Annotated in this window: 55 protein-coding genes and 2 pseudogenes (1 of these 57 cut by a window edge); 29 read left to right on the top strand and 28 right to left on the bottom strand. The window is 72.8% G+C overall.

Going from position 1 to position 55771, the window contains the following annotated elements; translation table 11 throughout:
* Positions 1-2697: the 3' portion of a cobaltochelatase subunit CobN gene (gene cobN / locus AB0G50_RS24445; RefSeq protein WP_360112528.1), read on the top strand. 864 nt of this gene lie to the left of the window's left edge; the window shows 2697 of its 3561 coding nt (coding positions 865-3561); the start codon falls outside the window, past its left edge; its stop codon occupies positions 2695-2697.
* 40 nt (positions 2698-2737) lie between these two features.
* Here cobN and AB0G50_RS24440 read toward each other — a convergent pair whose 3' ends face one another.
* The 3 genes from AB0G50_RS24440 to AB0G50_RS24430 all read right to left on the bottom strand — a co-directional run bounded on the left by AB0G50_RS24440 (position 2738) and on the right by AB0G50_RS24430 (position 6785).
* On the bottom strand, positions 2738-3541 hold the full coding sequence (locus tag AB0G50_RS24440; protein WP_360112526.1) for a hypothetical protein: 804 nt from the start codon (positions 3539-3541) through the stop codon (positions 2738-2740).
* A gap of 88 nt (positions 3542-3629) precedes the next feature.
* A complete protein-coding gene (locus AB0G50_RS24435) occupies positions 3630-4037 on the bottom strand; it encodes a lipopolysaccharide assembly protein LapA domain-containing protein (protein WP_360112524.1) in 408 nt (135 codons plus the stop codon).
* A gap of 36 nt (positions 4038-4073) precedes the next feature.
* Positions 4074-6785 carry an XRE family transcriptional regulator gene (locus tag AB0G50_RS24430; protein WP_360112522.1) on the bottom strand — a complete coding sequence of 904 codons (2712 nt, stop codon included), beginning with the start codon at positions 6783-6785 and terminating at the stop codon, positions 4074-4076.
* A gap of 224 nt (positions 6786-7009) precedes the next feature.
* Here AB0G50_RS24430 and AB0G50_RS24425 point away from each other — a divergent pair, with 224 nt between their 5' ends.
* Positions 7010-7498 (top strand): AAA family ATPase, encoded by a 489-nt coding sequence (locus AB0G50_RS24425; protein ID WP_360112520.1) that lies wholly within the window; start codon positions 7010-7012, stop codon positions 7496-7498.
* Here the strand turns inward: AB0G50_RS24425 and AB0G50_RS24420 are convergent.
* Positions 7484-8656, bottom strand: a complete 1173-nt coding sequence (locus AB0G50_RS24420; protein ID WP_360112518.1) for an ROK family transcriptional regulator — start codon at positions 8654-8656, stop codon at positions 7484-7486. The two genes, AB0G50_RS24425 and AB0G50_RS24420, sit on opposite strands and share 15 nt — an antisense overlap.
* A 61-nt stretch (positions 8657-8717) precedes the next feature.
* On the opposite strand from AB0G50_RS24420, the gene xylA reads away from it, so the two are divergent.
* The 6 genes from xylA to AB0G50_RS24390 all read left to right on the top strand — a co-directional run bounded on the left by xylA (position 8718) and on the right by AB0G50_RS24390 (position 14829).
* Entirely contained in the window at positions 8718-9854 is a 1137-nt protein-coding gene (gene xylA / locus AB0G50_RS24415; protein ID WP_360112516.1) for a xylose isomerase, read from the top strand.
* Positions 9854-11218 carry an FGGY family carbohydrate kinase gene (locus AB0G50_RS24410; RefSeq protein WP_360112514.1) on the top strand — a complete coding sequence of 455 codons (1365 nt, stop codon included), beginning with the start codon at positions 9854-9856 and terminating at the stop codon, positions 11216-11218. Before xylA ends, AB0G50_RS24410 begins: the two co-directional genes overlap by 1 nt.
* Positions 11219-12232: 1014 nt before the next feature.
* On the top strand, positions 12233-13240 hold the full coding sequence (locus tag AB0G50_RS24405; RefSeq protein ID WP_360112512.1) for an NAD-dependent epimerase/dehydratase family protein: 1008 nt from the start codon (positions 12233-12235) through the stop codon (positions 13238-13240).
* Positions 13241-13268: 28 nt separating this feature from the next.
* Positions 13269-13844: a nucleotidyltransferase gene (locus tag AB0G50_RS24400; protein ID WP_360112510.1), complete on the top strand. Its 576-nt coding sequence runs from the start codon at positions 13269-13271 to the stop codon at positions 13842-13844.
* Positions 13841-14104: a BON domain-containing protein gene (locus AB0G50_RS24395; RefSeq protein WP_360112508.1), complete on the top strand. Its 264-nt coding sequence runs from the start codon at positions 13841-13843 to the stop codon at positions 14102-14104. The genes AB0G50_RS24400 and AB0G50_RS24395 overlap by 4 nt, the downstream gene beginning before the upstream one ends.
* Positions 14101-14829 carry a metallophosphoesterase gene (locus tag AB0G50_RS24390; RefSeq protein WP_360112506.1) on the top strand — a complete coding sequence of 243 codons (729 nt, stop codon included), beginning with the start codon at positions 14101-14103 and terminating at the stop codon, positions 14827-14829. Before AB0G50_RS24395 ends, AB0G50_RS24390 begins: the two co-directional genes overlap by 4 nt.
* Positions 14830-15120: 291 nt before the next feature.
* Here AB0G50_RS24390 and AB0G50_RS24385 read toward each other — a convergent pair.
* A pseudogene (locus AB0G50_RS24385) lies at positions 15121-15579 on the bottom strand (SRPBCC family protein); the annotation flags it as partial.
* Between the two features lie 137 nt (positions 15580-15716).
* On the opposite strand from AB0G50_RS24385, the gene AB0G50_RS24380 reads away from it, so the two are divergent.
* A complete protein-coding gene (locus AB0G50_RS24380) occupies positions 15717-16241 on the top strand; it encodes a DUF6328 family protein (RefSeq protein WP_360112504.1) in 525 nt (174 codons plus the stop codon).
* Between the two features lie 27 nt (positions 16242-16268).
* Here AB0G50_RS24380 and AB0G50_RS24375 read toward each other — a convergent pair whose 3' ends face one another.
* Together AB0G50_RS24375 and AB0G50_RS24370 are read right to left on the bottom strand one after the other, a co-directional pair.
* The gene (locus AB0G50_RS24375) at positions 16269-16871 is read right to left on the bottom strand and encodes a response regulator transcription factor (RefSeq protein WP_360112502.1); all 603 of its coding nucleotides are present in this window, start codon (positions 16869-16871) and stop codon (positions 16269-16271) included.
* A gap of 61 nt (positions 16872-16932) precedes the next feature.
* On the bottom strand, positions 16933-18066 hold the full coding sequence (locus tag AB0G50_RS24370; RefSeq protein ID WP_360112500.1) for a histidine kinase: 1134 nt from the start codon (positions 18064-18066) through the stop codon (positions 16933-16935).
* A gap of 109 nt (positions 18067-18175) precedes the next feature.
* Here AB0G50_RS24370 and AB0G50_RS24365 point away from each other — a divergent pair, with 109 nt between their 5' ends.
* Both AB0G50_RS24365 and AB0G50_RS24360 read left to right on the top strand, forming a co-directional pair.
* Positions 18176-19063, top strand: a complete 888-nt coding sequence (locus tag AB0G50_RS24365; protein WP_360112498.1) for an ABC transporter ATP-binding protein — start codon at positions 18176-18178, stop codon at positions 19061-19063.
* Positions 19060-19761 carry an ABC transporter permease gene (locus tag AB0G50_RS24360; RefSeq protein WP_360112496.1) on the top strand — a complete coding sequence of 234 codons (702 nt, stop codon included), beginning with the start codon at positions 19060-19062 and terminating at the stop codon, positions 19759-19761. Before AB0G50_RS24365 ends, AB0G50_RS24360 begins: the two co-directional genes overlap by 4 nt.
* Here AB0G50_RS24360 and AB0G50_RS24355 read toward each other — a convergent pair.
* Entirely contained in the window at positions 19758-20249 is a 492-nt protein-coding gene (locus AB0G50_RS24355) for a winged helix-turn-helix domain-containing protein (RefSeq protein ID WP_360112494.1), read from the bottom strand. The genes AB0G50_RS24360 and AB0G50_RS24355 overlap by 4 nt on opposite strands.
* A 74-nt stretch (positions 20250-20323) precedes the next feature.
* Here AB0G50_RS24355 and AB0G50_RS24350 point away from each other — a divergent pair, with 74 nt between their 5' ends.
* Positions 20324-21163, top strand: a complete 840-nt coding sequence (locus AB0G50_RS24350) for an aldo/keto reductase (RefSeq protein ID WP_360112599.1) — start codon at positions 20324-20326, stop codon at positions 21161-21163.
* Positions 21164-21184: 21 nt separating this feature from the next.
* Here the strand turns inward: AB0G50_RS24350 and AB0G50_RS24345 are convergent, their stop codons facing one another.
* Positions 21185-21628 (bottom strand): DUF2087 domain-containing protein, encoded by a 444-nt coding sequence (locus tag AB0G50_RS24345; protein ID WP_360112492.1) that lies wholly within the window; start codon positions 21626-21628, stop codon positions 21185-21187.
* Between the two features lie 116 nt (positions 21629-21744).
* Here AB0G50_RS24345 and AB0G50_RS24340 point away from each other — a divergent pair, with 116 nt between their 5' ends.
* Positions 21745-22497, top strand: a complete 753-nt coding sequence (locus AB0G50_RS24340) for a hypothetical protein (protein ID WP_360112490.1) — start codon at positions 21745-21747, stop codon at positions 22495-22497.
* A 174-nt stretch (positions 22498-22671) separates the two neighbouring features.
* Here the strand turns inward: AB0G50_RS24340 and AB0G50_RS24335 are convergent, their stop codons facing one another.
* Positions 22672-23844: an extracellular solute-binding protein gene (locus AB0G50_RS24335; RefSeq protein ID WP_360112488.1), complete on the bottom strand. Its 1173-nt coding sequence runs from the start codon at positions 23842-23844 to the stop codon at positions 22672-22674.
* Positions 23845-23915: 71 nt separating this feature from the next.
* Complete coding sequence (locus AB0G50_RS24330; protein WP_360112486.1) at positions 23916-24071, bottom strand: hypothetical protein; 156 nt, start codon at positions 24069-24071, stop codon at positions 23916-23918.
* Between the two features lie 175 nt (positions 24072-24246).
* Here AB0G50_RS24330 and AB0G50_RS24325 point away from each other — a divergent pair, with 175 nt between their 5' ends.
* Positions 24247-26226, top strand: coding sequence for an amino acid transporter (locus tag AB0G50_RS24325; protein WP_360112484.1), 1980 nt, complete (start codon positions 24247-24249; stop codon positions 26224-26226).
* Between the two features lie 247 nt (positions 26227-26473).
* Here AB0G50_RS24325 and AB0G50_RS24320 read toward each other — a convergent pair whose 3' ends face one another.
* Both AB0G50_RS24320 and AB0G50_RS24315 read right to left on the bottom strand, forming a co-directional pair.
* A complete protein-coding gene (locus AB0G50_RS24320; RefSeq protein ID WP_360112482.1) occupies positions 26474-28822 on the bottom strand; it encodes a glycosyl hydrolase family 65 protein in 2349 nt (782 codons plus the stop codon).
* Complete coding sequence (locus tag AB0G50_RS24315; protein WP_360112480.1) at positions 28819-29535, bottom strand: beta-phosphoglucomutase family hydrolase; 717 nt, start codon at positions 29533-29535, stop codon at positions 28819-28821. The genes AB0G50_RS24320 and AB0G50_RS24315 overlap by 4 nt, the downstream gene beginning before the upstream one ends.
* Positions 29536-29608: 73 nt before the next feature.
* On the opposite strand from AB0G50_RS24315, the gene AB0G50_RS24310 reads away from it, so the two are divergent.
* Positions 29609-30910, top strand: a complete 1302-nt coding sequence (locus AB0G50_RS24310; RefSeq protein ID WP_360112478.1) for an NAD(P)/FAD-dependent oxidoreductase — start codon at positions 29609-29611, stop codon at positions 30908-30910.
* On the opposite strand, the gene AB0G50_RS24305 is transcribed toward AB0G50_RS24310, so the two are convergent.
* Positions 30897-31217, bottom strand: coding sequence for a DUF3140 domain-containing protein (locus AB0G50_RS24305; protein WP_360112476.1), 321 nt, complete (start codon positions 31215-31217; stop codon positions 30897-30899). The genes AB0G50_RS24310 and AB0G50_RS24305 overlap by 14 nt on opposite strands.
* A 129-nt stretch (positions 31218-31346) precedes the next feature.
* On the opposite strand from AB0G50_RS24305, the gene AB0G50_RS24300 reads away from it, so the two are divergent.
* Together AB0G50_RS24300 and AB0G50_RS24295 are read left to right on the top strand one after the other, a co-directional pair.
* Complete coding sequence (locus AB0G50_RS24300; RefSeq protein WP_360112474.1) at positions 31347-31736, top strand: hypothetical protein; 390 nt, start codon at positions 31347-31349, stop codon at positions 31734-31736.
* Positions 31733-31870, top strand: a complete 138-nt coding sequence (locus tag AB0G50_RS24295; protein WP_360112472.1) for a hypothetical protein — start codon at positions 31733-31735, stop codon at positions 31868-31870. The genes AB0G50_RS24300 and AB0G50_RS24295 overlap by 4 nt, the downstream gene beginning before the upstream one ends.
* On the opposite strand, the gene AB0G50_RS24290 is transcribed toward AB0G50_RS24295, so the two are convergent.
* Positions 31867-32472 carry an SRPBCC family protein gene (locus AB0G50_RS24290; RefSeq protein ID WP_360112470.1) on the bottom strand — a complete coding sequence of 202 codons (606 nt, stop codon included), beginning with the start codon at positions 32470-32472 and terminating at the stop codon, positions 31867-31869. The genes AB0G50_RS24295 and AB0G50_RS24290 overlap by 4 nt on opposite strands.
* On the bottom strand, positions 32469-32804 hold the full coding sequence (locus AB0G50_RS24285; RefSeq protein WP_360112468.1) for a metalloregulator ArsR/SmtB family transcription factor: 336 nt from the start codon (positions 32802-32804) through the stop codon (positions 32469-32471). The genes AB0G50_RS24290 and AB0G50_RS24285 overlap by 4 nt, the downstream gene beginning before the upstream one ends.
* A 178-nt stretch (positions 32805-32982) precedes the next feature.
* Here AB0G50_RS24285 and AB0G50_RS24280 point away from each other — a divergent pair, with 178 nt between their 5' ends.
* Positions 32983-33573: a hypothetical protein gene (locus tag AB0G50_RS24280; RefSeq protein ID WP_360112466.1), complete on the top strand. Its 591-nt coding sequence runs from the start codon at positions 32983-32985 to the stop codon at positions 33571-33573.
* A gap of 757 nt (positions 33574-34330) precedes the next feature.
* On the opposite strand, the gene AB0G50_RS24275 is transcribed toward AB0G50_RS24280, so the two are convergent.
* From AB0G50_RS24275 to AB0G50_RS24245, 7 genes are all read right to left on the bottom strand, one after another.
* On the bottom strand, positions 34331-34588 hold the full coding sequence (locus AB0G50_RS24275; RefSeq protein WP_360112464.1) for a hypothetical protein: 258 nt from the start codon (positions 34586-34588) through the stop codon (positions 34331-34333).
* Position 34589: 1 nt separating this feature from the next.
* Positions 34590-34877, bottom strand: a complete 288-nt coding sequence (locus AB0G50_RS24270; RefSeq protein ID WP_360112462.1) for a WhiB family transcriptional regulator — start codon at positions 34875-34877, stop codon at positions 34590-34592.
* A gap of 51 nt (positions 34878-34928) precedes the next feature.
* The gene (locus AB0G50_RS24265; protein ID WP_360112460.1) at positions 34929-35789 is read right to left on the bottom strand and encodes a MerR family transcriptional regulator; all 861 of its coding nucleotides are present in this window, start codon (positions 35787-35789) and stop codon (positions 34929-34931) included.
* Between the two features lie 132 nt (positions 35790-35921).
* Positions 35922-36854, bottom strand: a complete 933-nt coding sequence (locus tag AB0G50_RS24260) for an NlpC/P60 family protein (protein WP_360112458.1) — start codon at positions 36852-36854, stop codon at positions 35922-35924.
* A gap of 174 nt (positions 36855-37028) precedes the next feature.
* Entirely contained in the window at positions 37029-37643 is a 615-nt protein-coding gene (locus AB0G50_RS24255; RefSeq protein WP_360112456.1) for a DUF305 domain-containing protein, read from the bottom strand.
* A gap of 59 nt (positions 37644-37702) precedes the next feature.
* Entirely contained in the window at positions 37703-38308 is a 606-nt protein-coding gene (locus tag AB0G50_RS24250) for a hypothetical protein (RefSeq protein ID WP_360112454.1), read from the bottom strand.
* 24 nt (positions 38309-38332) lie between these two features.
* Positions 38333-39355, bottom strand: a complete 1023-nt coding sequence (locus tag AB0G50_RS24245) for a LacI family DNA-binding transcriptional regulator (RefSeq protein ID WP_360112452.1) — start codon at positions 39353-39355, stop codon at positions 38333-38335.
* Between the two features lie 171 nt (positions 39356-39526).
* Between AB0G50_RS24245 and AB0G50_RS24240 the strand changes: the two genes are divergently transcribed.
* From AB0G50_RS24240 to AB0G50_RS24225, 4 genes are all read left to right on the top strand, one after another.
* Positions 39527-39928 (top strand): YciI family protein, encoded by a 402-nt coding sequence (locus AB0G50_RS24240; protein WP_360112450.1) that lies wholly within the window; start codon positions 39527-39529, stop codon positions 39926-39928.
* 236 nt (positions 39929-40164) lie between these two features.
* Positions 40165-41373, top strand: coding sequence for a sigma-70 family RNA polymerase sigma factor (locus AB0G50_RS24235; RefSeq protein ID WP_360112597.1), 1209 nt, complete (start codon positions 40165-40167; stop codon positions 41371-41373).
* Between the two features lie 11 nt (positions 41374-41384).
* Positions 41385-42179, top strand: a complete 795-nt coding sequence (locus AB0G50_RS24230) for a hypothetical protein (protein ID WP_360112448.1) — start codon at positions 41385-41387, stop codon at positions 42177-42179.
* Positions 42173-43783: a hypothetical protein gene (locus AB0G50_RS24225; RefSeq protein WP_360112446.1), complete on the top strand. Its 1611-nt coding sequence runs from the start codon at positions 42173-42175 to the stop codon at positions 43781-43783. The genes AB0G50_RS24230 and AB0G50_RS24225 overlap by 7 nt, the downstream gene beginning before the upstream one ends.
* A gap of 62 nt (positions 43784-43845) precedes the next feature.
* On the opposite strand, the gene AB0G50_RS24220 is transcribed toward AB0G50_RS24225, so the two are convergent.
* Both AB0G50_RS24220 and AB0G50_RS24215 read right to left on the bottom strand, forming a co-directional pair.
* Positions 43846-44028 carry a DUF397 domain-containing protein gene (locus AB0G50_RS24220; RefSeq protein WP_360112444.1) on the bottom strand — a complete coding sequence of 61 codons (183 nt, stop codon included), beginning with the start codon at positions 44026-44028 and terminating at the stop codon, positions 43846-43848.
* A gap of 26 nt (positions 44029-44054) precedes the next feature.
* Positions 44055-44909, bottom strand: a complete 855-nt coding sequence (locus tag AB0G50_RS24215) for a helix-turn-helix transcriptional regulator (RefSeq protein WP_360112442.1) — start codon at positions 44907-44909, stop codon at positions 44055-44057.
* A gap of 144 nt (positions 44910-45053) precedes the next feature.
* On the opposite strand from AB0G50_RS24215, the gene AB0G50_RS24210 reads away from it, so the two are divergent.
* From AB0G50_RS24210 to AB0G50_RS24200, 3 genes and pseudogenes are all read left to right on the top strand, one after another.
* A complete protein-coding gene (locus tag AB0G50_RS24210; protein WP_360112440.1) occupies positions 45054-45329 on the top strand; it encodes a zinc finger protein in 276 nt (91 codons plus the stop codon).
* A gap of 38 nt (positions 45330-45367) precedes the next feature.
* Positions 45368-45475: pseudogene (locus tag AB0G50_RS24205) on the top strand (helix-turn-helix domain-containing protein); the annotation flags it as partial.
* Positions 45461-46222 carry a Scr1 family TA system antitoxin-like transcriptional regulator gene (locus tag AB0G50_RS24200; protein WP_360112595.1) on the top strand — a complete coding sequence of 254 codons (762 nt, stop codon included), beginning with the start codon at positions 45461-45463 and terminating at the stop codon, positions 46220-46222. The pseudogene AB0G50_RS24205 and the gene AB0G50_RS24200, both read left to right, overlap by 15 nt.
* A 1206-nt stretch (positions 46223-47428) precedes the next feature.
* Here the strand turns inward: AB0G50_RS24200 and AB0G50_RS24195 are convergent.
* On the bottom strand, positions 47429-48073 hold the full coding sequence (locus AB0G50_RS24195) for a TetR/AcrR family transcriptional regulator (RefSeq protein ID WP_360112438.1): 645 nt from the start codon (positions 48071-48073) through the stop codon (positions 47429-47431).
* A gap of 65 nt (positions 48074-48138) precedes the next feature.
* Here AB0G50_RS24195 and AB0G50_RS24190 point away from each other — a divergent pair, with 65 nt between their 5' ends.
* The gene (locus AB0G50_RS24190) at positions 48139-48834 is read left to right on the top strand and encodes a hypothetical protein (RefSeq protein WP_360112436.1); all 696 of its coding nucleotides are present in this window, start codon (positions 48139-48141) and stop codon (positions 48832-48834) included.
* An 8-nt stretch (positions 48835-48842) separates the two neighbouring features.
* Here the strand turns inward: AB0G50_RS24190 and AB0G50_RS24185 are convergent, their stop codons facing one another.
* Complete coding sequence (locus AB0G50_RS24185; RefSeq protein WP_360112434.1) at positions 48843-49442, bottom strand: TetR/AcrR family transcriptional regulator; 600 nt, start codon at positions 49440-49442, stop codon at positions 48843-48845.
* A 62-nt stretch (positions 49443-49504) separates the two neighbouring features.
* Here AB0G50_RS24185 and AB0G50_RS24180 point away from each other — a divergent pair, with 62 nt between their 5' ends.
* The 3 genes from AB0G50_RS24180 to AB0G50_RS24170 are packed head-to-tail and all read left to right on the top strand — an operon-like array spanning position 49505 to position 51976.
* Complete coding sequence (locus tag AB0G50_RS24180) at positions 49505-50278, top strand: GAF and ANTAR domain-containing protein (RefSeq protein ID WP_360112432.1); 774 nt, start codon at positions 49505-49507, stop codon at positions 50276-50278.
* A 5-nt stretch (positions 50279-50283) separates the two neighbouring features.
* Positions 50284-50994 (top strand): GAF and ANTAR domain-containing protein, encoded by a 711-nt coding sequence (locus AB0G50_RS24175; RefSeq protein ID WP_360112430.1) that lies wholly within the window; start codon positions 50284-50286, stop codon positions 50992-50994.
* Complete coding sequence (locus AB0G50_RS24170; RefSeq protein WP_360112428.1) at positions 50987-51976, top strand: helix-turn-helix domain-containing protein; 990 nt, start codon at positions 50987-50989, stop codon at positions 51974-51976. The genes AB0G50_RS24175 and AB0G50_RS24170 overlap by 8 nt, the downstream gene beginning before the upstream one ends.
* Here the strand turns inward: AB0G50_RS24170 and AB0G50_RS24165 are convergent.
* Positions 51939-55685, bottom strand: a complete 3747-nt coding sequence (locus AB0G50_RS24165) for a S8 family peptidase (protein ID WP_360112426.1) — start codon at positions 55683-55685, stop codon at positions 51939-51941. The two genes, AB0G50_RS24170 and AB0G50_RS24165, sit on opposite strands and share 38 nt — an antisense overlap.
* Positions 55686-55771: the final 86 nt, after the last annotated feature.

The raw sequence follows: 55771 nt of genomic DNA, 5'->3' as shown, positions 1-55771 counted from the left end.
AAGGAGATCGACGAGGACGGGCTGACCGTGTACGTCGCGGACCCCGAGCGGGCGCTGCGGGTGGCGGGCATCGCGGTGCGGCACGCGCGGTTGCGGCACATCCCGCCCGCCGACCGCCGGGTGTGCGTGATGCTGTCGGCCTACCCCACCAAGCACTCCCGGATCGGCAACGCGGTCGGGCTGGACACCCCGGCCAGCGTGGTGCGGCTGCTGAAAGCGTTGCGGGACAACGGGTACGACATCGGTGACGAGCTGCCCGGGGTGGAGAACCAGGACGGCGACGCGCTGATCCACGCGCTGATCGCGGCCGGCGGCCAGGACGTCGACTGGTTGACCGAGGAGCAGTTCCGGGGCAACCCCGTCCGGCTGCCCGCCGCGCGGTACCGCGAGTGGTACGCCACGCTGCCCGCCGACGCGCGCGAGGGCATGGAGGAGCACTGGGGCGAGGCGCCCGGCTCGTTGTTCGTGGACCGGTCGAGCGACCCGGACGGCGAGATCGTGCTGGCCGCGCTGCGGTCGGGCAACGTGGTGGTGATGGTGCAGCCGCCGCGCGGGTTCGGCGAGAACCCGATCGCGATCTACCACGACCCGGACCTGCCGCCGAGCCACCACTACCTGGCCGCGTACCGGTGGCTCGACGCCGAGTTCGGCGCGGACGCCGTGGTGCACGTGGGCAAGCACGGCAACCTGGAGTGGTTGCCCGGCAAGACGGTCGGCATGTCGGCCGGCTGCGGCCCGGACGCGGCGCTCGGCGACCTGCCGCTGATCTACCCGTTCCTGGTCAACGACCCGGGCGAGGGCACGCAGGCCAAGCGGCGGGCGCACGCCACGCTGGTCGACCACCTGGTCCCGCCGATGACCCGGGCCGACAGCTACGGCGACATCGCCCGGCTGGAGCAGTTGCTGGACGAGCACGGCAACATCGCCGCGATGGACCCGGCCAAGCTGCCCGCGATCCGCGCGCAGATCTGGACGTTGATCCAGGCCGCCAAGCTGGACCACGACCTCGGGTTGGCCGACCGGCCGCACGACGCCGAGTTCGACGAGCTGATCCTGCACGTCGACGGGTGGCTGTGCGAGGTCAAGGACGTGCAGATCCGGGACGGCCTGCACATCCTCGGCGAGGCGCCGACCGGTGAGCCGCGGGTCAACCTGGTGCTCGCGATCCTCCAGGCCAAGCAGATGTGGGCGGGTCAGGCGTCGGCGCTGCCCGGCCTGCGGGAGGCGTTGGGGCTCGCGGACTCCTCGCGGACCTCGACCGACGCGGTCGAGGCGCAGGCCCGGGTTCTGGTGCAGGGCATGGAGGACGCCGGCTGGGACCGCGCTGCGGCGCGCACCCTGACGGAGGTGGAGGACGTCGCCCGGATCCTGGAGTTCGCGGCGGACGAGGTCGTGCCGCGGTTGGCGCGGACCACCGACGAGATGGCGCACGTGCTGCACGCGTTGAACGGCGGGTACATCCCGGCCGGGCCCAGCGGCTCGCCGTTGCGCGGGCTGGTGAACGTGCTGCCGACCGGGCGGAACTTCTACTCGGTCGACCCCAAGGCCATCCCGTCGCGGTTGGCGTGGGAAACCGGGCAGGCCATGGCCGACTCGCTGCTGGAGCGCTACCGCGGCGAGACCGGCGAGTGGCCGCCGTCCGTCGGGTTGTCGGTGTGGGGCACGTCGGCGATGCGCACCTCCGGCGACGACATCGCGGAAGTGCTGGCGCTGCTGGGCGTCCGGCCGGTGTGGGACGACCAGTCGCGCCGGGTCACCGGGTTGGAGGTCGTGCCGACCGACGAGCTGGGTCGACCCCGGATCGACGTGACGGTGCGGATCAGCGGCTTCTTCCGGGACGCGTTCCCGCACGTGGTGGCGCTGCTGGACGACGCGGTGCGGATGGTCGCGGCGCTGGACGAGCCTGCGGAGGCGAACTTCGTCCGGGCGCACGCGGTGGCCGACCAGGCGGCGCACGGTGACGAGCGGCGCGCGACGATGCGGATCTTCGGGTCCAAGCCGGGCGCGTACGGCGCGGGTCTGCTGCCGTTGATCGACAGCCGGAACTGGCGCGGTGACGAGGACCTCGCCGAGGTCTACGCGGTGTGGGGCGGGTACGCCTACGGCCGGGAGCTGGACGGCGTCGCGGCGCGACCGGACATGGAGTCGGCCTACCGGCGGATCGCGGTGGCGGCGAAGAACATCGACACGCGCGAGCACGACATCGCGGACTCGGACGACTACTTCCAGTACCACGGCGGCATGGTCGCGACCGTGCGGGCGTTGACCGGCAGCTCGCCCAAGGCCTACGTCGGCGACAGCACCCGACCCGACGCGGTGCGGACCCGGACGCTGCACGAGGAGACCAACCGGATCTTCCGGGCCCGGGTGGTCAACCCCCGGTGGCTGGCCGCGATGCGCCGGCACGGCTACAAGGGTGCCTTCGAGCTGGCCGCGACGGTGGACTACCTCTTCGGCTACGACGCCACCACCGGCGTCGTAGCGGACTGGATGTACGAGCAGCTGACCGCCTCGTACGTGCTGGACCCGGAGAACCGGAAGTTCCTGGAGGAGTCCAACCCCTGGGCGCTGCACGGCATCGCGGAGCGACTGCTGGAAGCGGCGGACCGCGGCCTGTGGGAGCACCCCGAGGAGGCCACGCTGGCCGCGTTGAAGGACGTCTACCTCGCGGCCGAGGGGACGCTGGAGGACAACTGACCGCGCCGCCCCCTCCCGGTGCGGGAGGGGGCCGTCGGGGCTACCGCTGGTAGCGCGGCATCGGGGTCCAGTCGCCGGTGCCGCCCACCCGCGGGTCGTAGTTGGGGTCGTTGGTGCCCCGGATCTCGCCCTGCCGGTTGACCCAGTAGTAGCTGTGCTGGGTGCTCAGCTCGACGGGCCGGTTGCCGTCGTACGGGTTGACCCGGGTGTCGACGTTGCCCAGGGCCTCGCGGAACGCGAAGTTGTTGCGGTCGTCCGAGCGCCACCGGTCCTCGACCACCTCGTCCCAGCGTCGCCGACCGTAGTCGTTGACCTCGCGGAACTTCTCGCCCAGCGCGATCGAGTTGTCCAGGTTCTGCCTGGCCAGCGCGCCCGCCATGAAGGTCTGGGACCCGGCGGGCGCGACCTGGGAGGCGACGGTGGGCAGCCACTCCCGGTAGGCGGGCCAGGACTGGGCCTGCGCCGCGGCCAGGGTGATGGAGGCGTTGCACTGGCCGTAGCCGATGGTCACGTGGGAGACGGCCATCCCGTGGCAGACGGTCGGGCCGATCGAGTAGGTCAGCTCGAACACGCCGGACGTGGTGACGCCCGGCGGTGGCTGCACCGGGTACCCGGAGTGGATCGCGGTGAGCTGCATGCTCTGCATCTGGAGGGCGTAGGCGAGGAACTGGTCCGGGCGCAACGGCTGGAACAGGCCGACCAGTCCCACGGTCATGATCGCCGCCTGCTGGTCCGGGGAGTTCAGGCAGAGCATGTTGGAGTTCTCCTGGATCGTCCACCCCTGCGGGAGGAGGAACCGGAAGAAGTTCCCGGTGTGGGGTTGGACCTCGGGCTGCGTGGTCATGCCGGGGTGATCGTCGCGGGGCCCGCTCCCGTTTCACCCCGGCGCGTCGCCTGTGTCCTCGACGGACGGACGTGCCTCCGAAGTGGATCTACAGCTGCCGCTTCGCCTGGCGGCGCAACTGCATGATCCGGGCCGCGCCGACCAATGCCACCAGGATCGCGCCGGCGATCGCGCCGAACAGCAGGGCGACACCGAGCGGCAGCGTCGCGGCGCCGCCCAGGAAGTGGACCGTGGCGTCGGTCAGGTTCTGGAGGATGAACACCAGCAGGAAGACCAGGACGACGATCGACGCCAGGACCGCCACCCAGGTGCCGCTGATCCGGGTCGGCTTGAACCGGACCTTCGCCGGCGTGGACGACGCGTCCGGGGTGGTCGGTGCGCCCGGAGCGCGCGGCTCCGGCGCGACGGCCGGGGGTGAGGTCGGCGGGTCGGTCTGCCTCGGGGGTTGCTGGACCGGGATCGCGTCGGTGCGATCCTGGTCACGCGGGGTGGTCACGTGTTCATTCTCGGACCCCGGGAGGCCGGCCGCCACTCAGGGACAGGGTGGCCGGAAGGCCAGACCTCCCACGTACCGCTGCCATTCCTCCCGGGAGATCGGGGTTTCCACCGCCTGGCACATCGCGGACACCACCACGTCGAAGTCGAACTCCCAGGAGCGGGAGGTCCCGTCGGCGTTCGAGGTGGTCACCTTGTCGGCCGTCTCGGCGAACGAGACGCCGTAGATGCCGGTGGTCCGGCCGGTGATCTTCGCCCGCGGCACCGGGCCGCGGTTGACCATGTCCCACATCCGGACCGAGTCGTCCCTGCCCACGCTGACCAGCGACGTCCCGCCGCGGCGGAACGCCAGCGCGCGCACCGAGTCGGTGTGCGCCTCCACGGACTGGATGTCGCGCGGCGCGTAGGGGTTCGTCAGGTCCTTCACCCGCAGCACGCCGTTCGCGTAGCCGACCGCGATGGTGCGCAGGTCCGAGGACAGGGCCAGCGCGGTGACGTCCGGACCGGCCGCGAACTCGCCCACCCGGCGCGGTTCCGCGGCGCTGGTCAGGTCCCACAGCCGGACCAGGCCCGAGGTGTCGAACGTGGCCAGCACCTGACCGGTCACCGCCCACGCCAGTCCGGTGACCATCTGCTGCTGACCCAGCAGGCGGGACAGCTCGACCGGTTTCGACGGGGTCGAGGTGTCCCAGACGGCGGTCTCGTTGGCGGCGGACACGGTGACCGCGAGGTGACCGTCCGGTGAGAAGCCCAGTGTGGTCAACGGGGTCGGGAAGGTGTGCGCCACCGACGGTTTGATCGCGTCGGTGATGTCCCAGATCCGGCCGGTGTACCCCTCGACGGTGGTGGCGAACGCGCGTTCGCCGCCCGCGACCACCGACGACGTCACCGAGTCGCGCGGGTCGGTCCGGCTGCCCAGGCGCACGTAGACCCGGTCGTCGGCCTCGGTGGGCACCCGGCCGTCGGGTCTGGGTCGGCCGTCCGGCGACGACGCGGCGCCGGAGGTGAAGGCCGAGCGGCTGACCATGTCGTGCGACTCGGCGGCGTACGCGCTGAGCACTCCGTCGCGCAGGTCGTCGGTCGGGCTCAGCCGGTAGGCCACGATGGCCAGTTGGTTGGCCAGGTGGGGATCGCTGTCCCGCTTGCTCTGCGCGCCGCTGGCCACGTACCAGGCGACCGAGCGGTTGCGCTCCTCGGCGACGGTCTTCTGGGCCCGGATGGCCAGCACCACGGCGCCGCTCGCGAAGACCAGCAGTACCAACAGGAGTGCGACCAACTGGCGCAGTCGGCGGGTCCGGCGGTGGGCGGTCTTCCGCTCGCGGTCGCGGGCGGCGAGGCTGTCGGCGAGGAAGTCGCGCTCCCGCGCGCTGGTGCGGACCCCGTCGCGGTGGGCCCACTCGACGGCCGTGTCCAGCCGCGTGCCGCGGTACAGCGCGTCCGGGTCGCGGGCGAGCGAGTCCCAGGTGGCGGCGGCCTCGGTGAGCTGGCGCATGGTGCGCAGGGCGTCCCGGTCGTCGGCGAGCCACCCGCGCAACCGGGGCCACGAGCGGATCAGGGCCTCGTGGGCGATCTCCACGCTGTCCCGGTCCAGGGACAGCAGCCGGGCGTGCGCCAGTCGGTCGAGGACCACGTCCACGTCGACGTCCGGGTCGAGTTCGGTCCGCGGCACCCGGCGCTTGGTGTCCTCCGTGCCGTCGCCGAGCGAGGTGAGCCGCAGGAAGACCTGCCTGGCCAGCGCGCGTTGCTGCTTCTCCAGGCTGGTGTAGGTGCGCTCGGCGGTTTGCGCGATGGCGTGCTGGACGCCGCCCGCCGCCTCGTAACCCGGCAGGGTCAACGTGGTCCCGCGCCGCCGGCGCCAGGTCTCGAGCAGGGCGTGCGACATCAGCGGCAGCACGCCCGCCTGGCCGGTCGCGTCCGCGATCAGCCGGGAGACCAGGGCGGTCTCGACCGTGCAGGACGCCTTGACGGCCGGCTGCATGATCGCCTGGCGGAGTTCCTCGGGGCCCATCGGACCCAGCAGGAGTTGGCCGTCGGTCAACGCCTCCACGAGCCGGGGGTGCGCGGCGCAGTGGCCGTAGAAGTCCGCGCGCACGCCGACCACGACGCGGCACGTGGCGTCGAGCAGGGTGTCGATGTACTCGGCGCGCTGCTCGGCGTCCGGGCAGAGGGTGAAGACCTCCTCGAACTGGTCCACGATCAGCAGGTCGCAGGTCAGGTCCAGCAGGTCGGACCGCACGCCGGACTCGCTCGGCGTCGTGACGACCGTCCGGCCCGCGAACCGCGGCACCAGGCCGGCGCGCAGCAGCGAGGACTTGCCCGCGCCGGACGCGCCGAAGACGCCGACGAACCGGCGGGCCGCGATGCGCGCGTCCAGGTCCTCCAGCACCCGGTCGCGGCCGAAGAACCACTCGGCGTCCTCGGGCTGGAACGCGGCCAACCCGGCGTAGGGCGGGTGCGCGTCCTCGGTGGTGGGCTCCGGCGGCGCGACCTCGGCGGCGACCCGGTGCCAGCGGTCCTCCCACTCGATCACGTCGCCCTCGCAGGCGCGCACGTAGGCCAGGGTGACCGCGAGCGTCGGCAGCTTCCGGCCGCCGGCGGCGTCGGACAGCGTCGTCGCCGAGTAGTGGGCGCGGGCGCCCAGCTGCCGGTAGCTGTGGCCGCCCGCCTTGTCGCGCAACGACCTCAGGTCGGCCGCGAACTTCAGCAGCGGGCTGTCGCCGACGTCTAACGGGCGCTCTCCACGCGGCACCTGCTCACCCCCTGGCGAGTTTTCCCGATTCTCCGCAGCGTTCCGGCCGACGTCCAGGCTTTCCCACCGGTGTTGCCGTGCCGCTGCCTCGGGTGCCCGCATCCGGGTGACGAGCTCGTACGCCGTTCCCCACAGTGTAATCCCCCGGGTGGGCAGTTCTCCGGCGAACGGCGCGACCACGCGGCGTGTTCCGGTCGGGCGCCCGACCGGGCAGGGTGGGTCCGGTGTTGATCGTGCTGAACGGACCGCCGGGCGTCGGCAAGTCCACCCTGGCCCGCAGGTACGCCGCCGACCACCCGCCGGCGCTGAACCTCGACGTGGACCGGGTGCGGGACCTGATCTCGGGCGACCTGGTGACCGCGGGCGTGCTGGCACGGGACATCGCGGTCGCCGCGGCGCGGGTGCACCTGGCGGCGGGCCACGACGTCGTGGTGCCGCAGTACCTCGGCCGGCCGGAATTCGCGGAGCGGCTCGAGTCCCTGGCCCGCGAACTCGGCGTCCGGTACGCGGAGGTCGTGCTGCACACCGACCGGGAGGACGCGCGGCGGCGGTACCGGGCGCGCGGCGGTGAGGCGACCGACGCGGAGTTGGCCGTGCTGCACGACCGGTTGGAAAGGATCGTCACCACTCGTAGACCTTCCGTGGTCAGGTCCGCGGCGGGTGAGGAGGACCGGGCGTACCGCGACCTGCTCGCCGCGCTAGCCCAGCACTGACGCCACGTACGGGTCCGGGTCGGCCAGGATCGCCCGGATCGCGCTGCCGGCCGCGCCGAGCACGGCCGCGTCGGCGCCCAGTTCCGACGCCACGACGCGGACCGGAGACCACTGCGCGCCCAGCACCCGGCGGGACAGCTCGGCGGCCAGCGGCGGGCCGAGCCACGGCTCCAGGTGCGCGTACGTGCCGCCCAGCACGACGGTGGGCAGGTCCAGCAGGTTGATCGCGGCGGACAGCGCCACGCCGAGCCACCGGGCGGCCGTGCGCACCGCCGCCAGCGCGGCCTTCTCGTTGCCCGCCAACGCGGTCAGCAGCTCGGCGACCGTGGTGACGCCGGCCGCCCGGACGATCCGGTCCTGACCCGCCAGGCGTTCCAGGCAGCCGCGCGACCCGCAGCCGCACACCGGGCCGCGCGGGTCGACCGGCAGGTGGCCGAGTTCGCCGCCGAAACCAGAGACGCCCTCGAACAGCGCGCCGTGCACCACGATGCCCGCGCCGATGCCGATCTCGCCGGAGATGTGCACGAAGTCCCGGCCGCCGACGCCGTGCCGGAGTTCGGCCAGCGCGGCCAGGTTCGCCTCGTTGCCCACCAGCACCGGCACGTCCAGCGCGGCCCGGCGGACCAGTTCGTCCCGCACGTCCACCTCGCGCCAGCCCAGGTTCGGCGCCACCCGCAGGGTTCCCGTGGCCGCCTCGACCAGACCCGGCACCGCCACACCGACGCCGCCGATCGGCACGTCCTCCGTGGCGGCGGCGCGGACCGCGGTCGCGACCTTCGCGAGCACGCGCGCGGGGGCGGAGTTCCGGTTGTCGCCGGGGCGGACCCACTTGCGGCGCACGTGACCGGTGAAGTCGACCAGCCAGGTGGTGATGTGGTCGACGCCGATCTCCACGCCGAGGCCGTGCGGTCCGGCGGGGGACAGGTGCAGCGCGGTGCCCCGGCGGCCGGGGCCGAGGCGGAACTCCACCTCGCCCTCGGCGATCAATCCGGCGCCGATCAACCGGTCCACCAGGCTGGACACGGTCGCCTTCGTGAGTCCGGTGGCGGCGGCGACGGCGGCGCGCGAGGATCCGGGCGCGGTGCTGAGGGCGCCGAGCACCAGCGCGGAGTTGTGGCGCCGCACGGTGTGCTGGCCGGCGGGTCGGGGTCGGGACACCACTGGATCGTAGCGGTCCCGTGGGATAAGTTCAGGCATCAAACTTATCGGAGGTGGCACGGTGGACAAGTTCAGCTTCGGTCTGTGGACCGTCGGGTGGCAGGGTCGCGACCCGTTCGGCGACGCGACCCGGCCCGTGCTCGACGCGCCGCTCGCGGTGCGCAAGCTGGCCGAGTTGGGCGCGTGGGGCGTGACGCTGCACGACGACGACCTGATCCCGTTCGGTTCCGACGCCGCCGAGCGCGACCGCCGCCTCGGGGAGTTCCGCGCCGCGTTGGACGAGACCGGCCTCGTGGTGCCGATGGTGACCACGAACCTGTTCACCCACCCCGTGTTCAAGGACGGCGGTTTCACCAGCAACGACCGGGGTGTGCGGCGGTTCGCGCTGCGCAAGGTGCTGCGGAACCTCGAACTCGCGGCGTCGCTCGGCGCGGAGACGGTCGTGCTGTGGGGCGGGCGCGAGGGCTCGGAGGTCGACGCGGGCAAGGACGTGCGTGCCGCGCTCGACCGGTACCGGGAGGCGCTCGACCTGATCGCGCAGCACTCGATCGACCAGGGGTACGGGCTGCGGTTCGCCTTGGAGCCCAAGCCGAACGAGCCGCGCGGCGACATCCTGCTGCCGACCATCGGGCACGCGCTCGCGTTCATCTCCACCTTGCAGCACCACGAGTTGGTCGGGGTGAACCCGGAGGTCGGGCACGAGCAGATGGCGGGCCTGAACTTCGTGCACGGCATCGCGCAGGCGTTGTGGCAGGGCAAGCTCTTCCACATCGACCTCAACGGGCAGAAGGGGCCGCGCTACGACCAGGACCTGGTGTTCGGGCACGGCGACCTGCTGTCCGCGTTCTTCCTGGTCGACCTGCTGGAGGGCGGCGGGTACGAGGGGCCGCGGCACTTCGACTACAAGCCGTTGCGCACCGAGGACCTGGAGGGGGTGTGGGTCAGCGCCGCGGCGAACATGCGGACCTACCGGCTGCTGCGCGAGCGGGCGACCGCGTTCCGGCACGACCCCGAGGTGCAGGAGGCGTTGCGGGTCAGCGGGGTGGCGCAGCTGTCGATGCCCACGCTGTCCCGTGGTGAGTCCATTGTGGACTTCCTGGCCGGTGCCGACGTCGACCCGGAGGTGGCCGGTGCGCGCGGGTACGGGTTCGTGCGGTTGTCGCAGTTGGCGTTGGAGCACCTCCTGGGCGCGCGCTGATGGCGCTGGTCGCCGGGGTGGACTCGTCCACGCAGTCGTGCAAGGTCGTGGTCCGGGACGCGGAGTCCGGCGCGTTGGTGCGCCAAGGGCGGGCCGCGCACCCGGCGGGCACCGAGGTGGATCCGGCGGCGTGGTGGGACGCGTTGCGGGTGGCGCTGGCCGACGCCGGCGGGCTGGACGACGTCGACGCGGTGTCGGTGGCGGCGCAGCAGCACGGGATGGTGTGCCTGGACTCGCGCGGCGAGGTGGTGCGGCCGGCGTTGCTGTGGAACGACACCCGGTCGGCGGACGCGGCGGCGGAGCTGGTCGCGGACCTCGGTGGGGCGGCGGCGTGGGCGGAGGCGGTCGGCAACGTGCCGGTGGCGTCGTTGACGGTGGCGAAGCTGCGGTGGTTGGCGCGGGAGGAGCCCGCGCACGCGGCCCGGACGTCGACGGTGTGCCTGCCGCACGACTGGTTGACGTGGCGGTTGTCCGGCGCGGCGGAGATCGTGACGGATCGCAGCGACGCCAGCGGCACCGGGTACTGGGCGTCGGTCGGCGGGTACCGGGAGGACCTGGTCGAGTTGGCGCTGGGGCACGTGCCGGCGTTGCCGCGGGTGCTGGGGCCGTCCTCCTCGGTGGGCCGGTTCGGCGCCGGCGCGGGGGACAACGCGGCGGCGGCGCTGGGGGTGCAGGCGGCGCCGGGTGACGTGGTGGTGTCGGTCGGCACGTCGGGGACGGCGTTCGCGCGGTCGTTCTCGGCGGTCGCGGACGCCACCGGGACGGTGAACGGGTTCGCCGACGCCGAGGGGGCGCACCTGCCGTTGGTGTGCACGTTGAACGCGTCCCGGGTGCTGGACGCGGTGGCCGGGTTGCTGGGGGTGGACCTGGACCGGTTGTCGGACCTGGCGTTGTCCGCGCCGGCCGGTGCGGGTGGGGTGGTGCTGGTGCCGTACCTGGAGGGGGAGCGGACGCCGGATCGGCCGCGGTCGACGGGGGCGGTGCACGGGTTGCGGTTGGAGACGTCCACGCCGGCGCACCTCGCCCGGGCGGCGGTGGAGGGGTTGCTGTGCAGCCTGGCGGACGCGGTGGACGCGTTGCGCGCGGTGGGGACGCCGGTGTCGCGGGTGCTGCTGATCGGCGGGGGAGCGCGTTCGGAGGCGGTCCGCCGCATCGCCCCGGCGGTGTTCGGCTGCCCGGTCCTGCTGCCCGACCCGAGCGAGTACGTGGCCGACGGCGCCGCCCGCCAAGCCGCCTGGACCCTGACCGACACCCCGACCCCACCGCACTGGCAGGCCCTGACCGCAACCCTCCTGGAAGCCACCCCCACCCCGTCCGTCCGCGACCGCTACGCCACCGCCCGCGACCTCACGTTGAATCGTTGAACAACCCCACAATCCAACAATCTTCCGCCCGAGTCTCTTGTTCACACATCGCTCGTGAGGATTGTCGAATCGCTCCATCATCCCCTCGTTGAACAATCCCCTCACCCGGCTGGCCCAGGTTTCGGCGGCGCACACAGCCCAAAAGCGCTCCACAGTGCGCGCGGCGCGGTGGCGGACGGAGCGGGAGGGTCACGCGGCGCCGAGCACGGCTCGCCGGGCGGACTCGAGCCCGGCGACCACCGACACACAGGGTTCGGAGGCCGCCTCCACCCAGTCCGACCCCGCCAAGCCCGCCGCGCCGCCACGGAAAGCTCGCCGCGCCGCCACGGAAAGCCAAGCCCGCCGCCCGCCCGTCCCATCCGAGCTCCCGACGATGCCTCCGAACTACCCCACCCCATCCCGCTGTGTCCCGGCCCTGTCCCGCCGCGCCACCACCCAGCTGGCCGCGCCACCATCCAGCCACTGTGCGGGCGTGTCGCTTGCCGACCCCGGGCCGAAGCCCAACCGGGGAGGTCAATCGCGCCATCACCCAGCCACTGTGCGGGTGTGTCGCCCTGTCGCCCTGCCCCGCCGCGCTGCCCGCCGCCGCTCCGCCTTGCCGCGCTGCCCGCCTTGCCCTTTCGCGCCGCGCCGCGCCGCGCTGCCTTGCCGCGCTGCCTTGCCGCGCCGCGCTGCGCCGCCTTGCCTTGCCGCCCCGCCCCGCCCCGCGCCGCCCCGCCGCGTCGCGGTGCCCGCCCTGCCGCGCCGCCTTGCGCTGCCTTGTTCTGCCGCGGTGCACTGCCCTGCCGCGTCGCCTTGCCACTGCCTCGCCCGCTGCGTTGTCCCGCCTCGCCCGCCTCGCCCCGCCGCGCTGCCTCGCGCCGCGCTGCCCGCCGCGCCCGCCCGTCGCCCGGAGCCCTTCGTCTCGCTCGCGTTGTCCAGCTGCCCTGCGGCCACCTTCGCGGGCAATGCCGTGGCCACCTCCCGGAGCGCTCCCGGTGGTTCCGGGATGTCCCGTCGGGTACCCGGCGGGACATGAGGATCGTCGTGACCGGAGCGACCGGGGGCGTGGGTACCGCGCTGTTGCGCCGATTGGCCGAAGAGCCCGGGGTGCGGCTGCACGGCGTGGTCCGCCGCCCGCCCGCCGCCGTGCCGCCCTACCGGGACGTCGAGTGGACTCCGCTCGACCTCTCCCGCGACGGGGCCGAGGTGGTCTTGGGCGAGGTGCTCGAGGGTGCCGACGCGCTCGTGCACCTGGATTGGCGGGTTCAGCCCGGGCACGACGAGCAGGCCCTCTACCGGACCAACGTCGCCGGTAGTGCGCGGGCGTTCGACGCCGCCGTCCGGGCGAAGGTGCCGCACCTGGTGCACCTGTCGTCGGTCGGGGCCTACTCCCCGGCGCCGAAGACGCGGCCCAAGGACGAGTCCTGGCCCACCGACGGCATCCGCACGTCCTCCTACAGCAGGCATAAGGTCGCCCTCGAGCGGATGCTCGACCAGATTCAGGCCGACCACCCCGAGCTGCTGATCACCAGGGTGCGCCCGGGCCTGGTGCTGCACCCGATCACGGCCCGCGAGGCCAGGCGCCACTTCCTCGGCGGGTTCGTTCCCGAGGCGCTGTTCCGGATCCGGCCGGCCGTGCTGCCGTTGCCCGCCGGGGTGGTGCTCCAGGTCGTGCACCCCGACGACGTGGCCGACGGCATCGCGCTCGCGTTGCGCGACCGGCGGGGCGGGCCGCTGAACCTCGTCGCGCAACCCCCGATCACGCCCGCCCTGCTCGCGGAGGCGCTGGGCGCCCGGCACGTCGCGGTGCCGCCGTCGGCATTTCGCGGCCTGGCCCGGCTCGCCTGGTGGGCCCGGCTGCAACCGGTGTCACCCGGTTGGGTGGACCTGGCGCTGACCGTCCCGGTGCTGGACGCGGAGCAGGCCCGCGCGGCCGGCTGGGAACCCCGCCACGACGCGCGTGACGTGCTGCGGCAGTTCCTCGCCGGACTGGCGCACGGTCGGGGGAAGCAGGGCGACCCACCGCCGCGCCCGGTGTGAGGGAACGACACCCCGGGTAGTCAGGACCATGAGCGGTGTCCAAGACGAGTTGCTGCGTTCCCTGGTCAAGGTGGCTACGGCGCTGCGCCGGGAAGGGATCCCGTTCGCGCTCACCGGTGGCTGCGCGGTGTACGCGCGCGGCGGTCCGGCGACCGAGCACGACGTGGACATCCTGGTGCGCGAGGACGACGCCCGCGCCGCGCAGAAAGCCTTGGTGGCGTGCGGGATGCGCGCCGCCGAGGCGCCGGAGGACTGGCTGGTCAAGGTCTACGACGGCGACTCCCTCGTGGACCTCCTGTTCCGTCCCAACGAGATCGAGGTGACCGACGAGATCCTGGCGCACGCCGAGGAACTCGCGGTCAGTTCGGTGACCCTGCCGGTGATGCCCGCGACCCAGGTCATGATCAGCAAACTGCTGGTCCTGGACGGGCACCGCTGCGACTTCACCGAGTTGCTGCCGTTCGCCCGCGCGCTGCGCGAGCAGATCGACTGGGACCGGGTGCGCGAGGCCGTGTGCCACTCGCCCTACGCCGAGTCGTTCCTGCTGCTGGTGCGACGGCTGGACCTGGTGCAGGCGCCCCGAATGGAGAGGAGTGCGTCATGACGGTCGAACCGCACGTGGCGGAGCAGTACCTGGCGGCCCGGTTGCGCCGGGCGCTGGCCGAGGACCCGCGCACCGCCGAACTCGGCGTGCGGGTGACCGTGCGCGGCGACAACGTCCTGCTGTCCGGCGACGTGGCGAGCCCCGAGCGGCGCGCCGAGCTGGAGGCCGTGGTGCACGACGTCGCGCCGGAGGTGACCGTGCTGGACGACGTGAAGGTCGTGCCGGTCGGCGAACCCGACGGAAGTGAGGAGATCCGATGATCCGCATCGCCGCGGTCGGCGACGTGCACCTGGGCGAGGACGCCCGCGGCCGGATGAGGCCCGCGCTGGAGAACGTGGGCGAGCACGCCGACGTGCTGCTGCTCGCGGGCGACCTGACCCGGCACGGCACGGTCGCCGAGGCGCGCGTGGTGGCCGACGAGTTCCGCGACCTGCCGGTGCCGGTGGTCGCCGTGCTGGGCAACCACGACCACCACGACGACCACCCCGTCGAGGTCTCCGACGTGCTGCGGGACGCCGGGTTGACCGTGCTGGAGGGCGACACCGCGACGTTCGGGTTCGCCGGCGGCACGCTCGGCGTGGCCGGCGTGAAGGGCTTCGGCGGCGGGTTCGCGGGCAAGTGCGGCAGCGCGTTCGGCGAGCCCGAGATGAAGGCGTTCATCCGGCACACCGGCGAGATCGCGGACCGGCTGCGCGCCGCTCTGTCCACATTGGACACCTCGGTGAAGGTGGCGCTGACGCACTACTCGCCGGTGCCCGACACGCTGCGCGGCGAGCCGCCGGAGATCTACCCGTTCCTCGGCTCCTACCTGCTGGGCGAGGCGATCGACGCGACCGGCACGCAGTTGGCCGTGCACGGGCACGCGCACTTCGGCGTGGAGCACGGCATGACCCCCGGGGGCGTGCGGGTGCGCAACGTCGCCCAGCCGGTCATCCGCTCCGCCTACGCGGTGTACGACGTGACGCCGGCGGTCGTGGACGCCTGAACCACCTGGGGGTAACGAAAATCGCCCCCCACCTCCGCGGAGGTGGGGGGCGATTTTCGTGGTGGGACGCGGTCAGCGCAGCGGGTCCTGGCCCGGACGCGGCGCGTCCAGCGGGCTCGGCGCCTGCGGCACCTGGCCGAAGCGCTCCTGACCCGGCGTCTGCGGGTGGCCCGGAACCTGGCCGCCCGGAACCTGGCCGCCCGGAACCTGGCCGCCCGGGACGTGACCCGGGAGGTGGCCGGTGGTCCGGTCGTGGCCCGGGGTTCCGGTCGGGTGGGGCGTTTCGCCGACCTGCGGCGAGCGGTCCACGTCACCGCGCCACGCGCCGGTCTCGCCGCCGCGCTGCTCGATGAACTCCTTGAACCGGGTCAGGTCGCCGGAGATGCGGTGCTCGACCAGACCCAGCGCGGAACCGGCCTTCTCGGTCAGCGTCTGCGGGTCGTAGTCCATCTGGAGGTGCACGCGGGTGTGCCGCTCGTCGAGCCGGTGGAACGTCACCACACCGGCCTGCGGCGGACCGTCGACGGAGCGCCACGCGACCCGCTCGTCCGGGTGCTGCTCGGTGATCTCGGCGTCGAACTCCCGGGTCACCCCGGCGATCTTCGTCACCCAGTGGGTGCGCTTGTCGCCGACCTGGGTGATCTGCTCGACACCTTCCATGAAGCTCGGGAACGACTCGAACTGCGTCCACTGGTTGTACGCCGTCGTCACCGGAACCTCGACGTCCACGGACTTCTCGATCGTCGTCACAGGCACTCAACCTCTCGTTCGGGAAATCGGGTTCGAACCTCGGTTACCCGCTCCACCGCGTCCCACACGGGAAAGTCCGTTGTTTAGAAAGGGGGATCCTGGCCAACGGCCTCCACAGTGGACCCCGGGGAACAAGGTTGACCAGCGGGAACACCGGGTATTCCAGCCTGGTGAGCGAGGCGGAGGAGTCGCAGCAGCGGAGACTGGCGCGCAACCTGGGCGAACTGCTCCAGGAACTGCGGGTCGCGCAGGCGGGCGTGCAGATCCTGTTCGGCTTCCTGCTGTCCATCGCGTTCACCGACCGCTACGCGGGCACCGACGGCTACGTCCGGGTGACGCACCTGGTGACGGTGCTGTGCGCGGCGGGAGCCGTGGCGCTGCTGACCGCGCCCGCCGCGTGGCACCGGATCCTCTTTCGGCGCGGCCGGCGCGAGGACATCATCGCGGTGGCCAACCGGTTCGCGGTGGCGGGCCTGGCGTTCCTCGCGGTCGCGATGACCGGGACCATCCTGCTGCTGGCCGAGGTGATCGTCGGTGGCTGGGTCGCGGTGGCACTGGGCGTCGCGGCCGGCCTGCTGTTCGGCGTGCTGTGGTTCGCCCTCCCGTGGCGGGAACGGGGTCAGGGGCCGGTCGTGGAGGACGAGGACAGACCGCTCGACTGAGCGCCTAAGTCCTTTGTGGACGAACGCTCAGATCCAGCCCTCGTCCCACGCCGTCCGCGCCGCCTCGTACCGGGTGCGGACACCGAGCTTGGTCATCGCGGACGAGAGGTAGTTGCGCACGGTGCCGGGCGCCAGGTGCGCCTCGGCGGCGATCGCGGCCACCGTGCCGCCGCGCAACGCGTGCCGCAGCACGTCCAGCTCGCGCGCGGTGAGCGGGCAGGCGTCCTCGGTGAGCGCCGCCGCCGCGATCTCCGAGTCCACGTACCGGTTCCCGGCGTGCACGTCGCGCAGGATGGACGCGAGCTGGGCGGCCGGCGTCGTCTTGGGCACGAACCCGCGCACACCCGCGCTCAACGCCCGGCGCAGCACACCGGGCCGCGCGTGCCGGGTCACGATCACCACCGACACCCCGTCGAGCGCTCGCACCGCCTCGGCGGCGAGCACCCCGTCCCGACCGGGCATCTCCAGGTCGAACACCGCGATGTCCGGCCGGTGCGCGCGCACCGCCGCCACCGCCGAGTCGCCGTCGCGCACCTCGGCCACCACCGAGATGTCGTCCTCCAACTCCAGCAACGCCGCCAACGCGCCCCGGATCAGGTCCTCGTCGTCGGCGAGCACAACCCGGATCACCGCGGCCGGCCGGTGCGCGCAAGTGCCGGTGGGACAAGGGGTTCGGCCCGGACCAGGCGGCTCACCAGGGCACCCCGGCACGGCCCACCAGCTCGAAGGCCTCGTCGCTGGAGTCGACCTCCACCCGACCGCCCACGGTGGCGAACCGCTCGCGCAGGCCCTCCAGGCCCGAACCGGGCGCGCCGGTCGGCGGCCGGGCGCCGTCGTTGCGCAGCCGCACCGACACCTGGCCGTCGGCCACCGCGATCACCACGTCGCACCGGCTCGCCGCGCTGTGCCGCAGCACGTTCGTCGTCCCCTCGCGCACCAGCGTGCCGAACAGCGACTGCAACGGCGGCGGCACGGCGGAGGCGTCGCCGCGCACGTCGGTCTCGATGCCCGCCGCCCGCAGCACGCCGACCGCGTTGGTGATCTCCGTGCCCAGGCTCGCCCGCCGGTAGCCCCGCACCACCTCGCGGGTTTCCCGCAGCGCGGTCCGGGCCAGGTCGGCGACCTCGCGGGCGTTGCGGCGCGCGCTCTCGTCGTCCCGGCCGACCAGTCGCTCGGCCAGTTCGCCCTTCAACGCGATGGCCTGGAGGTGGTGCCCCTGGATGTCGTGCAGGTCCGCGGCGAACCGCAGCCGCTCCTCGGCGATCGCGAGCGCCCGCGCCGTCGCGTTCGCCTCCTCCAACCGCCGCACCAGGTCCCAGATCCACAGCTGCACCACGATCCCGAACGTGGCCAGCACGATCGTGACCGCCGGCAGCACGACCGCGGAGCCGAAGTCCGGCGGTCCCCACAGCGCGCCGGCCGCGAGGGTCACCGCGACGCCCGCCGCGCAGTGCACCCACCGCGCGGGCGCGGGCTGGGTCGCCATCACGTGCGTGATCACCGCGGCCGGCAGCATCGCCCACACGATCGCCTCCGGACGACCGCTGTTCGCCGTGTCGACCCACGCCGCCAGCGCGATCGCGAACGTGACCAGGTGCTCCGCGGTGTGCGGTTTGTCCCGCCCGATGCCCTTCATCGCCCGCCGCACGTACCGGATGTGCTGCCCGATCACCACGACCACCGCCGCGACCAGCAGCGCGTCGCGCCACCACGGCCCGTACCGACCGCTCAGCACGTCCAGCAGCGCGAACCCGGCGACGAGCACACCGCCCGCCACCACCGAGAACCAGGTGAACCGGCGTAGCCCCCGCGTCGAGTTCTCCACGTGCGGGAATCTACGAGGCCGGCCACCCCGCTGTCTGCTGACATCTGTCACGAGAACCCGGGTGGGACGACACTGCCGACCACGCCGGCGCCCGGACAGCATCGTCACCATGCGAAACGTGATCGAGGCAGCGGGCCTCCGCTGCCGGTACGGCGACTTCGAGGCGGTGCGGGGCGTCGACCTCCAGGTGGGGGAGGGCGAGCTGTTCGCCCTGCTCGGCACCAACGGCGCGGGCAAGACGACGACCCTGGAGGCGCTGGAGGGGTTGCGGGCGCCCAGCGCGGGAACGGTGCGGGTGCTCGGGTTCGACCCGCACGCCGACCGCGCCGCCGTCCGCGCCCGGACCGGGGTCGTGCTCCAGGAGAGCGGCTTCCCGGCCGACCTGACCCCGCGCGAGATGCTGCGGCTGTGGCGGCGCGACGCGAACGCCGACGAGGCGCTCGAGCGGCTCGACCTGGCGCACCGCCGCGACGTGCGGCTCAAGCAGCTCTCCGGCGGCGAGCGGCGGCGGCTCGACCTCGCGCTGGCCCTGGTGGGCCGACCCGAGGTGCTGTTCCTGGACGAGCCGACGACGGGCCTGGACCCGGAGTCGCGCAAGCGCACCTGGGAGGTCGTGCGCGAGGTGCTGGCCGAGGGCACGACCGTGCTGCTGACCACGCACTACCTGGAGGAGGCCGAGTCCCTCGCGCACCGGCTGGCCATCCTGCACCGGGGCGAGGTGGCGGTGTCCGGCCCGCTGGTCGACGTGCTCGCGGCCCAACCGGCCCGGATCGGCTTCGACATGCCCGACCGACTCGACGCGACCGCGCTGCCCATCCTCGGCGGCGACGTCGTGCACAGCCCGAGCGGCCGGGTCGACGTGCGCACCCGCGACCTCCAGCACGACCTGTCCGCCCTGCTGCACTGGGCGCACCGCGACGGCCTCCGCCTGCACCGCCTGTCCGCCTCGCACGCCTCGCTGGAGGACGTGTTCCACCGCGCCAAGGAGTCCTCGTGATCGCCTCGCTCGCCCGCGTCGAACTGCTCCTGCTGCTGCGCAACCGGTCCGCCGCGCTGCTCGCGCTCGTCGTCCCGCTGGTGATGGGCGTGTTCGTCGCGACGTCCGTCGGCAGCGGCGAGCGCGAGTGGACCGCCGCGCTCACCCTCCAACTGGTGTTCGCGCTCGGGTTCACCGTCTACCTGACCGTCACCACGTCGTTGACCGCGCGTCGCCAGGACCTCTACCTCAAGCGGTTGCGGACGGGCGCGGCGCCGGACCTCGTGGTGCTGGTCGGGGTGGTGCTGCCCGCCGTGCTGCTGGGTCTCGCGCAGTGCGCGCTGCTGCTCGGTGTCGCGTTCGCGCTCGACGCGCCGTTCCCGCCGCGACCGGACCTGCTGGTGCTGGGCGTGGTGGCGGCCGCGCTGGGCTGCGCCGCGGTCGGGGTGGCGACGAGCGGGTTCACCGCGTCCGCCGAGCTGGCCCAGGTCACCACCCTGCCCTACACGGCGGCGATGCTGGGCGGCGGGCTGTGGGCGCTGTCCCGGCCCGACGCGAAGCCGCTGGTACTGCCCGGCGGCGCGCTCGCCGACCTGGTGCGGGCGGCGTGGGGCGGTTCGACGGACCACGCCCTGCTCGCGGTCGGCTCGCTGCTCGCGTGGGCCGCGGTCGGCGCCTGGGTGGCCGGGCGGCACTTCCGCTGGGACCGGCGCGCCTAACCCGCCAGCGCGTCGTGCTCCACGACGACCGAGAACGGACTGTCCACCCGGTACCCGACGCCGCGCACGGTGGTGATCACCGACGCGGCGTCGCCGAGCTTGCGCCGGATGCGCCGCACGTGCACGTCCACGGTCCGGGTGTCCACGAAGCTGGTCGCGCCCCACACGCTGTTCATCAGGGCCGTGCGGCGGTGCACCTGTCGGGGGTGGACGCACAGGTGGTGCAGCAGGTCGAACTCCAACCGGGTCAGCTCGACCGGCCGGCCGCGGTGCAGCACGCGCCGCGAGTCGGCGAGGATCAGCAGCTCCGGCTCGTTGCGCCGGATCGGCACCGGCAGGTCGACCACGACCTCCGCGCCGTCCACGTCCAGGGCCGCGCGCAACGCGTCGGCGAGCCGGCCCGCGGTGTCCACGACCTGACCGGACGGCGCGCTCAGCCGGATCACGACCGTCAACTCCACCGTCGTCGTGTCTGGGGTTGCCCTCACGACGAGGATCGCATCAGCCGGAGTGAGCAGCGTCAACGACGTCCAAGGCGTGGACGTCGTTGACAGGAGGCATGATGGTGCACATGCTCACTGTCACCCTGAACAACGGCGTCGTCATGCCGCAGCTCGGTTTCGGCGTGTTCCAGGTGTCCAATGAGGACACCACCGCCGCGGTCGCCGAGGCGTTGCGCGCCGGCTACCGCAGCATCGACACCGCCGCCGCCTACTTCAACGAGGCCGCCGTCGGCCAAGCGCTGGCCGAGTCGGACATCCCGCGTGACGAGTTGTTCGTGACGACCAAGTTGTGGAACACCGACCAGGGCTACGACGAGGCGTTGCGCGCGTTCGACGCGAGCCTGGAGAAGCTCGGCCTCGACCAGCTCGACCTGTACCTCATCCACTGGCCCGCGCCCGCGCGCGACCGGTACGTGGACAGCTGGAAGGCCCTGACCAGGCTGCTCTCCGAGGGCCGGGTCCGCGCGATCGGCGTGTCCAACTTCTGGCCCGAGCACCTGGAGCGGGTCATCGACGCGACCGGCGTGGTGCCGGCGGTCAACCAGATCGAGCTGCACCCGCGCCTCCAGCAGGAGGAGCTGCGGGCGTTCCACGTCAAGCACGGCATCGCGACCGAGGCGTGGAGCCCGCTGGCGCAGGGCGAGCTGCTCGGGGACCCGCTGCTCGCCGAGATCGCCGCGAAGCACGGTCGGACGCCGGCGCAGGTCGTGCTGCGCTGGCACGTGCAGCTGGGCAACGTCGTCATCCCCAAGTCCGTGACGCCGAGCCGGATCGCGGAGAACTTCGCGCTGTTCGACTTCGCGCTGGACGCCGAGGACCTGGACCGGATCGCGGGCCTGGAAACCGGCGAGCGCGTCGGTCCCGACCCCGCGTCGTTCGGCAACCCCGGCAACCCGTGACCGCCGCGTCGGGCGGGCCGTTCACACCACCGGTCCGCCCGACCGCCAGTACTCGCCGTCCGCGCGGTCGAGCAGACCTTCGTCGACCAGGTACCGGCGCACCGTGACGTGGTCGACCTCGCCGCCGTCGCACCAGCCGCGCAGCACCGAGACCACCTCGCGTTCCGGGTAGCGCGTGCCCGGTTCGAACGACGCGCACACCTGTTCGAGCACCGCGCGCCGCTTCGCGCGCTGCGCCGGCAGCCGGGTCAGCCGTCCACCGTTGACAAAGGGGTCGGAGGGCGGACGCGGTGTCCGGGCGGCCTGGTCGAACAGCTCCTCGCGCAGCACCAGGGTCCCGCCCTCGACGGCCACCAGACCGCTCGACCGCAGGCGGCGCAGGGCGGAGTCCACCTCGCGGGCGTCCAAACCGGTCGCCAGGACGACGTCGGGAGCGGTGCGCGCACCGAGCACCAGGGCGGCCACCACCCTCCTTCTGGAGGGTTCCGCGAGCTGCCCGATCAGCGCATGAGGGGTCACGCCCAGAGCTAACCGAAGCCCGGCGTCTGGTGCACGTCCATTTCGGGCGGACCTTAATACCCGTGCATCTTTTCCCGTTGGCGTCGGTCGAACCCGTCTTCGGCATGCCGACCGAACACGCCCGCAAGTTCCAGCACGTGGCTGCCCAGCAGGACATCGTCATCGACGTGCGGTCCACCAACCCGCACTCGGTGGCGTGGCTGCGGCGGGGCGCACTGCCCAAACCGGAGCCGGTGAAGGCCAAGACGATCGACGACCTCGACATCCACCTGGGCGCCCAGACCCGCCACCGCGGCCTGGTCGGCTTCTTCCGGCCGTCCCTGCCGCGCAACAGCGACGAGCGGCTGTTACGCCGATTCGACCAGCGCTGCTCCGAATACGACTCGCTCCGGGGCAAGATGGACCTCCTGGCCAGAAGGGGCGAGTACGTCGTGCGCGACGGTGTGGTGCACGGCTTCGACAAGAGCGGCCGACTGCAACCCCTCACCGGTGACCACGACATCTTCGACATCCACGCGGCCGGCGGGGCGGTCCTCGGCGGCCGGCGCTACGAGCAGGCCATCTCCACCATGATCGCGATGAACATGGGGGTCACGCACGGCGCGCACATGTTCTGGAACCCCACCACCAAGGACGACCGGGCGATCTTCGACACGATCGCCCGGAACACCAGTCCGAAACTGCGCTTCCACCCGGACGGCACGATGACCGCGGGCGACTACCGCCGGCACGTCCCGGCCTTCGCCATCCCCCGGCAGGCCCGTCCGCTCGTCACGCTGGCCACCCAGCCCCAGCACCTGGCCGTGGCCTCCTGATCACCCCACCCCACCCGCAGGGCCGGCGCACACCACCCGCCAGGTGTGCCCCCCAGTCCGCATTTTTGCGGTCTCAGCGGACCCCCGGAAAATTCCGCCCCACCTGTGAACCCCGCGCGTCGTGCGCCCGGAACCCGCACGTCGGGCGCCGTGCCGCGGGTTCCGGGGGTGCGATCAGCGGGTCAGCGGGCCGACCACCCGGCCCGCCTCCTCGGCCGCCGCGGCCGGTGCCTTGCGACCCTCCAGCACGTCGCGCGCCGCCGCGGCCACCGCGGTCGCGATCCTCGGGTAGTTCGGCCCGTACTCGGCCATCGGCCGCGACGCGCGCAGCTGCTCGGCGAACCCGGCCACGTTCGGGTCCCACTGCCACCCCAGGTCGGTCACCGTGTCGGCGCGATCGGGCAGCGCGTACAGCACGCCGCCCAGCTGCGTCGAGTTGTCCCTGGTGTCCGAGACCCAGGTCAGCAGCCGCCACGCCAGGTCGACGTGCGCGCTGCCCCTCCCGATCACGCCCGTCTCGCCGCGCACCGGCGCCGGCACGCCGCCCGGCAGCGGCCCGGACACCCAGTCGAGCCCCGCCAGGTTCGCCGACGGCGTCACCTCGGGCCCGGCCAGCAGCATCGCGCACCGGCCCAGCGAGAACGCCTCGGCCGCCGCCGCGTCGTCCCAGTCCGCGACACCCGCCGGCACGCTGCCGTCGGTGCGCAGTCCGTCCACAAAGGACAGTGCGGCCACGCCCGCCGCGCCGCCGACGTCGCGCACGTCGCCGCCCGCCTGCCACAGCACGGGCAGGAACCCGGACGCCAGCGCGTCGCCCGCGCCCGCGAAGCACAACCCGGCGCGTTCACCCGAGGTTCGCCCGCGCGCCACCGACCTCAGCTCGTCCCAGGTCGATGGCGGCTCGGGCACGAGCTCGCGGTTGCGCACCAGCGCCAGGGTCGACGCGCGCACCGGCACGCCGTAGGACTTCCCGTCGACGACCACACCGCGCCGCACCGGGTCCAGCAGCTTCGAGTCCCACCCGCCGTAGCGCGCGGTCAGGTCCACCACCGCGGGCGCGAGCCGCGCCACGTCGCCCGTGTCGACCACCGCCACGTCGGGTAACCCGCCCGAGGTCACCGCCTCGTCCACCCTCTTGCGCAGCTCGTCCCGGCCGAACGACGTCCGCCGCACGTCCACACCGGGGTGCTGCTGCTCGAACCGGGTCAGCACGGTCTCCACCGCCGCCGAGCCGGGTTCGGTCGAGTACGAGTCCCACCAGGTCAGCACCTCGCCGGTGGTCACCGGCCCGGAACCGCAGGCCCCCAGTGCCATGGCCACGACGACGAGCAGTGCGCGCACGCGCATTCCGCTCCACCCTCCGGGTAAGGCGCCCCGTACACGGATGGAGTTCGGTCTACCGGTCACCCGACCGGGTGTCAAGATCGGCCGGCGCCCACCCCTTCGGGTGAGGACTCGGCGGAAGCCGGTTGGGTCGGCACCGACGCGGCGGCCAGGGCGGAGAGCCGCTCCCGGCTGTCGGGGATGTCGGCGAGGTACACCGCCGCCAGCTCGTCGAAGATGGGTGTGTTCACGTTTGGGCATACTGTCCGGATCCGCCGCTCAGCGCCGCTTCTCTCACCTGTGTGGGTTACACGGCGGCTTGCTTTCGGCCGCATCGGTGCGGATTGGCGGGCTGCCGAGCGCCGTGATCGGGAGGTGTTGCATCCTGGGCTCGCCCCACCACCGCACACCCGGGAGTCCGGCGGCATGAGCACTGCGAGCGAGTACGCGATCCCGGACGAGGTGGACAGTCCGGTTCGTCCCGTTACCCCGAAGAGCGGACTCGGCCGCTGGCTGCTGCGGCACCGGGTCGCGCCGGTGGGCCCGGAGAGCGACGAGCACCACACCACCCCGCAGGCGTGGTGGAAGGTCATGTGCCTGACCGGCGTCGACTACTTCTCCACGCTGTCCTACCTGCCCGCCATCGCGGCGCTGGCGGCGGGCGCGCTCTCCCCGTTGGCCACGCTGCTGATCGTCGCGCTCACGCTGCTCGGCATGCTGCCGATGTACCGCCGGGTCGCGCGCGAGAGCCCGAACGGCCAGGGCTCGGTCGCGATGCTCGAGGACCTGCTGCCGTTCTGGCGCGGCAAGCTGTTCGTGCTGGTGCTGCTGGGTTTCGTGGCCACCTCGTGGATCATCACGATCACCCTGTCCGCCGCCGACGCGTCGGTGCACCTGGTCGAGAACCCCTACACGCCGGACTTCCTGCACGGCAACGAGGTCACGATCACCGTGGTGCTGCTGCTGATCCTGGGCGGGGTGTTCCTGCTCGGGTTCAGCGAGGCGGTCGGCGTGGCGATCCCGCTCGTCGGCGTCTTCCTGCTGCTGAACGCGATCGTGGTGGTCGCGGGCGTGGTGCAACTCGTGCAGCGGCCGGAGGCGTTGACCGACTGGACCGACGCGCTGACCCGGACCGGCGGGTTCGGCAGCGTGGCGGGCACGGCGGTGCTGGCGTTCCCGCTGCTGGTGCTCGGCCTGTCCGGCTTCGAGACGGGCGTCAGCATGATGCCGCTGGTCGAGGCCGACGGCGCGGATCCCGCCCAGCGCCTGGAATCCCGCGTGCGCAACACCCGCAAGCTGCTCACCGTCGCGGCGCTGATCATGTCGGTGTACCTGGTCGCCACCAGCTTCATCACCACCGTGCTGATCCCGGCGGAGGAGTTCCGGCCCGGTGGCCGGGCGAACGGCCGGGCGCTGGCCTACCTGGCGCACGAGCACCTCGGCGAGGTGTTCGGCACCGTCTACGACCTGAGCAGCGTGCTGATCCTGTGGTTCGCGGGCGCGTCCGCGATGGCGGGCCTGATCAACATCGTGCCGCGGTACCTGCCCGGCTACGGCATGGCGCCCGAGTGGGGTCGCGCGGTGCGGCCCGTGGTGCTCGTCTACACGGTCATCAGCGTCGCCATCACCATCGCGTTCAAGGCCGACGTCAACGCCCAGGCCGGCGCCTACGCGACCGGGATCCTCGCGATGATGGTGTCCGGTTCGGTCGCGGTGACGATCTCCGCGTGGCGGCGCGGGCGAAGGGGAGCGGGCGTCGGTTTCACCGTGCTGACGCTGGTCCTGGTCTACGCGCTGGTCGAGAACGTCCGCGAGAAGCCCGACGGCATCGCCATCTCGGCCGCGTTCATCCTCGGCATCGTGGTGATCTCCCTGGTGTCGCGGGTGTCAAGGACCACCGAGCTGCGCGCCGACCGGATCGAGTTCACCGACCTGACCCGCCGGTTCGTCACCGACTCGCTGGCGCACGACGGCGCGCTCAACATCATCGCCAACAAGCGGCAGGCGGGCGACCGCGCCGAGTACGCGCAGAAGGAGGCCGCGCAACGGGTCATCAACCCGGTGCCCGGCCAGGCCGACGTGATCTTCCTGGAGATCGAGGTGGTCGACCCGTCGGAGTTCAGCGACGTGCTGCGGGTGCGCGGCGTGGAGGTGGACGGCTACCGGGTGCTGCGGGTGGAGAGCCCGGCGGTGCCCAACGCGATCGCCGCCGTCCTGCTGGCGCTGCGCGACGCGACCGGCGTGCGACCCCATTGCTATTTCGAATGGTCGGAGGGCAACCCGCTCGCCCACCTCTACCGCTACCTCCTGCTGGGCAAGGGCGACACCGCCCCTGTGGTGCGGGAAATCCTGCGCAAGTGCGAGGAGGACCCGGAACGCAGGCCCGGTATCCATGTCGGTGGCTGATGGGGTTGTTTGGGAGCCGGGTAACGGGGGTAATCTGTCGCACGATGAGGGCCGTAGGCGGCCACCGCCCCCCTAGGCCGCCTGTAAGTCCCGGTCGGAACCCCACTCCCCCCAGGGGTTCCGACCGGGCGCCTCATCGTCACCGACCGGGGAGTTCCGACTGCTTCGTCGAGAAGTGGTTGTGTACGAACAGATTCCGCGGTCGGGCGGGTGCGGCGCCGGGTTCCACCGGCGCCGTCCCGTGGACTCAGTCGCCCGGTGGTACGCGGTGCCGCGGCGCGCGGTGCTTCGGCTGGGCGACCTCCGGCGGCGTCGGCGGGTCCGGGATGGACAGCGTCACCGGCGACCCGGGCTCCACGGTGAACTCCTCGCCGTGGTGGGAGGTGTCGAACGCGCCACCCGCCACGATCTCGTAGGTCGCCTCGCCCGGCGCCACCCGCACCACGAACCGGGTGCCGCGGAACGTGAGCCGGAACGACAACCCGGTCAACCCCGGCGGCAGGCGGGGCGCGAACGCCAACCGCCCGCCGTGGTCGCGCATCCCGCCGAACCCGGACACGATCCCGGTCCACGCGCCCGCGAGCGAGGCCATGTGCAGTCCGTTGTGGACGTTGTCGTGCAGGTCGTGCAGGTCGGTGAACGCGGCCTCGGCCAGGTAGTCGTACGCCAGCTCCAGCAGCCCGACCTCGGCCGCCAGCACGCCCTGCGTGCCCGCGGACAGCGACGAGTCCCGCACCGTCCGCGCCTCGTAGTAGGCGAAGTTCGCGGCCTTCTGCTCCGGGGTGAACGCGTCGCCGCGCACGTGCATCGCGAGCACCAGGTCCGCCTGCTTCACCACCTGCTTGCGGTACAGGTCGAAGTACGGCCGGTTGAGCAGCAACGGGTAGGCGTCCGGGTCGGTGCGCTCGAAGTCCCACTCGGCGTGCCGGGTGAACCCCTCGTTCTGCTCGTGCACGCCCAGCAGCGGGTCGAACGGGATCCGCATCCGGGCCGCCGCCTCCCGCCACGCCGCGATCTCGGTGTCGGTCACGCCCAGCGCGCCCGCCTCGCGCGGGTGCCGCTCGGAGGCGTCCGCCGCGGCCCGCAGGTTCCGCTGCGCGATCAGGTTCGTGTAGACGTTGTTGTCCACCACCGCCGAGTACTCGTCCGGCCCGGTGACGCCGTCGATCCGGAAGCCGCCGTGCTGGTCGTGGTGCCCCAGCGAGGACCACAGCCGGGCGGTTTCCACCAGCAGCTCGGTGCCGTGCTCGGCCAGAAAGTCCTCGTCGCCGGTGGCGAACACGTACTGGGTGACGGCCGAGGCGATGTCGCCGGACACGTGGAACGCCGCGGTGCCCGCCGGCCAGTACGCCGAGCACTCCGCGCCGTTGATCGACCGCCACGGGAACGCGGCGCCCTTCTGGCCGAGCACCGCCGCCCGCTCGCGGGCTTTGTCCACAGTGGAGTGCCGCCAGCGCAGCGCGTCGCGCGCCGCGTCCGGCACGGTGTAGGTGAGCACGGGCAGCACGAACACCTCGGTGTCCCAGAACGCGTGCCCGTCGTAGCCGGGACCGGTCAGGCCCTTGCCCGCGATCGCCCGCGTCTCACCCCGCGCGCCCGCCTGGAGCAGGTGGAACAGCGCGAACCGCACCGCCTGCTGGAGTTCCGGGTCGCCGTCGACCTCGACGTCCGCCGCCGCCCAGAAGTCGTCCAGGAACCGGCGCTGCTCGTCCAGCAGCCCGGTGAACCCGGTTTGCCGCGCGCCCGCGAGCGCCGCCTCGACCTGCGCGCGCAGCGCCGGGAACGACCGCTGCGCCGACCACCCGTACCCCAGGTACTTGGTCAGCCGCAACGTCTCCCCGGCCGGCACGTCCGCCGCCACGGTGAACCGGGCCAGGTCGCCCTTGGCCTCCACGCTGCTGCGCAGGCCGTCGTTGACCTCGACCTCGTGGTCCATGCCGGCGGCCACCCGCAGGCCGGAGTTGCGGGTCTGGTGCGCCAGCACGGCCCGCGCGCCGTCGGCGGCCCAGTACTCGGCCACCAGCGGAGCGTTCAACGCGGCCGCCACCCGGGGGTCACCGGTTTCGTGCTCCATCGGCTCGTTGGCCAGCAGGTCGGACTGGGCGACCAGTTGGAGCTTGTCGTCCAGCGGCGTGACCTCGTAGCGGATCGCGGCCACCGCGCGCTGGGTGAACGACACCAGCCGCTCCGAGGCGACGAGCACCCGCCGCCCGGTCGGCGACTCCCACTCGGTGCGGCGGCGCAACGTGCCGGAGCGGAAGTCGAGTTCCCGGCTGTGCGAGAGCGCCCGGCCGTAGCGCATGTCGAGCGGCTCGTCCTCGACCAGCAGCCGGATCACCTTGCCGTCGGTCACGTTGACCACGGTCTGCCCGGCCTCGGGGTAGCCGTAGCCGCCCTCGCCGTAGGGCAGCGCGTGCTCCTCGTAGAACCCGTTCAGGTAGGTGCCCGGCAGCCCGCGCGGCTCGCCCTCGTCCAGCGTGCCGCGCATCCCGATGTGCCCGTTGGACAGCGCGAACGTCGACTCCGTCCGGCGCAGCTCGGCCACCGACAGCTCGTTCCACCGCAGCAGCCACGGGTCGACCTGGTACCCGCTCAAAGCAGTTCCGCCAAGTCCTCGACCACCACGTCCGCACCCTTCTCCCGCAACGCCTCGGCCTGGCCCGCGCGGTCGACGCCGACCACGAAGCCGAAGTGTCCCGCCTTGCCCGCCTCCACACCCGCCAGCGCGTCCTCGAACACGGCCGCCTGCTCGACCGGCACGCCCAGCAGCCGCGCGCCCGCCACGAACGAGTCCGGCGCGGGCTTGCCGTGCAACCGGTCGCGGGTGATCACGTTGCCGTCGACCAGCGCCGTGACGTGGCGGGTCAGGTCGGCGGCCTCCAGCACCTTCTCGGCGTTGGCCGAGGACGTCACCACGGCGATCTTCAAGCCGGCCTTCTCGGCGGCCTCGACGTACCGGACCGAGCCGGGGTAGGGCGAGACGCCCTCCTTGCGGATGATCTCCTCCAGCAGGTCGTTCTTGCGGTTGCCGATCCCGTGCACGGTGTCCAGGTCCGGCGGGTCGCCGGGGTCGCCCTCGGGCACGGTGATGTCCCGCGAGGCGAGGAACGTGCGCACCCCGTCATAGCGGGGTCGGCCGTCCACGTACTTGACGTAGTCCGACTCGGTGAACGGGCGTTCGCCACGAGGGACCAGGAATTCGTCGAAGGTGCTGCGCCACGCGTGGCGGTGCAGCACCGCGGTGCTGGTCAGCACACCGTCCAGATCGAACAGACACGCGGTGATCCCATCCGGCAGGCCGAGGCTCATGGCGGTGGGTACCCCCTCCCAAACGCGGGTATCCGGCGTACTCCGCACACGCTAGGCGAGAGGCGGCGTCGACATGGGAAAGCCACGCGTTCTGGTGGTGGGAACCGGATTCGCCGGTTACCACGCCCTGAGGACCCTCGAACGGGTGGTGCCGCCCGACGCGGTGGACCTCGTCGCGGTGAACCCGGCGGACTACCTGCTCTACGTGCCGCTGCTGCCCGAGGTCGCGGGCGGTGTGCTCGACCCGCGCCGGGTCGCCGTGCCGCTGCGCCCCAAGCTGCCGCGCACCCGGCTCGTGCAGGCGCACGCCACCGGGATCGACCTCGAGGCGCGCACGCTCTCGGCGGTCGACGTCGAGGGGCGCGAGCAGGAGTTGGCCTGGGACCGGGTGCTGATCACCTGCGGCAGCGTCACCCGGCTGATGTCGGTGCCCGGCGTCGCCGAGCACGCGCACGGGTTCAAGTCGGTGGCCGAGGCGGTGTACCTGCGCGACCACGTGCTGCGGCAGGTGGAACTGGCCGAACTGGCCGACGACCCGGTGGAACGGCGGTCGCGCGCCACGTTCGTGGTGGTCGGCGCCGGGTACACCGGGACCGAGCTGGTCGCGCAGGGCGTGCAGCTGACCCGGGAGGCGTTGCGGCACCGGTCGGGGCTCTCGCCCGACGAGGTGCGGTGGGTGCTGGTGGACACCGCGTCGCGGGTGCTGCCGGGGTTGAACGAGCGGTTGTCGGGTCCGGCCGAGCGGGTGCTGCGGTCGCGCGGCGTGGACGTCCGGCTGCGCACCTCGGTCGCCTCGGTGAGCGCGACCTGCGCGACGTTGACCGACGGCGGCGAGATCCCGACCCGGACCGTGGTGTGGTGCGTCGGCGTGCGACCGGACCCGCTGGTGGAGTCGGTGGACGTGCGGACCCTGAAGGGCCGGGTCGTGGTGGGGCAGGGGTTGGCCGTTCCCGGTCACCCGGACGTGTTCGCCGCCGGCGACGTGGCCGCGGTGCCGGACGTCTACAACGGCGGCGCGCCCACCCCGATGACCGCGCAGCACGCGCAGCGGCAGGGCAAGCTCGCCGGCGCGAACCTGGCGGCGTCGCTCGGGTTCGGCCCGGCCCGGCCCTACCGGCACCGCGACCTCGGGTTCGTGGTCGACCTCGGCGGGGGACAGGCGGTGGCCGACCCGCTGCACGTGCCGTTGAGTGGGTGGCCCGCGAAGGTCGTGGCACGCGGTTACCACCTGCTCGCGATGCCCGGCAACCGGCTGCGGGTGGCCACCGACTGGGCGACCGACGTGCTCGCCCGCCGCCAGGTCGTGCGGTTCGGGCTGGTCCCGGAGGCGGGCGTGCGGCTGTCGGACGCGGATCCGCCCGCTAGGCGGGCTTGAGCGGGTCGTGGCCGATCGACATCAGCCGGTGCCGCCAGTGCGCCTCGCCCGCGGTGGGCTCCAGGTCGTCGCGGCGCTGCTCGTGGACCCGGTCCACCACCTTCCGCATGACCCGGACGTCCTCGGTCGTCAGGTCGGTCCGGCGCTTGCGGAGCACCCGCAGCACCTCCTGCCCGGTGAGGGTGCCCGCCCGGTCCGGGAGTTCCTCGGACTCCTCGTCGGCCGACCGGGTGCGCAGCCAGTCCTCCAGTTCGTGCGACGTCATGTTGACGACGTGGTGGAACTCGTCCCACAGGGTGTCGGTCATGGGGTCGGGGGTTGCCGGCGCGCGGCGGGGTGAAACGAGGCCCTCGCGGAACCGGTGCGGGACCGGCCTTTGCAGAACCCGAACATCCGCCGGACGGTGCGCTCACCGTCGTCGGCGATCGTTGCCGGCATGACCAAGTGGATGCGTTCCTCGGTGGTGGCCGCGGTCGTCGCCGGCACGTTCGGGCTCGTCACGACGGGGGTCGCGGCGGCGGACACCACGTACGCGCCGATCACGATCTCCCCCGACAAGGTGAAGGAGCTGTGCGAGAAGCGGGTGCCGCGGGTGGAGGAGCGGGTGCGCAAGCTCACCACCCGGATCAACGGCGGCGCCGACGTCGCGGGGTCGACGGCGTGGCTGAAGGCGCAGGCGCAGAAGGCGCGCGACTCGGGTGACACGGCGCGGGCCGACCGGCTCGACCAGCGGATCGAGCGGCGGTCCGGTCAGGTGGACAAGCTCGCGAACCTGACCGACCGGACGGCGAAATTCAAGGCCGAGCACTGCGGCGGCGGCAAGTGAGGACCGCGTTCGCCGTGGTGGCGCTGGTGCTCTCGCTCGTCGCGTGCCGGGATTCCGCGTCGGTGCGGGATCCCGGCTTCGACGACATCGAGAAGACGTTGAGCAGCGTGGAGGCCGACGTCGACGCGCCCTAGCTCACGTCGGGCGCGTAGTGGCCGCGTGCGACCTCCACGGTCGCGGCCAACTCCTCGGCCGTGGCCGTGCCGGACTCGGCCACGGCCGCGGCCCACGCCTCGATCGCGCCCAGGGTGAACCGCTGGCCCTCGGTCGAGTTGGCCAGCGCGATCGGGTCCTCGATGGTTTCGCCCTTGAGGAACATGTCGAGGCCCAGGAAGATGCCGTCCCAGCCCGGGCCCGGGTACAGCGCGCCGGCGCCGTTCTGCGCGGTGCTCAACGGGACCGTGTGGTCGAGGGTGAACGTGGTGCGGCCGTCGGCTTCGGTCAGCCGCAGCTCCACGAAGCTGTCGTCGCCGCCGAAGGTGACGCGGAGGCGGCGCGGCGGCTCGCACTCCAGGATCTCGCCGCCCGCGTGGTTCTCCAGCTGGAACCGGCCGCCGACCTTCAGGTCGCCGCTGACCGGCAGGAACCACCTCTTGAGCCGCTCGGGGTCGGTCAGGGCCTCCCACACGTCGGTGGCGTCGGCGTCGTAGGTGCGTTCGATGAACAGGCCCACGTGCTCCTCGTCCCGGCGCACGGAGCGGTGGATGGCCTTGAGCTGGTCCGCGATCTCGATCATGGGTTCTCCCGTCGTCGCCTTCGGCCGCGGGCCAGTTCGGTGGCGAGCGCGTCCAGGTGGTGGTTCCAGAAGCGGCGGAACTGGTCGAGCCAGGCGTCCACGGCCCGCAGCCCTTCGTCGTCCACCGCGTACAGCCTTCGCGTGCCCTCGGGTCGGACCTTGGCGAAGCCGTGGTCGCGGAGCACCTTGAGGTGCTGCGAGACCGCCGGCTGGGAGATCCCGAACTCGGCCCGGATGGCCTCGGTGACCTCGCCGGCCGGGCGTTCGCCGGTGGCGAGCAGTTCGAGGATCCGCCGGCGGACCGGGTCGCCGAGGACGTCGAAGGCGTGCACGCTGCATGTTTATAGCTATGGCTTATATAAGTCAAGTCTTCTGTCTTCAAAATTGTCGGTGGTCGGTGGGACTATCTCGAACAGATGTTCGGAGCGCGTTCGGGAGGAGCCGGCAATGCGTGTTCGACTCGATCCCCGGCAGTGGCCGGGCCGTGTGATTCCGGAGACGGAGCACGAGGTGGACACGGCGGTGGAGTCGCTGTGCCGCCGTGCCTCGTGGGGTGACGCCGACCGATCGTCGGTGCGCGCCCTGCTCGCGCCGTGGTTCGCCGAGGGCTGGACCGTGGACGCGGTCCTGCTCGCGGTGGACAAGCGGCCGGACGGTGTTCGCCAGGGTGCGCCCAAGACCCGCGACCAGGTGGCGCACGACTTCCTCCGTGCGCGCCTGCGCTCGTGGTGGGAGGGGGGCGCGCGTCGGGCGCGCCCCCCGGTGCCCGGCATGACGCTGGGCCAGTGGTGGCGGGTGAACCGCCGCAACGCCCACCTGAACCAGCCGCGCCCCCGCCGCCCGCTGCCTCCGGCGGGTGAGCGCGCGGTCGCCGCTTCCCGAGCCCGGGTCCGCGAACGCCTCAAGGACCCGGTGGAGCGAGCCCGCGCCCGCTCCCGCCGCCACCAGGAGGTCCTCGACAGCCTCCTGGTGCCGGGCCAACGCCCGCCGACGTTCGACGACGCCACCAAACTCCTCGCCACCCTCCGCACCCCGCTCCCGCTCCACCCGGTGTGCGCCCACTGCGGCTGCCGCCCGGTCCCGTACCCGAAGGCCGCGTGATCCGGGGGCTCGCGCCGGGTGGGCGCGCCGGCTGGTGCCGGGAGTTGGCGTCGCGGGGAGCTGTCGGTGGGCCGCCGGGGGCCGGCAGGTCCGTCGCGCACCAGGGGCGATGATCGCCGGCCGGTGTCGAGGTGCACCGCCACGCGAGGCTCGGCGGCCGGGGCAGGGGCGGCCGGGGCAGGGGCGGACGAGGCAGCGGCGGACGAGGCAGCGGCGGACGAGGCAGCGGAGGCGCGTCTTTGTGCGCGGTGCGTTCCGAACCGGCGTGAGCGACGGTCTTGGCGCGGGTCGGGTGTCCCGGGCGAATTCGTGGATCGGCCGGCGAGCGCCCGTCGCCGCACCTCGGTCGCGGAGAGCGTCCGGTGCGCCGCCTGAGCGCGCTCGGCCAAGCGCGGACGCTTCGCGGCAGGGCGTGGTCGCGGCGAAGCCGTACCTGCCGCGCCTTGGGTCCGCCTTCGGCTTGGCGGTCGCGCGCCGCGAAGCAGCCCCGACCCTGCGGTGCGGGTCTGCTCGGCGCCTGCCCTCCACCCCGTGCCTGCGCTCAGCCCGACACCTGCCCTTGGCTCGGTGTCCGTCCTCCGCCCAACGCCGGTCTCGACCAGCGTGCGGTCTCGACCTGGCGTCCGGTGTCGCCCCGGCGTCCGGTCTCGACCCAGCTCCGCGCTCGACCCGGCGTCCGTCCCCGGCTCGGCGTCCGCCGCCCGGCCGGCGTCCGTCCCCGGCCCGGTGACGCCGAGCCGCGGCCTGTGGTCTGCGGTCAGCGGTGGGTGGTCAGGGTCAGTTCGTCCAGCACCCGCGCGGTGGCGATGGCGGCTTCGGCGGCGGCGCCCAGTTCGTGGCGCAGGGCGGTGACCAGGCGGCCTCGGAGGTTGCGGGCGTGGCGGTCGTCCGGGGTCGGCGGGTGCCAGTGGTCGCGCAGGACGCGGAGCGCGGTGCGCTTCGCCCGGCGCGGTGGTTGGCAGCTGGCGGCGACCGACCAGACCAGGGCCACCATGCGGTCCTCGACCGTGCTCACGTCAGGCGCGCCGGTGGTTGCGCGAGATCAACGCCCGCAGTTCGCTCTCGCCGAGACCACCCCAGATGCCGTAGGTCTCCTCGACCGCCAGCGCGTGGGCGCGGCACTCCTGGCGCACCGGGCACGCCGCGCAGATCTGCTTGGCGCGGCTCTCCCTGGCTTGGCGGGCCGAGCCGCGCTCGTTCGGCGTGTGGAAGAACAGGGCGGTGTCCATGCCGCGGCACGAACCTCGCAACTGCCAGTCCCACGACTCCGAGACCGGTTCCGGAAGGCGGGACAGCTCTGGCACGGGGACCACCTCGATCTGCACGAGCGCGACCCTTCAGAGCCTAAATTCGATTCAAAATCGGTTCAACTCCAGAACCGTGGCGAGAGCCTCGTTTAGCGAGCCCAGGAAACGGGAACCAGGGGGCGCGGCAGGCCACCCCGGGCCCGCGACGAGCACGGTGCAGCCGCGTTCCAGCAGGTCAGCAACCGGCACCAGCGCGGCCAGGTCCGCCGAGTGCGCCCACACGACCACGCACCGCGGTGCCAGCAACATCACCGCATCGAGTAGTGCCCGGGCCGGCACCCGCGCGCCGAGGTTGCGGGTCGCGCACCCGTGCTCGCCCAACGCCGCCGCGAGGACGTCCAGCGGCAGGCTGTGCTGCTCCTCGGGCGCGCACGCGAGCAGCGCCGGCAGCCGTCCGGAGAACCCGGGCACCGCGCGTCCGCGCAGCACGCCCACGATGCTCGACGTCGCGAGGTGCTCGACCTCGACCCCGGAGCCCTGGGCGGTGACCCGGTCGCCGAGCGCGACCAGGAACGGCATCAGCACGTCGTTCCACGCGCCGACCACGCCGTGCTCCTCGATCAGCCGGGTCGCCAGGCTCGTCATCAGGGTCAGGTCGAGCCGGGACGCGGCCCGGGCGAACCCGCGGGCCGAGCCGCCCTCGACCGCGACCGCACGGCGTCCGCCACCCGATCGGGGGGACGGCGGTGGCTCGGCGCCCATCGCGACCGCCGCCGCGGCGGCCGGTGCCACGCCCTCGCCGGTCAGGTCCAGCATCCGGCGCAACCGCGCCACGTCGGCCGCGGTGTAGCGCCGGTGCTTGCCCTCCTGCCGGGTGCTCGGGCCGAGCCCGTACCGCCGGTCCCACGTGCGCAGCGTCGTGGGCGAGATGCCGAGCATCCGCGCCACCGCGCCGGGACTCCAGAGCACCCCGCACCACCCGTTCGCCAGTTGCATCGCTTCTGAAACGAAAAGCCTAGCGAGTGCGGCCTGGTGGAGTGCGGTGAAAACGATCAGCGGGCGGCTCCCGACGAGCGGGAACCGCCCACTGGCGGGTGAAGCTCAGCCGTCGATCCGGCGGATCACGCTGATCGGACCGATCGAGTCGATGGTCGCGATCTTGACCGGGACGCCCTCGGTGGACGCGTGCACGGCGTTCACGTTGTCGATCGCCATCGCCACGTGCGACTGGCTGGAGTAGTAGATGATCAGGTCGCCCGCCTTGACCTCGCCGCGCGACACCGAGCGGCCGACCTCGGCCTGGCCGTAGGTGGTGCGCGGGATCGAGACGCCGGCGGCGCGGTAGGACGCCTGCATCAGGCTGGAGCAGTCCCACGAGTCCGGGCCGTTCGAGCCGTAGACGTAGGGCTTGCCGCGCTGCGAGAGCGCGAAGTCCAGCGCCACGCCGGCCGTGCCGGAGGGGACCCGGATCGGCGAGGTGTCGCCGGGGTTGCTCAGCTGCGCCTTCTCCGACGCGCTCAGCGACTGGTACTGGTCGCGAGCCTCGCCGACCTGCTTGTCCAGGTCGTCCTTGCGCTTGGCGACGTCCTCCACGATCTTCGCCGCGTCGTTCGCGGCCTGGGTGGCGCGCTTCTGCGCGTCCTCGGCCTTGGTGACGGCGGCGGTGAGACCGGACAGCGCCTCGGCGTTCTCGCCGGCCAGCACGCCGAGCGCGGACATCCGGTTGAGGAAGTCCTGCTGGGAGTCGCTGACGAGCAGCGCCGAGAGCTGGTTGAACCGGGCGCCCTCGAACGACGCCTCGGTCAGCAGGTCGACGTCGCCGCGCAGGGACTCGGTCGCCTGCTGGGCGGCGGTCAGGTCGGCGTTGGCCTTGTCGAGTTCGCCCTGCTTCGCCTTCAGGTCGTCCTGGGCGCGCAGGTGCTCCTCGTTGAGCTTCTCCGCCTCGGTGGAGAGGTCGTTGTACTTCTTCAGGGCGTCCGAGGCGTTCGGCGGCACCGGGTCGGCGGCGGCGATCGGCTGGGGCAGGACGCCCACGAGTGCGGCGACGGCAGTGGCCGTCAGAGCCGCGCGGACTGTGCGCTGTGCGGGGGCCACGGTCGCGCATTCCTCCTGTGAACGGGGGCATCGCCCAATCGGGTGACGCCGTCAGGTCTCGGACAGGTTACGGAGCGGGACCCCCGGCGTCTATAGGGGGTCCCGCCCGGATCCTCAGCCGGTGCGTTCCAGGAGACCGCGCATTTCGGTGATCTCCGCCTGCTGGGAGTCCTTGACCTGCTGCGCCAAGGCTTTCGCGGCGGTGTGACGGCCATCACGAAGCTCGTCCGAAGCCATCGAGATCGCGCCTTCGTGGTGCTTGATCATCAGTTCCAGGAAGCGGCGGTCGAACACCTCACCCGACAGTGGAGTGAGTTCGGCCGATTCATCGCCACCCTGGGTGTCGCCGTTCGTGCCGCTGTTCGTATCGCCCTTGGTGTCGCCGTGGGTGTCGCCATGAGTGTTGCCCTTGGTGTCGCCGTGTGCCATTTCCTGCGCCGGGACGTCCCACTCGGTCAACCAGCGGGTGAGCGTGGTGATCTCGGGTCCCTGAGTGCTAGCGATACGTTTCGCGAGCGCGATCACCGACGGATTCTCACTACGTTCCTCGACTAGTTTCGCCATATCGATGGCACCTTGGTGGTGCGGCAGCATGCCCCGAGCGAACGCCACATCGGCGTCGTTGTGGTCGACCGGAGTCGACGCGCCGCACCCCGCCAGGGCGAAGGCGGCGAAAACGCTCGTGATCAGGGCGCGCGTGAGCGCCCCGACCAGGTTCTTCCTGATCATGGTCCAGTCCTGGGTCGTCGTTCGTGCGGTTTTCGGAAAGCGCGGAGAACTCGCTCTCCTCACAACCTCAGAACGCCCACAAGATCCAGAACTCGGTGAGGGGATGGTCGAACATGTGACAAGTAGAATCGTTCAACAATCCTACCTGCCAACAACTCAACGATCGGTGCCGAGGGCGACGCGAGCAGGCTCTTGGTGAGGTGGACGAGCGTGCTTCCGGGCAGAACGCCGACGACCGCGACGCAGAGGTGCAGGCCGCCCGGCCCGTGCTCCCCACCACCTTGGCTGCCGCCGTCTTGGGTGCCGCCGCTGTGCACCCCGCTGTCTTGGTCGCCGCCGTGCTCCCCGCCGCCCTGGTTGCCGCCGCTGTGTATGCCGCTGCCTTGATCGCGACTGCCCTGGTCGCGACTGTCGTGGTCGCCGCTGCCCTGGCTGCCGGTGCGGTGCTCGCCACTGTCCTGATCGCGAGCGCCGTGGTCGCCGCCGCCGTGTTCTTCGCCGAGTGCCGCGCTGCTTGCCGCGGCGTGGCCACTCGTGCGGGTGATTCCGGGGTGGGGAGTCGGGGCGGGGGCGGGTAGGTGGTGCATCGCGATCGCGGCGAACGTCAGGCCGAGGATCAGCAGGCAGGCCGATGGCCACCGGGTGCGGTGGGGGTGGCCGGGCATGGCGGGACTATACCCCGGTGGGGTTTAGCACCGGGGGCGGAACGAGGGTGGGGTGGTGCTGGAGCGCAGGGTCAGGGTGGTGGGGAGTTCCTGGTTCGGGTGGGGTGGGGTTCTGCCTTCGGCCAGCGAGATCGCGAGCGTGGTGGCGGTGGTGGCCATGTCGCGCAGGGGTTGTCTGATCGTGGTCAGCGGCGGGGAGGTCCAGGCGGAGAGCGGGAGGTCGTCGAAGCCCACGACGCTCAGGTCGTCCGGGATGTGCAGGGCGTGGCGGCGCGCGGCCTCGTAGACGCCCAGGGCCTGGAGGTCGCTGCACGCGAAGATCGCGGTCGGGCGGGTCGGCAGGGAGAGCAGCGCGGTGGCGGCGGTCGCGGCGGCCGAGGGGGTCGGCGCCGTGTGGTGGACCAGGGTCGGGTCGAACGGGTGGCCGGCGGTTTCCAGCGCGGCGCGGTAGCCGTCCAGGCGGGCTCGGGTGGGGAGGTCGTCGGGTGGGCCGGCGATCAGGGCGATGCGCTCGTGGCCCGACGTCAGCAGGTGCCGGGTCGCGGTGACGGCGCCGGTCCAGTTCGTGGCGCCGACCGACGGGGTGTCCGGCGGCGGCTCGGCGGTCGGGTCGACCATCACCACCGGGATGGCCCGGGCGGCGAGTTTCGCCAGGTCCGAGCGCGGCAGGGCGGCGGTCGTCGCGACCACGGCCAGGGGCTTGCGGCCGATCAGGGCGTCGAGCCAACCCGGGTGGGTCGGGGTGGAGACGGTGAGGGAGAGGTGGTGGGCGGTGGCCGACTCCTCCGCACCCTGGAGCAGGAGTTGGGTGCGGGGCGAGGTCAGGTCGCCGAAGACCAGTTCCACGGCGGTCGAGCGGCGGGTGTCCGCGCGGCGGCGGTAGTCGTGCCGGCGGATGGCGGCCTCGACGCGTTCGCGGGTTTCCGGGGCCACGTCCGGGCGACCGTTCACGACCTTCGAAACTGTCGGCACCGATACACCCGCCTCGGCGGCGATGTGCGCGATGGTGGTGCGGTGCGGTGCACCGTCCGAGGTCGGAGGTGGCATGTGAGGGATTCTAGCCTCCGAAACTATCGGTGGGAGGTGGCCGGTTTCCGGCGTCGGCCTGCGCCAGTGTAGTGACTCAAGTCACACGTCGGGGTGTCGAGCGCGGCCGGTCGGCGCCGTTCCACTGCCGAACGCGCCAAGATGGGCGCGAATCCGCTGGGAGGCGACACCATGGCCAGGTTCCTGCTGCTGATGAACTACGGCGCGGCCGCGAACTGCGACGTGCCCCTGCCCGAGTGGCCGCAGGAGGACATCCGCCGGCACCTCGAGTTCCAGCACGCGCTCGGCGCCGAGCTGACCGCGAACGGCGAGCTGGTCGACGGCCAGGGCCTGGCGGGCCCGGAGTTCGCGAAGATCGTCACGGCCACCGGCGGCGCGCCCGTGGTGACCGACGGCCCGTTCCCGGAGTCGAAGGAGTTCCTCGCCGGCTGGTGGATGGTCGACGCCACCCCGGAGCGCGCCCTGGAGATCGCCGCCAAGGCCTCCGCCGCGCCCGGTCCGGGCGGGGTGCCGATGGGTCAGCCCATCGAGGTCCGCGAAGTGATGAGCGCGCCGACCCTGCCCGAGGAGTGACCCGGTCCATCGGCGACCCGTCGGGCGAGGCGCACGCCGACCTCACCCGATCCGCTCGCCGCGCGGCAGAAGGATTGTCGGGTGAGGACCGTGCCGACCTCGCCCGACCCGCGGCAGAACGATTGTCGGGCGAGGCGCACGCCGATCTCGCCCAGCCCGCTCGCCGCACGGCAGAAGGATCGCCGGGTGGGGACCGGGCCGACCTCGCCCGGCCTGCCGGTCGTGCCGCCGAAGGATTGCCGGGTGGGGAGCACGGCCGGCCTGCGCGCCGGGCCGTCGAGGACCGCGGCACCGAGGACCTGTTGCGCGAGCTCGTGCCGCAGGTCCTCGGCATCCTCGTGCGCCGGCACGGCGACTTCGACGCGGCCGAGGACGCGGTGCAGGACGCGGTGCTCGCGGCCGTCCGCACGTGGCGGGAGGTGCCGGAGCACCCGAAGGCCTGGCTGGTGAAGGCCGCGACCAACGCCCTCACCGACCGGTTGCGCAGCGAGCACGCCCGGCGGCGGCGCGAGGAGAACGCCGTCGCCGAGCCGCCGCCCGAGGTGCCCGACCACGACGACACCCTCACGCTGCTGTTCCTCTGCTGCCACCCCGCGCTGACACCGCCGTCCGCGATCGCGTTGACGTTGCGCGCGGTCGGCGGGCTCACCACGGCCGAGATCGCGAACGCGTTCCTGGTGCCGGAAACCACGATGGCGCAACGGATCAGCCGCGCCAAGCAGAAGGTCCGCACCCTCGAACAGCCGGACCCGCGCAGCCTGCGGTCCGTGCTGCACGTGCTGTACCTGATGTTCAACGAGGGCTACGCGGGCAGCGTCGGGCCGGCGCTGAACCGGGTGGAGTTGTCCGGCGAGGCGATCCGGCTGACCAGGCTCGTGCACGTGCTGCGCCCCGACGACCCCGAGGTCACCGGCCTGCTCGCGCTGATGCTGCTGACCGACGCCCGCCGCCCGGCCCGCACCGGACCGCACGGCGAGCTGATCCCGTTGGCCGACCAGGACCGCGCGCGGTGGGACGAGGCGCTGATCGTGGAGGGCGTCGCGCTGATCGAGGAGGCGTTGGCGCGCGGCGAGATCGGCGAGTACCAGCTCCAGGCCGCGATCGCCGCCCTGCACGACGACGCGCGCACCGCCGAGCAGACCGACTGGGCGCAGATCGACACCATGTACGCGCTGCTGGAACGGGTCACCGGCAATCCCGTCGTCACGCTGAACCGGGCGGTCGCGGTGGCGATGACGCGCGGGCCGGCCGCCGGGCTCGCGTTGATCGACACGCTGGACGACCGGTTGCCCGGCCACCACCGGCTGGACTCGGTGCGCGGCCACCTGCACGAGATGGCGGGCGAGAAGGACCGGGCGCGGACGCACTACCGGGCCGCCGCCGCGCGCACGACCAGCCTGCCCGAACGGCACTACCTGCTCGGCAAAGCGGCGAACCTGCGCTGAACCCCGCACTTTTGCGTGGCAGGGCACGGTCGCGCACCACCACGATCGGTGCCATCGAGCGAACCCGGGGCGAACGCACCCGCAACCACCACGTCGGCGACGCGGACTCGGTCGTCCAGGCGTCGCGGATCGACCGCGTGCTGATCGCCGTGCAGGACCGGCGTGGCGTGGTGGCGCTCGCGGTCGTCGCGGTGCTGTCGCTCGTCGCGGTCGTGCTGGTGAGCCGGGACCGCCAGGTTGAGGAGGAGCCGGCCGTGCCGCTCGCGGTCGTGGCCGACTACCGGTCCACCGGCACGTGCGACGGCGGCAAGGTGGTCGACTACTCCGGCACCGCGCCGGTCCCGTTCGAGCGGACCTTCCCCGGAACGCTCGGACCGGGCGGCAGGCTGGCGGCGACCGTGCAGGGTGTCGCGGGCCTGGCGGTCGTGGTGCGGTCGGCGGAGATCAGGGTCGAACGCCGGTTCGACGCCGTGCCGGGGACCTACCTGCCGGACGGCTGCCAGGCCGAGGTGCCCGTCCGCTACTTCGACACCGACCTGACGGCGGCCGCTCCCGTGCTGGCGCCGGTGGCCGGCACGCGGACCTTTCCCTACTCGGTGGACCGGTCGGAGCCGGAGCAGCTCGTGGTCGTGCCGCGGATCTCCGGCGGCGCGGTCGAGTGGCGGCTGGTGCTGCGCTGGTCGTCGGGCGCGCGGACGGGGGAGCTGGTCGTGGACGACGGCGGGAAACCCTTTCGCACCACCTCGCTCACCGCGGCCAGGCTGTTCTGCTCCGACCACGACCTGAAGGTGAACAAGCCGTGCTGATCAGGGTCGTGCTCGTGGTGGTGCTGGTGCTCGCGGCGGCCTCGGCCGGCCCTGCGGAACCGGTGTCCGCGCCACGACCCGACTGGACCAGGCTCGGCGAGCTCGCGGAACCGCCGCCGAACCCGTGGTCGGCGGGCTGGGACGACGGGTACCTGCTGGCGGCGGGCGTACCCGGCGCGGAGTTGCGGGTGCTGACCTCCGAGGACGGGCTGAAGTGGCGTTCCGCGCCGCCGGAGGGGATCACGGTGGTGATCGACGCGGCCGGGTACGGCGACGCCGGCTACCTGCTCGGGTCGACGGCCGACGACATCGTGCTGTGGCGCACCGAGGACGGCGTGGCGTGGCAGGCGTTCCCGCTGGGCACCGGGCCCGCGACCGAGGTGGCGGAACTGCCCGTCTTCGCGCTCGCGGCCGGACCGCGCGGGGTGCTGGTGGTCGGCTCGGGACCGGTCGTCCAGGGCGTGCACCGGTGGTACTCGCCGGACGGCCGGTCGTTCGACACCATCCGGGCGGTGTCCGACCTCGACGGCCTGGTGCCGTCGCACCTCGTCGCGACGCCGCGCGGGTTCCTGCTGTCGATCGGCGACTCGGTGCTGTCGTCGCCGGACGGCGCGGCGTGGACGGACCTCGACCTCGGCTCGGAGGAGGTGCTGGCGTCGGCCGGCACGGCGACGGACGAGGTCGCGGTCACCGGGTTGCTCACCGGCGGCACGACCACCTGGTACCGCCGCGGTGGCCGGTGGCGGACGGCGTCGGTCGACCCCGGGGCGCTGCCCGACCTCGGCGTCGTGCCCGCGGACAAGCGGGAGACGACCGAGGTGCTGCGGTGGGGGAGCGGCTTCGTCGCGGTCGGTCGGGCGCAGGACCTCGAGCGGGACGTCGGGGTGGCGTGGACCTCGGCCGACGGCTCGTGGTGGCAGCGGATCCCGTTGCACGGCAACGGTCTCGACGGCGCCACGTCACTCGACCGGATCATCGTCGGCGGTCGCGGGGTGCTGCTGTTCGGCACCGAGGGCGTCGACTCCTCGACCAGAACGGTCGTGTGGCGCGCCGACCCGCCGCCCGTCGAGCGCACCGCGCCGCCACCCGCACGCGCACCCGCCGACCCGCTCGACCCCGAGCGCTTCGACGCGTGGGCCGGTATCCCGCCGCGACCGACGGCCGAGGGCTCCTGCGTCGCGCCGTCCTACGTCGCGCGCCGACCGGACGCCTACCAGTGCCAGGTGGGTGACCGACTCCTCGACCCGTGCGTGCTCGGCCCCCGCCCGACGGACCCGCGCGACCCGGCGTGGGCGACCCCGCTGGTCGCCTGCGTCGCACTCGGCTCGACGCTCGTCGTCCGCACCGGCCTGCCGCTGCCGGTCGTGCACGCCGTCGTCGCCGTGCCCCACCCGTGGCGGCTCGAACTGGCCGGCGGCGACATCTGCACCGAAACCGTCGACCGCGTCCGCCCGGAGTCCGCGGAACGGTCGTACGCCTGCGTCTCCGGCGCGACGGCCACCTACCTGTGGGAACCGGACAGCGCGCCCCACCGCACGGCCCTGACCTCCACCGACGGCACCGAACCGACCACTCCGACTACCGTCACCGCCCTCTACCGCTGACGGTCCGACACCACCCGACGCCGCGGCCCCGGCGAGGATCCACCGGGAGCCGCGGACTTCCGTCAGGCGTCCTTCACCGCGGCCAGAAAACCGGCGAAGTGCGCTCGGTCGAAGCTGAGCACGGGACCTTCGGGGTTCTTCGAGTCCCGCACCAGCAGCGTCCTGGTGTCGTGCGCCAACTCGACGCACGCGCCGCCGTTGCCTGCGCTGCGGCTCGACTTCCGCCAGGTCAAGTCCGGGTTCATCGCCCGCACCTCCCTCTTCTCTCAGCTCACAGTTCACCTGCAACTGTAGCCAGCAGAGAACTGGTCTTGGAGGGCGAGAGCGCCGCGCCCACCACATGGCGGAACGCCATTTCGTACTGCGCGACGTGGGTCGGCTCGTCCAACGACGCGGCCGTGGTCAGGTTCTCCAGGTACACCACGTTGCGCACGTTGTCCTGGAAGCGGAGCAGGATGAACGGCAGCCCGGACGCTGCGTGCGCCCCCGCGCTGAACGGGATCACCTGCAACGTCACGTGCGGCAGCGAAGCGAGCTTGCGCAGGTGGAGGAGCTGGTCCTTCATCACCTCCGGGCTGCCCACGACGGTCCGGATCGCCGACTCGTGCAACACCACGTGGTGTCGCTGCGGGTCCCCGGCCTGCGTGACCCGACCCTGCCTCGCCTGACGTGCCTGGATCAGCAGGTCGATCTCTTCGTCGTCGGTGTGCGCGGGGTTGGCCTCGATCAACGCTCGCGCGTAGCCCGGGGTCTGGAACTGCCCGGGGATCAGTTCGCCGTGGTAGAGCAGGATTTCCACCGCGATCTGCTCCAGGCTGAAGAACTTGCGGAAGAAGTCGGGCAGCACGACTCCGTACGCGGTCTTCGGCTGACGTTTTCTGGCTTCGCGGCCCAGCTCCTCCATGTGCTTGCGCTCGCTCTTGGTCGCGCCGAAGAGGTCGAGCAGGTCCTTCAACTCCGACGCGCGCACCGCGGAGTCACCGGCCTCGATGCGCCGGATCTTGGCGACCGAGCACTCCAGCGTCGTGGCGGCGGTGTCGACGGACTGGCCCGCTGCCTCGCGCATCGACTCAAGCGCCATGCCCAACTGTCGTTTGTAGACAGTGGGGCTCGCGCTGTTGGTCATGTCAACCTCTGATTCTGTCGAAGGTTTCCGGGTTTGTGCGGTCCAGTGTGCCCGAAGATCGGGTCCTTGTGGTTCACCCGATGGTGTACTCCCCATGGTGCACGTGCAGGTTATAACGTTAATCAGCCGACGCAGGGAGACGAGGTGAAGCGAGAGTTCCGCTGGCTGCCGTACGGGGAGCGGCGCCACGCGATCAGGCAGGACCGGGTGCCCAGGGACGATGCCGAGACCCTGTGCGGGTTGCCACTGGTCGTGCCGATCACCCCGCCGTACCCGGAGTGGTGCTGGCCCACGTGCCAGGACTGCGACCGGGTCTGGCGGGAGCGGGAGGGCATACCGCCCTACCCGAGGCAGAAGCCGAGTCCAGCACAGTCGCGGCACGCGGTGCCGCGCACGACGAAACCGGTGGGGAATCCGTGACCGCGAAGAGCAACTTCAGGACGTACGTGATGACGTCCTACCTCCAGGGCGCGTCGATCCGCGCCCTGGCCGACACGACCGGCCGGTCCTACGGGACGGTGCGCTCGACGCTGGTGGCGGCGGGCATCCCGTTGCGGCCCAGGGGTTACCACGAGGGAGCGGAGTCGACGGGCGACGCGCGGGCGCGGCGGGAGGAGCTGTCCGCCGAGCTGTTGCGGGCGCGGTTGAACCAGGGGATGACGGGCAAGCTCGCGGGGGAGGTGTCGGGCATGAGCCAGTCGAAGATCTCCAAGATCGAGACGGGCCGGCTGCTGCCGAAGGTGGAGGACGTGGAGCGGCTGGCGCGGGCGTACGGGCTGTCGCGGCGCAAGTCGGTGGAGCTGATCGCGTTGTCCGCCAAGGCTTGCGGTGAGACGCCGACCCGGCGCACGGTGTTCCACCAGGGTGCGTCGGCGGACCGTCCGAGCGTGTCGCGCGCGGTGGCGACGTCGAGCCTGATCCGGACGGTGGGCGTGTCGACGGTGCCGGACCTGCTGGTGTCGGAGTTGCACCCGAACGTCCAGGTGCGCGCGATCCTGACCGAGGGCGCGGTCCGCTCGTCGCCGCAGTCGTGCGAGGACGCCAGAGACGCAAGCCGCCGCCCGACCGTGGACCTCCGCATCCTGCCGTTCCACTCGACGGCGGAGCTGCCGGGGTCGACCTTCCACGTCTACGACGACCGGCTGGTGGTGGTGGACATGGTGGCCGGCGCGGTGGCCATCACGGGGGCGGCGAGCGTGGCGCAGCACGTGGCGAGGTTCGAGGAGCTGTACGCGAAGTCGGTGGGAAACGTGGAGATGGACCGCCTGCTCGCCGCGATCGCCGGCGAACGCCACCTGCGCCCGGTCCCCTGACCACCACGCATCCTCCTCCGCCACCCCGGCCTGCCCAGTCCCCAACCCCCATCCGAGCTTCCCGCCCGCGCCGGCTTCGCTCGGACCGCGGCCCAGCAACCGACAGCCACGGGCTTTCGGCTCCGGCATTGCACTTGAGCGACCGCCCGAGCACCAGCCACACCTGCCCGCCCGCAACAACCCGCCGGCAACCGACAGTCTCGCTTGAACCGACCGCCCCGCTTGGACAGCGACCCCGCTTGAACCGACCGCCCCGCTTGGACCGACCGCTCCGCCGACGACCGACGGCCCGGCTTGGACCGACCGCCCCGCTTGGACCGACCGCTCCGCCGACGACCGACGGCCCGGCTTGGACCGACCGCCCCGCTTGGACCGACCGCTCAACCGACGACCGATCGCCTCGTTTGGACCGACGGCCCCGCCGATGACCGACGGCTCGGCCTGGACCGGCCGCCTCGCTGGGACTGCCGCCGTGCCTGGGCCAACCGCCCTGCCGATGACCGACCGCCTCGCTTGGACCGACCGCGCCGCTGGGACTGCGGCCCGGGTCGGCCGCCGGTCGTTCGGCTTGGGCCTTGCCTCCGCCTGCCCGCACCCGCCCTCGCCCGCACCCGCCCGCAGTGCGCGCCGCCTGCCGGTGGCCGTCCGTCGGGTCTCCGCCCCGCCGATGACCGACCCTGGTGACCGACTGCTGCTAACCGGCCGCTGGTGGCCGACTGTTGCCAATAGGCCGCTGGTGACCGACCTCCCCGGTTGGGCATCGGCCCGGGGTCGGCAGTCGGTGGGTGCCGGGTCTTGTGCTCCGGGACTTCGACTTCCTTCAGTTTTCCTTCAGTGCAAGCAACTCTGCGGCATCGCGCACCCTGCCGGCTCTGCCGCCTCTGCCGTCCCGGCAGCCCTGGTAGCCCTGGCTGGCGTGTCTGTTCGCTTGATGTTTCGCTTGATCGTTTGTCTCGCCGTTTGCCTCATGGGTTGCCTCATCGATTGCCTGATCGTTCGCCTGACTGCCGGCGGGTCGATCAGCGCGGTCGATCGCAGGTCGCCCCGTCCTCCATCGGTCTTCACGATTATTTCAGTGCAAACAAAAGTTGACGGTTCCCCAGGGTTGCGCCGGACCGGGCCGGTGCCGCATAACGGACATGTGGATCGGGCGCGCGTGGCTTGGGCTCGGTGGTGGGAGCGGTGGGGTTGGTGGCGGGGCGGTGGTCAGCACGCCAGTGCGGAGGTTCGCACGGCGGCGAGGCGGTCCGGGACGACCAGGTGGCCGAGGCGGTGGCGCCACATCGTGGCCAGGCGGTCGGCGGGGTCGTCGTGGCCTGCGGTGACGACCGTCAGGGCCTGGGAGCCCACGATGGTCGCGGTGATCGCCTCGGCCTCCTCGCGGGTGTCGACCTCGGTGCGGACCTCACCCTCCGCGACGGCCTGGCCGAGGAGTTCGCGCACCATCACGACCAGGCTCACGAAGTGCATGCCCGCCAACAACTCGAACAGCTCACTGGTGAACAGCAGCCGAACTGCCACCCGAACGGTTTGATCCGAGTGGGTGAGGTTGTTCATCCGGTGGGTGACATCGATGAGAGTTTGCATCGGGCCGGCCCCGGACTCCTGGACTTCCGCCCGAACCTCGTGCCACCGTCGGAAGTGCTCCTCGACCACGGCCACCGCCAACGCCTGCTTGGACGGAAAATGGCGGTACAGCGCGCCCTTCGTCACCGATATCCGGCGACACACGGCGTCCAGCGAGGTGCCCTCGAACCCGTCCCGGTCGAACAGCTCGATGCTCGCCGCGACGAGGCGTGCCCGGGTACGGGCTCCTTGCGAGAGGAAGGTCAACGGGTTGCCCCTTTCCACCGCAACGGTAGGGCGGCCGGCGTCGCTCGGTCAACAAAGGCCCACCAGGCTGCCGAGGAGGAGCCGTGTCGGACAACGCGCTTGAAGTAGCCCTGTGGGGTGAGGACGGCACGGCGATCCTGGAGGCCTCGGGGACGTTGGACGCGAAGACGTACCCGGCGATGCGGGACGTGCTGCTGATGACCGTGCTGGCCCAGCCGAAAGCGGTCATCGTGGACCTGCGCGGCCTGAAGGTCGACCCGTGGACGGCGGCGTCGGTGTTCCGGTCCGTGCACGCGCAGGTCTCGGAGTGGCCGGGCGTGCCGATCGTCCTGGTCGACCGCGCCGACCAGGATTCGTGGCCACTGCGCCACTACAACACGGTCGACGCCGCGCTGGCGGACCTCGGCGAGGTGCCGGCGCGCCGGGTGGTGCGGTTGCCGCTGCCGGAGGCCGCGGACCCGGCGTTCGCCCGGTTCGCGGCCGAGGAGACCTGCCTGGTGTGGGGCATCGCGGACAGCTCGCTCGTGGTGCCGGTCGCGGTCGGCCTGGTCGACCTGGTGGCCCGGATGCCGGGCAGCCGTCCGGTGCTCGGGTTCGAGCTGCGCGCCGGGCTGCTCGCGGTCGTGGTGACCAGCGACCTGTCGATCCGGTGCGAACCGCACGAGTTGCGCCGCGTGGTGTCGGCGGCGCGCAACGCCGAGCCGCGCTGCGGGTGGTCGACGACCTGGACCGGCGGCACGGTGGTCTGGGCGGTGGTGCGGCCCGGTCGACCGTCCTGAGTGGAGGGTCAGCGGGGCCGGACGCGCGGCGCGGCCAGGCGCAGCGCCGCGCACACCTCCGGCCTGGCCAGCGTCGGCAGCCAGGCGCGCCACATGCCGGCGATGCGCGCGTTCACGTGGTCCGCGTCGCCGATGGCCATGGACACCAGGTGCGCGCCGACGAGCGCGGCGACCATCGCCTCGGCGCAGCCGCCGAGGTCGATGCCGTCGAGGAGTTCGCCCCGGAACGCGGCGGCGCGCAGCAACTCGTGGTTGGTCCAGGTCCACTGGGCGATCTGGCGGTCCGCGACGTCGTCGCAGATGGGTGACTGGAACAGCAGTCGCTGCGCGACCAGGTGGTCGCGGTGCACGGCGTAGCCGAGGTCGACCATGACCTGGAGCGGGCTGCGGTGGGTCTGCTGGAGCTGTTCGCGGGTCCTGACCCACTCCTGGGCCTGGCGGTCGAGCACCGCGACCGCGAGCGCCTTCTTCGAGCTGAAGTGGCCGTACAGAGCGCCTTTCGTCACGCCCGCCAGATCGCAGACGTCATCGATGGTCGCTCGCACGTACCCGTTCTGGTCGAATGCCGTGGCGGCGGCCGCGAGCAAGCTGTCCCTCGTGGTGGACACACGGAGAGTATTCCCGGCCCGACCGCGCCCCGACAACCGCCGTCTGCGAGCATTGATGGCAAATGTCCAACCACAACGGGGACGCCGCCGACGACGCACGCCGGGCTTGGCTCTGGCAGCTCGTCCGCGAGGAGGCCGCCGCCGAGGGCGTCGCGGTCGGGACGCGCCACCTGTGTGTGGTCGCGACCTCCGTCCTCGGCGCGTCCGCGGTGATCGTCTACCAGGTGGTGGACGGGGTGCGCAGCGAGCCGGTGGCGGTGTCGGGGCCGACGGCGGACCAGGTCAGCGAAGCCGAGGTGACCTTCGGCGAGGGTCCGGCGGTCGACGCGCTGCGCGACGAGTACCCGGTGTTGGTCGCGGACCTGAGGTCGGGCTCGGCGGGTGAGCGGTGGCCGGTGTTCGCGCCGTTCGCGCTGACGCACGGGGTGTTCTCGGTGTCGGCGTACCCGGTGATGATGGGCGCGATCGTGGTCGGCTGCCTGGAGGTCTACCGGGACGTGGCGGGCGCCGCGACACCGGGCCAGATCGTGGACGGGCTGCTGCTCGCGGACGCGGCGATGCTGCTGCTGTTGCGCGCCGGGCCGTCCGGGGTGGGCGAGGACCCGTTCGCCGACGCGGTCGAGGTGCGTTGGGCGACGGTGCACCAGGCGACCGGTGTCGCGTCGGTCCAGCTGCGCAGCGACCTCGCCACTGCTTTCGTGCGCCTGCGCGCGCACGCGTATCGAACAGGCACCCGACTCGCCGATGTGGCTGCCGACGTGCTCGCGCACCGGTTGATGTTCCACACCGACTTGGACGACGAGCCCGATACCGAGTCCGAGTCGGAACAGGGGTGATCCACGTGTTGGAACAGCGGTTGGCGCGGACCTTCGTCGAACTGGCGGACACCCTGGCGAGCGGGCTGGACGTGATCGAGTTCCTCCAGGTCCTCGCCGAGCGCTGCGGCCAGGTGCTGGACGCGCCGGTGGTGGGCGTGCTGCTGGCCGACCACCGGGGGACGCTGAACCTGATGGCGGCGTCGCGGGAGCGCCCGGACCTGCTGGAGCTGTTCCACCTCCAGCAGGACGTCGGGCCGGCGGTGGAGGCGTACCGGACGGGCTCCCCGGTGACCCTGGCGCACGCGGACCTGCCGCCGGGTCCGTTCGCGACGCTGGTGGGGGAGTGCGGGTTCGAGGTGGTGCAGGCCGTGCCGATGAGGCTCGGCGAGCGGATCGTCGGCGTGGTGAACCTGTTCCGCGCCGACGGGCTGGGCGAGGACGACGCCGAGGTGGTGCGGGCGTTCGCGGACCTGGCGGCGATCTCGTTGCCGCACATCCGGTCCCGCGCGTACCAGGAGCTGCTCGCCGAGCAGTTGCGGCGGGCGTTGCACGACCGGATCACCGTGGAGCAGGCCAAGGGCGTGCTCTCGGAGGTGCGCGGCATCTCGCCGACCGAGGCGTTCACCGCGATGCGGGTGTGGGCGCGGGAGCGGCAGCGGCAGGTGGTGGACGTGGCCCGGGCGGTGATCAGGGACGACGCGGACGTGGCCGGTCTGCTCCGGCCCGATGCCTGATGACGGTGACCTGACGCCGGTCGAGCTGGCGGTGTACCGGGCGCTGGTGGACGAACCGGGCACCGCGGCCGGGCTGGCGGCGCGGACGGGGTTGCCCGCGCGGCGGCTGTCCGCGGTGCTGCGCGCGTTGGTGGCCGGTGGGATGGTCGTCCGGTCGGTGGACCGGCCGGCCCGGTTCACCGCGATCGCGCCGGAGGTGGCGCTGGGTGGCGCGGTGCTGCGCAAGGAGCGGCAGCTGGAGGCGGTCCGGCGGCTGACGGCGGAGTTGCAGGAGCGGCACCGGCGCGCGGTGCTGGGGCACGACCCGGGTCGGCTGCTGGAGGTGGTGACCGGCGGGCCGTCGATCGCGCGGCGGGCGGACCAGGTGATGCGCGGCGCGCGGCGCGAGGTGCGGTTCGTGGACAAGGCGCCGTACGCGCAGCCGCCGACGGTGCTGCACCCGGTGGAGCGGGACCTGCTGGGGCGGGGTGTGCGCTTCCGGGGCGTGTACGACCTGGCCGCGCTGGAGCTGCACGACCTGGCGTCGGACCTGGAGGCCGGGCTGGACCTGGGCGAGGAGGCCCGGGTGGTGCCCGACGCGCCGTTGAAGATGATCCTGGTCGACGGCAGCGTCGGGCTGATCCCGCTGGACAGCGCCGTGCCCGCGTCGGGCGCCGCGCTGGTGGTGCGGCCGTGCACGTTGCTGGACGCGCTCGGCGTGCTGTTCGAAAGCCTGTGGCGGCAGGGTTTCCCGCTGGCGATGCCGAGCGGGTCCGTGCTGTCCACAGTGGACTCCCGGCTGCTCGCCCTGCTCACCACCGGCATGCCGGACCGGAGCATCGCCAAGCAGCTCGGGTTGAGCTACCGGACCTACCAGCGCCGGTTGCGGGTGCTGATGGACGAGTTGGGCGCGCAGACGAGGTTCCAGGCGGGGTTGCGGGCGGCGGCCCGCGGGTGGGTGCCGGTCAGCCGCGACGGTAGGCCCGTGCCACCACCTGGCTGACCGCGTTCCCCTTGCTGTCCCTGGCCTCCACGCGCAGCCACACGTCGCCGGCGGGCGCGTCGGCGGTCACCGACCAGCGGTCGGGCGCGACGGGCGTGGTGGTGGCGGTGGTCCAGGTCGTGCCGTCGGAGGAGTAGGACACGCCGAGCGTGGTGACGGGTCCGCCGCCGCGCGCGCCGGTGTGGTGGCCGGCGGCGATCTCGAAGGTCGACCCGGCCAGGACGCCGGTCGGGTCCAGCGGCAGCCGGTAGTCCAGCGCGATCAGCGGTTGGAACGAGCAGGTCGGGCCGTCCTGGCAGCCGTAGCCCAGTGGCGGCGCCTCGCCCGCTCGGGCGGAGGTGAAGGTCCAGGTGGTGTCGATCCGGCTCGGGTGTCCGAAGAGGACGGTGCTGGGCGCGCCGACCTGGGGCGTGGTCGGCAGCACGTCGGTCTGCTGGAGGCGGTAGGCGCCGGGTTCGGCGGTCAGCGGGAACCGGGGGAACGACGCCAGCGGGTCGTCGACGCGGGGGATCTCCTTGTTCCCCAGGAAGAGCCTGGTGGTCGTGGTGGTGAAGTAGCGGCTGTTCTCGTAGGGGTTGGTGTAGTGCTCGCCGTCGGTCCACTGGAGTGCGGGGGTGAACAGGTCGCCCTCGCGGCAGTTCGAGCACAGCACCCGCCACGCGCCCGCCGTGGTGGGGTAGCGGGCCGGGTGGTCGCCGCCGAGGTCGACCGCGACGGGGTGCAGCGGGGCGCGGAACCAGTGCTCGTCCGGGCGGGACCGCTCGCCCGCGTGGTAGACGTTCTGCTGGTTGAGCGACAGCGCGGCCTGGGGCGCGGACGTGGTCACGACGCGCTTCCAGACCACCGAGTCGTCGCCGGGTCCGGTGTACTCGGTCCAGGCGCCGGGCAGCGGGATCTTCGTGCCCTGGGAGAACTGGGTCCGCCACAGGCCGGTCGGGAACGCGTAGGCCGTCTTCTGCCCGGTCACGCCGGGTCGGTCGGCGTGGTAGGTGGTGCGGGTCGCGACGAGGTCGGTGTTCGGGACGGTGCGCCGGTGCGCGGCGGGCACGCCGTCCGGGTCCACGACGCTCAGGGTGTACATCGCGTCCGGGCTCGGTCGCACGGTGATCTTGGCTTCGCCCGGCCGGTTCCGGACCTGGCCGCCCTCCGCCCGGTCGAGCGCGAACACCGGGATCGGGCCGGTCAGGGGCCCGGTGGACAGCGCGCCCGGCGCGTCCGGGTAGACCAGGGCGGCCACCGCGCCCGCGTCGGCGGCGGTCTTCACCGCGGTGGCGGCGGCCCGGGCGACCCCGCCCACCTGGTCGCCGGAGGTCGGCACGGGGATCGGCAGGAGTGCCACCTTTCCCTTCAGGTCACCGGATTCGGCGACCGGCGCGGTGTGCGTGCCGGGCCACTTCGCGACGACCGAGGCGACGTCGTACTCCGGGTGCAGCACGACGCCCGCGACCTCGACGTCCGCCGCGGTGGGGCTCAGGGACGCGGTGTCCTGCAAGGAGATCGCGCCCGTGCCGGCGGCCGGCGCCGGTGTCGCGCGGATTTCCCACGTGGTCGCGCCCGCGGTCAGCGAGGCCTCGGCGACCACACCGGGTCGGCCGGCGTTCGGCGGCACCACCCGGCGCAGCGCCACCGTGCGGTCGCGCTGGTCGGTGCGGACCTGCGCGGCCAGGGTCACCGGCACGGCCTGGCGCGCGTCGAGGGTGATCGTGGTGTCGCGGTCCACCTTCACCTCGTCGGCGGCCAGCGCGGACCAGCGGCGGACGTCGACACCGCGTTCCATCGACCAGCCCAGGGCGGAGTAGCTGCCCGTGGGCAGCGACGTCCGGCCGACGCCCGCGACCAGGTCGACCGGGTAGGTGACCTGGTCCAGGAACGGGTCGTTGGCGTTGCCCGCGCCCGCGCGGTCGTCCACCAGTTGCGCGGTGGAGAGCGCGGCCGGCGCGCCCGTGCCGTCGAGCACCCGGATCGACACCGGGAACAGCGGCGGGGCGTTGTAGGTGCTGACGGGGGTGCGCAGGGTGGTCCCGTCGGGCGTGGTGGCGACGACCGTGCCGCCGTAGACGCCGGAACGGCCCTGGGCCGGGTCGGCCGTGACGGTGACCGAGGCGGTGGACCGCGCCGGCACGGTCAGCGCGCCGCCGCCGAGCGCCATGCCCTTGGCGGGCGGGGGTTTGCCGTCCCAGGAGCGGACGGTGAGCGTGAGCGACAGGGCCAGCGGGGTGTCGGCGGTGTTGGTGTAGGTCACCGCGCGGGTGGTCGGTCCGTCCAACCGGCCGAACGCCGCGGCCGCCGGTCCGCGAGCGGTGGTCGCCAGCGCGCGGGGCAGGTCGAGCCGGCCCGCGCCCTGTTCGAACCAGCTCGCGCCGACGTCCTTCGCGGTGGAGACGAGCGCGTCCTTCACCGCCTGCGGCGGCCAGTCGGGGTGGACCTGGCGCAGCAGCACGGCCGCGCCCGCGACGTCCGGGGTGGCCATGGAGGTGCCGGACGCGGCGGTGTAGGCGTTGTCGACCGGCTTGCCCATCGTGGTGCCGGCGGCCCGGGCCGCGACGACGTCCACGCCCGGCGCGGTGATCTCGGGTTTGACTGCGGCGTCGCGCAGTCGCGGCCCGCGCCCGGAGAACCAGGCGATCCTGTCCTGCTGGTCGACGGCGCCGACGGTCAGGGCGGCCGCCGCCGCGCCCGGAGTGGTGACGGTCCGGTCGCCCGGCCCGGAGTTGCCCGCGGCGACCACGAACAGCGCGCCCGTCTTGGCGGACAGCTCGTCCACCAGTTCGCTCAACGGGTCCGCGCCGTCGGTGGCGCCCGCGCCGAGGCTGAGGTTGACCACCGACGCGCCCTGCTCGACGGCCCACTCGATGCCGGCCATCACCTGCGAGGTGTCGCCCATGCCCGAGGCGTCGAACACCTTGGCCACCAGCAGGTCCGCGCCCGGCGCGACACCGCGGTAGCGGCCGCCCGAGGCCTTGCCGGAGCCCGCCAGGATCGACGCGACGTGCGTGCCGTGACCGTGCCGGTCCACCACGTCGCCCTCGCCGCTGAAGTCGGCCGACGCCCGCACCCGGCCCGCGAGATCCGGGTGCGTGGCGTCGATCCCGGTGTCCACCACGGCGACCTTGACGCCGGTGCCGTCCGGGCCCGCGGCCTGCGCGGCGCCGGGCTGGGCCAGGCCGTGGCTCCCGGTGTCGGCGACCCGGACCCGGCGGTCCGGCAGCACTTTGCGCACGCCGAGCGCGCCGGTGGTCAGCCCGTGCCAGAACGACGGCGCCTGGGCCGCGCCGACGTGCACCCCCGCCGCGCCGTCCAACGGGGTCCGCACGGCGAGGGAGGTGGGTCGGCCGTCCCACTCGACGATGACCGGCACGGTGTCCGTGCGGCCGTCCGCGACCAGGGCCGTGACGTCGAACAGGCCCGGGTCGAGCAGTCCGGTGGCGATCAGCGGCACGGCGTCGGAGGGCAGGACCGAGACGCCGGTGGCGGTGGTGGTGACGCCGAACGCGGGCGCGGTGCCGTCCTCGCGGGGTGCGGGTTCGACCGTGACGGCGGCCTGGTGGTCGGGATTTTCCTGGTAGGACACGACATCGCCGGTGAGCAGGGTGACCCGGTGGACCGGGCCCGCCGGCGGTGGAGGTGTAGCGGGTGCCGCGGCCTGTGCCGGTGGTGCGCCGGTGGTCAGGAGTGCGGCGAGGAGCAGGGCGACGAGGGAGCGTGACATGGGGCCTCCTCGGACAGGGGACTTTCGAGGATGAGCCGGCTTGGTCACGGGGAAAACGGCGCGCCACGGCGGCAAGTCGCCGCCGG

The organism is Actinosynnema sp. NPDC020468, from assembly GCF_040642015.1.
GTDB lineage: Bacteria > Actinomycetota > Actinomycetes > Mycobacteriales > Pseudonocardiaceae > Actinosynnema.
This window is presented reverse-complemented; position numbering and strand designations above follow the sequence as displayed.

What these genes read in the sequence shown, in the direction of transcription:
- AB0G50_RS24220 (WP_360112444.1), bottom strand. Translation starts at nt 44,028, where the DNA reads ATGAACCCGGACTTGACCTGGCGGAAGTCGAGCCGCAGCGCAGGCAAC.
- AB0G50_RS24335 (WP_360112488.1), bottom strand. Translation starts at nt 23,844, where the DNA reads ATGCGCGTGCGCGCACTGCTCGTCGTCGTGGCCATGGCACTGGGGGCC.
- AB0G50_RS24350 (WP_360112599.1), top strand. Translation starts at nt 20,324, where the DNA reads ATGGTGCACATGCTCACTGTCACCCTGAACAACGGCGTCGTCATGCCG.
- AB0G50_RS24390 (WP_360112506.1), top strand. Translation starts at nt 14,101, where the DNA reads ATGATCCGCATCGCCGCGGTCGGCGACGTGCACCTGGGCGAGGACGCC.
- AB0G50_RS24395 (WP_360112508.1), top strand. Translation starts at nt 13,841, where the DNA reads ATGACGGTCGAACCGCACGTGGCGGAGCAGTACCTGGCGGCCCGGTTG.
- AB0G50_RS24410 (WP_360112514.1), top strand. Translation starts at nt 9,854, where the DNA reads ATGGCGCTGGTCGCCGGGGTGGACTCGTCCACGCAGTCGTGCAAGGTC.
- AB0G50_RS24405 (WP_360112512.1), top strand. Translation starts at nt 12,233, where the DNA reads ATGAGGATCGTCGTGACCGGAGCGACCGGGGGCGTGGGTACCGCGCTG.
- AB0G50_RS24180 (WP_360112432.1), top strand. Translation starts at nt 49,505, where the DNA reads ATGTCCAACCACAACGGGGACGCCGCCGACGACGCACGCCGGGCTTGG.
- AB0G50_RS24250 (WP_360112454.1), bottom strand. Translation starts at nt 38,308, where the DNA reads ATGCCCGGCCACCCCCACCGCACCCGGTGGCCATCGGCCTGCCTGCTG.
- AB0G50_RS24440 (WP_360112526.1), bottom strand. Translation starts at nt 3,541, where the DNA reads ATGACCACGCAGCCCGAGGTCCAACCCCACACCGGGAACTTCTTCCGG.
- AB0G50_RS24365 (WP_360112498.1), top strand. Translation starts at nt 18,176, where the DNA reads ATGCGAAACGTGATCGAGGCAGCGGGCCTCCGCTGCCGGTACGGCGAC.
- AB0G50_RS24170 (WP_360112428.1), top strand. Translation starts at nt 50,987, where the DNA reads ATGCCTGATGACGGTGACCTGACGCCGGTCGAGCTGGCGGTGTACCGG.
- AB0G50_RS24310 (WP_360112478.1), top strand. Translation starts at nt 29,609, where the DNA reads ATGGGAAAGCCACGCGTTCTGGTGGTGGGAACCGGATTCGCCGGTTAC.
- AB0G50_RS24245 (WP_360112452.1), bottom strand. Translation starts at nt 39,355, where the DNA reads ATGCCACCTCCGACCTCGGACGGTGCACCGCACCGCACCACCATCGCG.
- AB0G50_RS24315 (WP_360112480.1), bottom strand. Translation starts at nt 29,535, where the DNA reads ATGAGCCTCGGCCTGCCGGATGGGATCACCGCGTGTCTGTTCGATCTG.
- AB0G50_RS24240 (WP_360112450.1), top strand. Translation starts at nt 39,527, where the DNA reads ATGGCCAGGTTCCTGCTGCTGATGAACTACGGCGCGGCCGCGAACTGC.
- AB0G50_RS24215 (WP_360112442.1), bottom strand. Translation starts at nt 44,909, where the DNA reads ATGACCAACAGCGCGAGCCCCACTGTCTACAAACGACAGTTGGGCATG.
- AB0G50_RS24300 (WP_360112474.1), top strand. Translation starts at nt 31,347, where the DNA reads ATGACCAAGTGGATGCGTTCCTCGGTGGTGGCCGCGGTCGTCGCCGGC.
- AB0G50_RS24165 (WP_360112426.1), bottom strand. Translation starts at nt 55,685, where the DNA reads ATGTCACGCTCCCTCGTCGCCCTGCTCCTCGCCGCACTCCTGACCACC.
- AB0G50_RS24290 (WP_360112470.1), bottom strand. Translation starts at nt 32,472, where the DNA reads ATGATCGAGATCGCGGACCAGCTCAAGGCCATCCACCGCTCCGTGCGC.
- AB0G50_RS24305 (WP_360112476.1), bottom strand. Translation starts at nt 31,217, where the DNA reads ATGACCGACACCCTGTGGGACGAGTTCCACCACGTCGTCAACATGACG.
- AB0G50_RS24400 (WP_360112510.1), top strand. Translation starts at nt 13,269, where the DNA reads ATGAGCGGTGTCCAAGACGAGTTGCTGCGTTCCCTGGTCAAGGTGGCT.
- AB0G50_RS24255 (WP_360112456.1), bottom strand. Translation starts at nt 37,643, where the DNA reads ATGATCAGGAAGAACCTGGTCGGGGCGCTCACGCGCGCCCTGATCACG.
- AB0G50_RS24325 (WP_360112484.1), top strand. Translation starts at nt 24,247, where the DNA reads ATGAGCACTGCGAGCGAGTACGCGATCCCGGACGAGGTGGACAGTCCG.